We start from the raw sequence: 54,417 nt of genomic DNA on the forward strand, positions 1-54,417 counted from the left end.
CAGCGCATATACGCAATCACCGAGCAGCGCGCCGGTCGGGCTGGCGGCGCTCTCTTTTTTACCGATGATAACCCGGCCAACGTCGAAGCTGCGAAGGAGCGCGGCTGGGACGCGCATGTCTTTACCGACGCGGTCGCGCTCGAACAGCAGCTGGCCAGCGCCGGCTTCCTGTAGTCAAAACGAAAAAGCCCCGGCGAAGCTGTTGGGGGAGCTTCGCCGGGGTCTTGAGTTTTCCGACCTGAGGTTTGGAGTTGGGTCGGATTGAGATCTACGGGCCGCGAGGGGAGGACACCTCACACAGAGGTTAAAGGCGGCCCGGCGATCTGGGATCGGTGTTCGCCAGGCTTAGTTGCCGTTGCAGCGAGCAAGCTTTGCTTCGTCGAGATCTTCGCCTTCAACCTTGAAGGTGGTGATTTCGCCGAATTCGCGAGCGAGGCCGCGGCAGATGCGCGACGGGCGCGAGGTGCCCTTGTTCGCAACGCAAGTGTTGCCTTCGCAGATCCATGCAACGCCGCCAGCAACAGCGCGGTCGTCATCAGCTGGCTGGGCGAGGGTGGCGGTGTAGTAGGCGCCGCCCTGTGCAGCGACCGGGGTGGCGGTCGCCATGCCGAAGGTCATCGAAGTGTAAGCGATGGCCGAAGCGAGGACAGCGATGCGGCTTGCGCGGGGGAGAGAGAGGTTCATCACATTATTCCTTTTCAGTAGTGGGGACCTGAAATAGTATTTGTTGCGGTGCACAGTTTCGATTCGAAACCAGTTGCGAATCACTACCTATGCGATTAGGTTTCAGGTTGCAACTAGAAACTTAAATTATTTTCGGCACCGGTTTTCCACGCTCCCTGAGCGGCAAATCGCTCCGGATTTTGCCATCAGCGCAATTCGCGCTAGATAGGTTGCTGGGAAAGGACTGATATGGGCGACATTAGAGAACCACTGCGCGAGCTGATCGAATGCGGTCTGCCGCAAGCGCTTGAAGTGATGGGGGAACGCTGGTCCTTCATGATCCTGCGGGCGAGCTTCAATGGGCTCAAGCATTTCGAGGAGTTTCTCAGCGAGCTCGGCATTGCGCGCAACATTCTCTCCAACCGCCTGGCCAAGCTGGTCGACCACGGCATCCTTAAGCGTGAACCGTGTGCAGACGACCGTCGCAAGATCGAATATCGCCTGACCGAGAAGGGTTTCGACCTGCTGCCGGCCATGATCGCGCTGCGTCAGTGGGGGCAGAAGTATGGCTCAGAGCTCGTGACCGAAGACCCCGTGCTCGTCGATGAGAAGGACCGCCTGCCGATCGGGCCGGTCTCTATCCTCGCGCATGACGGGCGTGTGCTGACGCACGAAGATTTGTGGCTGACGCGCCGCGAAGACCTTGGCAAGCGCGCCGATGGTTCAACCGCGACGCCGGGTGCGGGCACCGTTCCTGGCGATGTTGTCGACATCGATGCAGCACGGAAAGCCGCCGCTGGCTAATTCCGGCGGGCCGTCGCTAACACCAGATGGCCGCTATATCATCGTGCGCGGACGGCTTTGGCGCGCGGCCAATCCACATTTGCCGGAAGACGAGCGCGAGCGTCTGGTCGCGTCACTAATGGATGCGCGCCGCGAAGTCGGCGCTGCCAAGCGGACCGGCGATGCCGAAGCGGAAAAGGCGGCGCGCGCCAAGGTCCACGAAGCGAAACTGGCACTGGGAGAGCGCGGCCCCGTCTGGTGGGACGATGGCGCTCCTGACGAAAATCGAAGAATGGTGAGGAATTCGAGCTACGCCGACTGGTGGGCACGAGCAGGTATCTGTAGCGAAGAGTGAGAATGCTACGCTTCCTGAGAACCAAGTGACCCCCACCGCCCCTGACGATATCCTGAAAGACGTGTTCGGCTATTCCGGCTTTCGCGGAAAGCAGGAGGCGGTCATCACGCGCATCCTTGGCGGAGAGCACACGCTTGCGCTGATGCCGACAGGCGCGGGCAAGTCACTCTGCTACCAGATCCCGGCGCTTGCCCGCGAAGGCACGACCATCGTCATTTCCCCGCTCATCGCGCTGATGCACGACCAAATCCGCTCGGCCCGCTCGGTTGGCATTCGCGCCGCGTCGTTGACCTCAGCTGATGCGGACAGGGCAGAAACGGCTCAGGCGATGCGCGAAGGCGAGCTCGACCTCCTCTATGTCGCGCCTGAAAGGGTAAACACGCCGGGTTTTCAGTCGCTTCTGACGGCGGCAAACATCTCGCTGTTCGCGATCGACGAGGCGCATTGCGTGTCGGAATGGGGGCACGATTTCCGGCCCGATTACCGCGAGCTTCGCGGGATGCTCGACCATTTTGAGCATGTGCCGCGCCTTGCTTTGACTGCTACTGCAGACGAAGTCACTCGTGCCGATATCCTGAAACAGCTCGGCATTCCTGATGCCGGGCTCATCAAGGCGGGCTTCGACCGGCCCAATATCCAGTACGCGATCCAGCCGCGACAGGGCGCGCCCAAGCAGATTGCCGACTTTATTGCGCGCACTCCGGGTGCCGGGATCATCTACGGGACCAGCCGCAAAGGGTGCGAGGACCTTGCCGCCAAGCTTGAGCAAACGGGCCGTCCGGTCGGTGTGTATCACGCCGGTCTCCCGCCCGAAGAGCGCGCGGCAACGCAGGCGCGTTTCGTCGAATCGGAAGACATGGTGATGGTCGCGACCATCGCGTTCGGCATGGGGATCGACAAACCTGACGTGCGCTTCGTCGTCCATGCGGGCCTGCCCAAGTCGATCGAAGCCTATTACCAGGAAACAGGCCGCGCAGGCCGTGACGGCGATCCGGCAGAAACGCTGATGCTGTGGTCAGCGAGCGATTTTGCCAAGGCGCGCCAGTGGCTTGGTGATGTGGGCGAGGCGCGCCTGCAATCGGAACGCGCGCGCCTCAATTCGCTCGCGGGGCTGGTCGAAGCCGCGCGGTGCCGCCGCCAGATCCTGCTGAAGCATTTCGGCGAGGACCTGCCCGAGCCCTGCGGCAATTGCGACAATTGCCTCAACCCACCCAAGGTCCTCGACGTGACGAAAACCGCGCAAAAGCTCCTGAGCGCGGTGTATCGCACCGGGCAAAGCTTCGGGATCGGCCATGTAGAGCGTGTCCTGCTCGGGCGCGAAGATGAGCGCGTCACGCAACGCGGCCATGACCAGCTCTCCGTTTTTGGTATCCTCGATACATCCGAAGCGCACCTGCTGCGCGCCGTGATGCGCAACCTCACCGCGCGCGACATGCTCACGACGACCGAGCATGGAGGCCTCGCGCTTGGTCCGGCGGCCCGTGAGGTGCTCAAGGGAGAGCAGGCCGTGATGATGGCCGAACCACCCGCAAAAAAATCGCGCCGTGGACGCGGCAGCGCCGTCCCCAATCCGGTCGGCGACCCTCTCTTCGACGCGCTGCGTGCGCGCCGCGCCTCGCTGGCGAAGGAAAACGGGGTCCCCGCCTACATCATCTTTCACGACAGCGTGCTGCGCGCGATGGCTTCGGATCGCCCCGGCACTCTCGCGCAATTGGGTGAAATACAGGGAGTGGGCGCGAGAAAGCTCGACACCTGGGGCGGAGCCTTTCTCGAAGTCGTGCGCGAGTTCGAGGCGAGCTGACCTCAGGCCGGCGCGGGCGCGTCACCGCGATAACTGACCGCCAGCTTGTCAGCCATGTCATTGGTCAGCAGCGCTGCCACTGCATTGCCGAGTGCAGGATACTTCTCACCCAGCGCACGAAGCTCATTCACGTCCCATTCGACGAGCCGCGCACCCTTCTTAGCCCAGACATCGGCGGTCGCCGCACTGTCGCGCACATAGGCGATCTCGCCGATGAAATGGCCTTCCGGAAGCGCGAAGGTCTGCGCCTGCTTTCCGACCGCTGCTTCGCCATCGACGAGGTAGTAGAGCCGATCGGTGGCCTGCCCTTCGCGGGTTAGGGCGCGAGGCTCTTTATCTTCCTGCGCACTCCAGCGACCGATGCGCATGAGGCGGCGAAATTGCCCCGGTGTGAGCGAGCCGAGCATTGAAAACAGGTGCCTCTCGTCCGCGCTCAGCCGAAAGGTCGTGCGGTCCATCAGTACCTGGCTGAGCACCCACAGATTAACGCCGATCATCAGGAAGCCTGTGAGCACCGCGTCCCACAGCGGCGGGTCCGGCACGAGCCAATAGTAGAAATTGAATACGGCGCTCGAGACGATGATCATCACGCGCAGCTTCAGCTCGTCACGAATGACATAGCCAATCAGCAGAAGCGCCGTGCCGACATGGATCAACCAAGCGGGGTCGAACAGGGTCATTGTGTGCATCCCTCCCATTGCATCGGGACGTGACACTATGTGCAGCGAAGTGGCTTAGCCTTCAACCGCTTCAAGAAGTTCGAGCGATTCCTCGGTTGACGGCATCGCATCATCGGGGCGGAACGAGGTGTTGAGCTTCTTCGCCAGATCCCTGGTGAGCAGCGCATTGAGCGCGTTCCCGAGGTTGGGGTATTTGCGGCTCAGCTTTCGCAGCGCATCGGCATCCCACTCGACATAGCGCACGCCTTCTGGCGCAACCGATGTGGTGGTGGTCTTGCGATTGAGGACGTAGCCGACTTCGCCGACGAAATTGTTTTCGGGAAGGCGGAAGCGCCGGCCATGTTTTTCGACCGAGATGATGCCCTCGAAAACATAGAAGAGCGCATTGGAAGGCTCGTCATCGCGCGTTAGCAGGGTGCCATCCGGATCGTCGGCCCGGCGCCATTGCGCGATCTTGAGCACGCGGCGGAATTGCCCAGGAGTGAGCGTCTCGAATGCATCGAACAGCCGCTTTTCATCTTCGCTCAGGCTCAGGGTGGTGCGCTCAAGAGCGATCTGCCCAAGGACCCAGAAATTGATCGCTACAAACAGAAAGCTCGTGATGATCGGGTCCCACAAGGGGCCTGTGGGCAGCAGCGAGTAATAAGCGATGTAGACGAAGGTTGAGACGACGATCAGAACGCGCAGCTTCAGCTCGTCGCGAATGCCATAGGCGATGAGCAGCAGCGCCGCGCCGAGATAGATCAGCCACTGGGGATCGAACACGTCCATATCTGCGGCCTTTGCCGCCGGGTCGACGAAATGTCACGCCGTGTGTTGCGCTATCGCCCGATCGTCTGCCGATAGGAAAGTGCCTCGGCGATATGGACCCGCCCTACCTGCTCTGCACCAGAGAGGTCTGCGATGGTGCGAGCGACCCGGAGCATGCGCGTATAGCTGCGCGCCGAGAGCCGTAATTTTTCTGCCGCCCGCATCAACAATGCACGGCCTTCGTCATCGGGAGAGGCGTGGGCTTCCAGAGAGTCACCTTCCAGCTCTGAATTTGAGCGAACCCCGCGCGCCTGTGCCTGCCTTCGCGCGTGAGCGACACGGCGGGCCACGTCTTCGCTACCCTCGGTTGGCGGAGGCAAGGCCATGTCCATTGCGCTCACTGCGGCGACTTCGACATGCAGGTCTATCCGGTCGAGCAGCGGTCCGGACAACCGCCCCTGATAGTCGCCGACGCAGCGCGGATAGCGATTGCAGTTCTGCGCCGGATCGCCCGCATAACCGCAGCGGCACGGGTTCATCGCAGCGATTAGCTGTACCTGCGCGGGGAAGGTAACATGCGCATTCGCACGCGCGACATCGACTTGTCCTGTCTCGAGCGGCTGGCGCAGCGAATCGAGGACAGGGCGCTGGAATTCGGGAAGCTCGTCGAGGAACAGCACGCCCAGATGCGCCAAGCTCACTTCGCCCGGGCGCACCTTCAGGCCGCCGCCTGTTAGCGCCGCCATGCTCGCCGAATGGTGCGGCGCACGAAAAGGGCGCGAACGACTGATACGGCCCGCTTCGAGCAATCCCGCGACCGATTGCACCATCGACACTTCGAGCGCTTCGGAGGGCGACAGTTCGGGCAGGATGCCGGGAAGGCATGAGGCAAGCAGGCTTTTGCCCGATCCGGGCGGTCCGATCATCAAGAGGTTGTGCCCTCCCGCTGCCGCAATTTCGAGCGCGCGCTTGGCGGTCTCCTGACCCTTTACTTGTTTGAGGTCGGTGACAGCGGGGGCCTCTTCCACCTCTCCCCGCTCCGGCTCTGCGAGCACCTGTGTGCCCTTCAGGTGGCCGAGCAACGAGGAAAGGTCGCGCGGTGCGAGCACCGGAACGCCGCTCGCCCACTTGGCTTCCGCGCCTTGGCTTGCTGGGCAGATCAACCCGCACTCCTCGCTGCTCGCATGAAGCGCTGCGATCAGGACGCCGGGTGATGCTACCACGCGCCCATCGAGAGAAAGCTCGCCAACCGCGATCCAGTCACCCAGTTGCTCGGCATCCGTCACGCCCATCGCCGCCAGCAGCGCGAGCGCGATGGGGAGGTCGAAATGCGAGCCATCTTTGGGAAGATCAGCAGGCGAGAGATTGATTGTGATCCGCTTGGGCGGCATCGCGAGGCCCATCGCCGATAGCGCTGCCTGTACCCGCTCACGGCTTTCGCTCACCGCCTTGTCAGGCAGGCCGACAATGGAAAAGCGCGGAAGGCCCGGAGCCACCTGGCACTGGACTTCGACCTTGCGGGCTTCAAGCCCGAGATAAGCAACGGTTTGGACAAGCGCGACCACGAACGACCCCCAGTTTTCACGGTGCACCTCGGCCTCTTTTGGATGGCTTGCATAGCTTTGTCGAGAGCCTTGCGCCGGTTAACACCTGTAAGTCTGGTGTGCTTACACGACCGATCCCGCAAACGGGATTACCAATTATAAACAGAAACTTGCAGTGCCCCTAGGTTTCACTGCGAAAGGTCTTCGCAAGCATAAACCTTGGCACTTCCTGAACCTCGGCAAAGTTATGCCATAGAGCATGAAACGGATTGCCTTCCTGCTCGCCGCACTCCAGCTCGCCTTTGCCGGTGCATTCTTCGCATCGCCTGCATCGGCGCAGCATTCCGCTTCGATGCATCTCGGCAGCGCTCGCACTGTTACGACCGAGAGCTGGATCGAGGAGTGGGACCCGGTCGCTCGCCGCTGGGTGAGGGTCGATGCTGGCAACGGCCAAATCGACACCGCGTCAATGCCCACGATCACCACTACGATCATGAATGGGAAAAGGGTCGCTGAAACTCGTTCCGCTGCGCGCTATGCCCTGCCTGCTGTGCCGCGTAGCTCGCCGCGTATGCTCGCGCAGTATGGTCCCTTCGTCGTGACCAGCCAGACGCGGGTCAAAATGGTCGGCTCGACTGACAGTTCCACACCGCGATATTTTGACGCAATGATGCGCGATTTTCCGCAGATCGAGACGCTCGAGATGGTCGAGGCGCCTGGCACAACGAATGACATTGCGAATCTCGCGGTTGGCCGCCGTATTCGCGCTGCGGGCCTCTCGACCCATGTGCCGCGTGGTGGGTCTGTACGGTCAGGAGCAGTCGAGCTTTTTCTTGCAGGCGTTACGCGCCGGGTTGATGATGGAGCCCAGTTCGCGGTTCATTCCTGGCTCGACAATCATGGTCGCGAAGCGGACGACTTCGCCGCCAGTGACCCTGCGCACAGGCTCTATCTCGATTACTACGTCGAAATGGGCATGAGCGAGCGACGAGCGCACGAATTCTACGCCATGACCAATTCGGTTCCGCATCGCACAGCGCTGTGGCTTGTCGCTGACGACATGCGCTTCTGGTTGCGGCCCGAACAGCCACCACAGCCGCAGATTGCATATCTCGACGTGACGGCTATCGACATGGGGCTCATCCAGAAGGCGACATTCGCATTGGCGCGAATCGATACGCGCCTTGACTCTCTTCGCGCTTTCCCATAGGCGCGCGCCTTCAGTTTTGGCTGGTTCAAAAACCGGCCGCATTTTGGACGCCGCAAGCCGTGGATGGTCACACCGCCCGTAAGCAGCTTCCAGCCAGTTATTCGAGGACGATATGAAGCGGACTTTCCAGCCCAGCAATCTCGTGCGTGCCCGTCGGCACGGTTTCTTCGCGCGCAAGGCAACCCCGGGCGGCCGCAAGGTCATCCGCGCACGCCGCAAGCGCGGTCGCAAGAAGCTCAGCGCTTAATCTTTTCGGCGCCCTCAGGCGCCGGGCGCGGGCCATCCGGCGCGCTTGGCCATCGCCGCATGAGCGGCGGCGCGCAGTCGCGTTTGCGGGCTCCCTTCGGGAGCCCGTTTGCATTCCTGCCAAACTGTTCGGCTGGTCCGATCAGCATGGTATAGGTCAACTTTAATGCCGACCGTTCTTACAAAACGCGCCGATTTCCTTGCGGCGAACAAGGGGCTGCGAAACGCACGGCCCGGTTTCGTTTTGCTGACCCGTCCCAATGATGGCGAAGGCTTGCGCTACGGCATCACGGTCACGAAAAAGATCGGCAACGCCGTGGTGCGCAACCGGATGAAGCGGCGCTTTCGCGAGCTTCTTCGCGCGGCGCTTCCTGAAGGCGGCCTCGCGAATCACGACCATGTTCTTATCGGCCGCTCCGGCGGGGTTGAGCGCGATTATTCGACGATGGCCGAGGAGCTTCACGCAGCCCTTACCCGGGCAAAGGAGGGTAGAGGCGATACCGGACGCGGCCGCCGCCCGCGGCGCGGGAACAAGCGCAAATGAAGCATGTGCTTATCTTTATTGCACGTTTCTGGCAGCTCGGCCCGTCGCGCATACTGCCTCCAACCTGCCGTTATTCGCCGTCATGCAGCCAGTACGCGATTGAGGCTTTGCGCAAATATGGCGCTCTCAAGGGTGGATGGCTTGCCGCAAAGCGGCTAGGGCGCTGCCATCCATGGGGAGGGCACGGCCACGATCCGGTTCCTTGAAGGGCTGGAAATACGAGCTGTCATACCCACATAACACACTTCAAATGGTTTCTCGCTAGGGCATAATCTTGGACAACCAGCGTAATATCCTGCTCGCCGTCGTGCTTTCGGGCCTGCTCATTCTCAGTTGGGATATGGGCATGCGGTACTTCTACCCTCAATCCGATGTGCCCGCTCCCAGTGAAGTCATGTCGGGCGCTGCAAGCGATCCTGCTGATGCGGACACGGTCACCAGTTCGACCGATGGTCCAGCTGGAGATTTGGGCGAAGCGGCTGCCGAGGTCGGACCTGTCGATCTCGGGACTGCGCTTGCGAGCGAGAACCGCGTCATCATCGATGCGCCGCGCGTCGCCGGATCGATCAATCTGGTCGGCGCGCGCGTGGATGATCTTGTGCTCAAGGACTATGACGAAACCACGCAGGAAGGCAGCGATCCCGTGCGCATCTTTGCGCCCGACCGGACGGACGAACAGCATTATGCCGAGTTTGGTTTTGTCGTCGGCGGCCAGCGCATGTCGAGCCGCGCGATCTGGGAGGCCGATGGAGAGCGTCTGACGCCTGAAACACCGGTTACTCTGTCGCGCACTGACGAGAACGGCATCACCTACCGCGTCGCATTTTCGATCGACGACAATTACATGGTCTCGGCGCAGCAGACGGTGGAAAATGGGTCGGCGAATGCAGCGATCGTCCAGCCTTTTGCCCTGATCAAGCGTACCAGCGAAACCGCATCGCCTGACCAGTTCATTGCTCATGCCGGCCCGACCGGTGTGTTTGGCGGCTCGCTATACGATCCCAATTCCTACGAGGAACTGGCTGAGCTTGGCCGCGACAACCCGGCAGGTGCTGTGTCGTGGTTGGGCTTCACCGACAATTACTGGGCAAGCGCGCTCATCCCCGGCGAGGGCGAAGCCGACAGCGCCGGCTGGCGTTCGCTGGGCGACCAGCTTTTCCGCGCCGATCTGATCTACGATGCTCAGACCGTTCCAGCGGGCGGATCGCTGACGCGGGGCACGCAGCTTTTTGCAGGCGCCAAGGAAAGCGCGATCCTCGACCAGTACGAAGACGCTGGCATCACCTATTTCGGCAAGGCGATCAGCTGGGGCTGGTTTGAATGGTTCGAAAAGCCGCTTCTGTGGCTGCTTCGCACGCTCAATGGCCTTGTCGGCAATTTCGGTGTTGCGATCATCCTTCTGACCGTGATCATCCGCGGCCTGCTGTTCCCGATTGCGCAGAAGCAGTTCGCTTCGATGGCGCAGATGAAGGCCGTCCAGCCCAAGATGAAAGCCATTCAGGAGCGCTACAAGGACGACAAGCAGACCCAGCAGCAAAAGATCATGGAGCTTTACAAGGAGGAGAAGGTCAATCCGCTTGCGGGCTGTCTTCCGCTCCTTATCCAGATCCCTATATTCTTCGCGCTCTACAAGGTGCTCTACCTCGCGATCGAAATGCGGCACGAGCCGTTCCTCTACATGAGCGACCTTTCCGCGCCCGATCCTGCGAAGATCCTCAACCTGTTCGGCCTCCTGCCGTATGATGTCCCCGGCTTCCTCGGCATCGGTATCCTTGCCGTGCTGCTGGGCGTGACGATGTGGCTGACCTTCAAGCTCAATCCGAGCGCGATGGACCCCGTGCAGCAGCAGATCTTCAACCTGATGCCGTGGTTCCTGATGTTTGTGATGGCGCCGTTTGCAGCGGGTCTCCTCATCTACTGGGTCACCTCGAACGTCCTGACGCTCGCGCAGCAAAGCTATCTCTACTCGCGCCACCCGCAATTGAAGGCGGCGGCAGAGAAAGAGAAAGCCGAGATGGCGAAGAAGAAGGCGCGCGAGGACGCGGAAAAGAGCAAGGCTTGAGCCCTAAAATGACCCCGGAAGAACAGGAGCGCGAGCTCCAGCGCCGCGAACGCGCCGCCTCGCGCCTGTTCTCGGGCCGGGTCGACTTCCTGCTGTCCGCGCCGCAGCTTAAGTTCCTGCCCGATCCGATCTGCCCGGAGGTCGCCTTTTGTGGGCGTTCCAACGTCGGCAAGAGTTCGCTCCTGAACGCGCTCACGGGACGCAAGGCGATCGCGCGCGCATCGGTGACGCCGGGGCGCACGCAGGAACTCAACTTTTTCGATGTGGGCGGAGAGCCGGGCGGCAAGCCGCTGTTCCGCCTGGTCGACATGCCCGGCTACGGCTTTGCGAAAGCGCCGGTCAAAGTGGTCGAGCGCTGGAAAAACCTCGTCAAAAGCTACCTGCGCGGCCGTCCTGTGCTCGCGCGCAATCTCGTCCTCGTCGACAGCCGCCACGGCCTCAAAGACGTCGACCGCGAGATGATGAAGATGCTCGATGAAGCAGCGGTCGGATATCGCATCGTTCTTACGAAGACCGATAAGATAAAGGCGAGCGAGTTGGAGCGAGTGGCGAACAAAGTCGCCGACGAAGCGCGCAAGCACGTTGCCGCATATCCTGAACTCCACCTCACCAGCAGCGAAAAGGGCATGGGCATCGAGGCGCTCAGGGCCGCCGTTGTTGCCGACGCGTTGGGTGAGAGCTGGTTCGACGCTGGTTGATCGACGCTCGACGAACTGTGCGAAAGCGCCAATTCCAGCGCTTTACCTTTCCTGCAAAAGCTAACACAGTGGCGCGCTAAACAAAGCGCCCCCCGCATCTGCCGACCGGAGAAAACCGGCGCGCGCGCCGGGTCGGTGCAGGGAGAGGGATATACATGGCGCAAGCGACTGTGGCGGCGCAGCCGACGGCTCACGCGGGATCTGACGGTTTCGGGACGCCGGGCTACCGGGCTTACGTGCTGACTGCACTTCTGGTCGTCTACATTTTCAATTTCATCGATCGCACGATCGTCAACATCCTGACCGAACCGATCAAGCTCACCTTCGGGCTTGAAGACTGGCAGATGGGCCTGCTGGGCGGACCTGCGTTTGCATTTCTCTATACGTTTCTCGGCATCCCTATTGCGCGTGCAGCGGAGCGGTACAATCGCGTCGTGATCATCGCAGCGGCAGTCGCGATCTGGAGCCTATTTACAGCGCTTTGCGGTTTCGCTGCATCGTTCCTGATGCTGTTCCTGTTTCGCGTCGGTGTCAGCATTGGCGAAGCAGGGTGCACCCCTCCTGCGCAGTCGCTGATCGCAGACTATTTCAAACCATCGAGCCGCGCGACAGCCGTGTCGGTCTATGCTCTGGGCGTGCCGCTTGGCGGGATGCTGGCATCGCTGTTCGGCGGACAACTTGCAGGGCTTGATGGCGCGGAGTTCGGCGTCTGGATCAATTCAATCGGGCTTGGCGGGCTGTTCGGCGATCTTGACTGGAGCACGGTCGAAGGCTGGCGGATCGCTTTCGTCGTTGTCGGCTTGCCAGGATTGCTGGTCGCGCTCGTCGTGTGGCGCAGCATCACCGAGCCACCGCGCGGCTACACCGATCCCGCAGCCTTGCAGGGGCTTGAAAAAGCGAGCTTTGGCGAAGCGCTCAAGGTGCTGGTCAAAAAGCCCGCTTATGTTCACGTCGTAATCGGGGCGACCATCGCTTCGTTTGTCGGATATGGCGTCGCACAGTTCACGACCAGCTTCCTTATCCGAACGCACGGTCTGACAATCCAGGACGCATCGCTGCTGTTCGGTATCATCCTTGGCCTGATGGCGGCGATTGGCGTCTTCGGGTCGGGCTGGCTCTCTGACAAGATGGCCTCGCGTTATCCCAATGCGCTTTCATGGCTGCCTGCCGTGGGGATGGGGCTGTCGGTCCCGCTCTATGCGTTTGGCTATCTGATGGACAATCTATGGCTTGCGATGCCAGCACTCATGGCGGCGGCGACACTCCATTATGCGTATCTTGGACCCATGTACGCGGTCTCGGGCGGCGTCGCGGACAGTCGGATGCGCGCTACAGCCGTGGCCATCACGCTCTTCGTCGTGAACCTCGTTGGATACGGGCTTGGGCCGCTTTTGATCGGCATCTTGTCGACCGTGCTCAAGACAATGTTCCTCGATGGCTACGGGCTGGCTCTCACGCTTGAAGCATGCAAGCCGCTGATCGCGCTGGCGCCCGAAGCGCGTGCTGCGCTTTCGGCTGGCGAAGTAGAGGCGCTCTCGGCTTGCACAACAAGCGAGGCGCAGGGGCTGCAATGGTCGATCGTGATCTTCGTTTGCCTCTATGGCTGGGCAGCGCTCCACTACCTCCTCGCAGGGCGCACGCTTCAAGAAGATATGGTGGCGCGCGGCGGCTAGGTCGCGAACAGCTGATCCGGCTCGGCAAACGCCTTGAATTCAAGCGCATTGCCGGCCGGATCGCGCAGGAACATCGTGGCCTGTTCGCCCGGTTGCCCGCGAAAGCGTACCGTCGGCTCGATTACGAAATCGGTGTCGGCGGCGCGCAGGCGTTCTGCCAGCGCTTCCCACTGCTCCATTTTAAGCACCAATCCGAAATGCGGGACCGGCACGCCGTGCCCATCGACATGGTTGCTTGCACGGTCGCCTGAGCCGCCGGGCGCGAGGTGCGCGACGATCTGATGCCCGTGAAAATCGAAGTCGATCCACTCGTCCGAGGACCGTCCTTCGCTGCATCCCAGCGTCTCGCGATAGAAATCGCGCGCTGCGCCAAGATCATCGACCGGGAACGCGAGGTGAAACGGGGGCAGGCTCATCGTGACGATTCTCCAATTCTGGCCCCTCGTAACCCGTTCAGCCTCGACAGCGAAAGCATGAATATCTACGGACGAACCGAATGGACGGGGCTGGTGCCCCCGGGTGGAGCAGCCATGAAACTCATCATCGGAAACAAGAACTATTCAAGCTGGTCGCTTCGCGGCTGGCTCGCGGCCAAGCAATCGGGACTGAGTTTTGAGGAAATCACCGTCCCGATCCTTGGCGAGCATTGGCAGGAAGAGAAGCAATCGGATGATTTCCAGCCCTCCAGCGGCAAGGTCCCGATCCTGTGGGACGGCGACAATGTCATCTGGGACAGCCTGGCGATAATGGAGTACCTGTCCGACAAGGTCGGGCGCGACCGCTTCTGGCCCAAGGACGAGGCCGCGCGCGGGATGGCGCGTTCGATGGTTGCCGAGATGCATTCTTCCTATGCCTCGCTGCGCAGCGAGATGCCGATGAATGTGCGCCGCCGGATCAAGCTTGAGAATGTATCAGACCAGACCAAAAGCGAAGTCGTGCGCATCCTTCAACTCTGGGCCGAAGCGCGCGCTCGCCACGGCAGCGCGGGGCCGTTTCTGTTCGGCACCTTCGGGGCAGCCGATGTCTTTTACGCTCCAATCGTATCGCGCTTCGTCACCTACGGGATTGGCGTGCCAGGCTTCGCGCAAAGCTATATGGAAGCGATCTGGGAGCATGACTGGATGCAGACATGGGTCAGCGCTTCGGAAGATGAACAATGGGTAATCGAACAGTACGAGACCGTGGCATGAGACACGCAATCTTCGCGCTTTGCGCAATTGCCTTACTGCTGCCGACCCCGGCGAGCGCATGGGGCTTTTACGCGCACCGCAAGACCGCTGAAATTGCCGAGGCCAACATCTCGCCAGCTTCGCGCGCCAAGCTGCGCGCGCTGTTTGAAGCCGAGGAACTGATTGGCACGCCCGAATGCGATCTTGAGAACCTTCGCGATGCGAGCGTGTGGCCTGATTGCATTCGCCGAGACCGATCGCGCTGGGGCTACACCGCTGCCTGGCATTACCGGACCGCGCCGATTTGCGAGGCATTCAACCCGCGCGCCAATTGTCCCGGCGGCGCCTGTGTCACGGGCCAGATCGAGCGTGCGCACCGCGTGCTCGCCGATGAGAGCTTGCCTGCCAATGTCAGGCTCGAAGCGCTTGCCTTCATGGTTCACTTCGCAGGCGATGTGCACATGCCGCTCCATTCGGGGGACAAAAGCGACCGAGGGGGCAATGATCGCGAGACCGATTACGGCATTGTTCCAAGCCTCAACCTCCACTGGATCTGGGACGGACCCCTCGCAGAACGTGCAATCAGCGACCCTGCCGATCCCGTCGTGCGCCGCTACAGCTTAGCCGAGCGCGCTGAGCTTGGCGGCGGCAATCCTGATGAATGGGGACGCGAAAGCTGGGAGATCTCACGCGGCTTCGTCTACCCGACCGCTTTCGACACCGGCGATGTGTGCGGCACCGAACTGCCTATGAAGACCGCGCTCACTCAGGAAGACATCGTGCGAGGCGTTCCCATCGCCAAGCGCCGCGTTCAGCAGGCGGGCATTCGTATCGCGCAGCTCATTGAAAGCGCGCTAGAGCCCGGCCCGCTGCCCGAGCCTGAGCGCCGCTAGGCAAACGCTTTCCAGGCGAACCACGTCGCCACGCCGAGCATCAGCAATGCGAGGATGCGGCTCACATGACGCGCGCCAGCATGCGACTGGAGCAGCGGGCGAATGCGCTCGGCCCCGAAAACAAGCGCTAGGTGGACCGCAGTCGCGACCGCGACGCTGAGCGTGGCCATCATAAGGCCTTGCGCATAGCTTGGCCTGCCTCCCGCGATGAATTGCGGCATGACCGTGATGAAGAACAGCGTCGCCTTGGGGTTGAGCAGGTTGATCCCGAACCCGGCTAGAGCATTGCGCTGCACCGCATTTCGCGGCGTCACCGCGTGCGAGCTCTCACCAGCATCGCGCCATGCCTGCCATGCGAGCCAAGCCATCATTGCAGCCCCCGCAAGCGAAATACCCTTTGCGATTGCGTCGCTCTGGCTGAGAATGAAGCTCGCTGCGAGCACACTCAGCGCCGCATTGCTTGCGAGCCCGAGGGCGATGCCGGTCGTTGCGGCCAGCCCCGATCGCTTCCCTTCCGCTAGCGTCAGCGCCACCAGCCAACCCATGTTGGGGCCGGGGGTCAGCTCGATCAGGAGCACGGCAAGGGCAAAGCCGATCAGGTCCATGAGCGAAGCGGTTCAGGGCGCCCGATCAAGGGGTTCGCCGCGCCTCATAGCGAGAGCCGTCCTTGCGCGCATAGCCCTCGGCGTCGAACACCATGTCAATGTCGGGATAATCGCCCGAATCCGCATTTGCGTCGCCTGCCGAAACGGCGATGAAGAAACAGGAGGTGTCGCTGCGATTGTGCAGGCGGTGTCCGTTCTCGACCCCGGCTGCCCATGCGATCATGTCGCCAGCCCTCACGACCGTCTCGCCCTCGTCCTCGATCAGCACCGCTTCGCCTGACATCATAACGACAAGCTCATCCTCTACCCGGTGCCAGTGCCGCTGCGAAGAGTAAGCGCCGGGTTTGAGCTCGACATGGCTCGCGCCCATCTGTGTCAGCCCGGCAACCAGCGCGAGCCTGCGATACCAGCGCCCCTCGACATCCGCGTCGAAGGGCGGGGGATAGCCGGTGGCATTGGTCTGTTCGATCGCATCAAGATCAAGCTTGGGCATTGGGCGCTTCTCCTGCTAGCGAGGGCACTATGAGTGATGCCCTCGATTACGCCAAGCGGCTCATTGCCGAGCCCAGCGTTACCCCCGCCACCGGTTCTGTTTTCGACGCGATGGAGCAAATGCTCGCGCCGCTGGGCTTTGCGGTCCACCGGTTCAAACGCGGCGATGGCGAGGAAGGCAGCGACGAGGCACCGGTTGAAAATCTCTTCGCGATCCGCAAAGGGCCCGTGGGCAGCCAGCATTTCGCCTTTGCAGGGCACCTCGATGTCGTGCCGCCGGGCGATGGCTGGGCTTCCGATCCATTCAAACCGACAGAGCGCGGCGAGCTGCTTTATGGTCGCGGCGCGGTGGACATGAAGAGCTCGATCGCCTGTATGGTCGCAGCCGTCTCAGATGTGCCGCAGGACGCGGGCACGATCAGCTTCATCATCACCGGCGATGAAGAAGGCCCGGCTCTCCACGGCACGCGCGCTCTTATCGATTACATGAACGAGCAGGGCATTAAGCCCGACTTGTGCCTTGTCGGCGAACCCACCAGCGTCGATCGGCTGGGCGACATGATGAAGATCGGACGGCGCGGTTCGGTCAATATCTGGCTGACGGTCGAGGGCATGCAGGGCCACGTCGCCTATCCGCACCTTGCCGATAACCCCAACCCAAAGCTGGTAGCGATGCTCGCTGAGCTCGATGCGCTCACGCTAGACACCGGGACCGACTGGTTCCAGCCTTCAAACCTCGAGATCACCGATATCGAAGTCGGCAACCGCGCTCACAATGTGATCCCTGCCACCGCCAAGGCGCGCATTTCGATCCGCTTCAATGACCTGCATTCGGGTGCGAGCCTGTCGGAGCGCGTCGCAGCCATCGCCGAAAAGCACGGCGGGCGCGCTCTGCCGATCATTTCGGGCGAACCGTTCCTGACCGAGCCCGGCGCATTTTCGAATATGCTCGCCGAGGCGATCGAGGCTGAAACCGGCACGCGGCCCGACCAATCGACCACCGGAGGCACGTCCGATGCGCGGTTCCTGCGCGCCGTGTGCCCGGTGATCGAGTTCGGCCTGTGCAACGCAACCATGCACAAGCGTGACGAGGCTGTGGCCATACCCGACCTCGATACGCTAACCCGCATCTACACACGCGCGGCGCTGGGGGCGCTGGCGCTGAAGACAGAACACGAAGGGGCGTGAGTTTCCGATGAAAGCCTGGTTTGCAATTCCGCTGTGGCAGCGGGTTATTGGTGCGCTCGTGCTTGGGATCGCGATTGGCTATCCGTGGGGGCAGGTCGGCAGCATCGGCGGACTGGAGCCGACCGACATCAAGATTATCGGTGACATCTTCATCGCCTTCATCAAGATGCTGGTCGTTCCGCTGATCTTCTTCAGCCTTGTCGCGGGCGTCGCGAGTATCGGTGACCTGCGCAAGCTTGGAAGCGTGGGATGGCGTGCGCTGCTGATCTTTGTGGTCACAGGTCAGATGGCAGTGTGGCTCGGCCTTGCGATTGGCACATTTGCCCAACCCGGTGGCGGGATCAATGGCAGTTCGATGCAGCTCGACGCCGATAAACTTGCGGAAGCGCAGGAGCGGCAAGAAAGCGCCAAGTCGTTCTCAGAGATGATCCTCGAGGTCGTTCCATCCAGCCCTGTTCAGGTCATGGCAGACGTCAATGTCCTTCCACTCATTGTATTCTCGCTTCTTATCGGCATCGGCATCCTCATGGCGAAGGAAGACGGTGAGCCGGTGCTCAAGATCTTCGAGAGCGGGTCAATCGTGATGCAGAAGGTCACGATGATCGTGATGGAGCTGACCCCGTTCGGTGTCTTTGCGCTGATGGCATGGGTCGCGGGCACACTGGGGCTCGAAGCGCTGCAGGCGCTCGGCATCCTCGTGTTCCTGAACTATCTCGGTTGCTTCCTGATCATTGGCTTAATCTATGCGGGGATGATCAAGTTCATCGCGAAACTGCCAGTGATCGATTTCTTTCGCGGCATCGTTGACGCGATCGCGGTGAGTTATTCGACCGCAAGTTCGAACGCGACGCTGCCCGTTACGTTGCGCTGCACCCAACGCAACTTGGGGGTCTCGAACTCGGTGTCGAGTTTCGTCGTGTCGCTCGGAGCGACGATCAACATGAATGGCACCGCGATGTATCTCGGACTTGCGACCCTTTTCGGAGCGCAGGCCTTTGGTGTCGATCTTACATGGGGCGATTACATCACGATCTCGATCCTCGGCACTTTGGGAGCCATCGGCGCAGCGGGCATTCCGGGCGCTGGCCTGATCATGATGGTGCTGGTCTTCGGTGCGGTCGGCGTGCCGCTTGAGACTATCGCGCTGGTAGCAGGCATCGACCGGATCATGGACATGATGAGGACCACAACGAATGTGAGCGGCGACGCGGCCGTGGCGACGACCGTGGCGAGCCTGACGGGTGAGCTTGATCGTGCTGAGCTGATATCGGCGGATGATGTTTAGGCCAGCGTGGAGGCCCCGGTATGGTCAGAAGCTCAAGAATGCTGGTTTCGGCTGTGCTGGCCTTATCACTAGTCGGGTGTGATTCTCCGATCGTCTCTCATACGAGAGAAGCCGAAGCCGAGGGCAGAACGATCAATAACGAGATGATGGGGGCCATGTATCCCGATACCTTTCGGGCCGGGACGCCACCATATTTAGAACGCGATTTCGAAGCGGGGGCAGATTTCATTTGCGATGAAATTGAGCGGGCAGAGGGCAGAGACCTGTGCGCGGAGTCGGCAATAAACTGGCGTTAACGTACAAGGGCATCACCGCCCCTTGGGCTTCTCCAGCACCTTTTTCCTGAAGCTACAAAGGTCCACCAGCTCACACCGCCAGCACTCAGGCGTGCGTGCCTTGCACACATAACGGCCATGCAGGATCAGCCAGTGATGCGCGTGCAGGCGGAAGGGTTGGGGCACGCGCTTTTCGAGCTTCGCTTCGACTTGCTCGGGCGTCTTGCCTTTGGCCAGCCCTGTGCGATTGCCGACGCGCAGGATGTGGGTGTCGACGGCGAAAGTCTCCTGCTTGAACCAGCAATTGAGCACCACGTTCGCAGTCTTGCGACCCACGCCGGGTAGCCGCACGAGGTCCTCGCGCGTGTCGGGAACCTCGCCGCCATAGTCGTCGATCAGCAGCTGCGAGAGCGCGATCACGTTCTTCGCCTTGGAGTTGAACAGGCCAATCGTCTTGATGTGTTCGATCAGCCCATCGAGGCCTAGATCGAGCATTTGCTGCGGCGTCTCAACCCGCGCAAACAGAGCCCGCGTCGCCTTGTTGACGCCAACGTCGGTCGCTTGCGCAGACAGGGCAACTGCCACGACCAGCTGATAGGCGTTGCCGTATTCGAGCTCGGTTTCGGGTTCGGGATTGTCTTCGGCCAGACGGCGGAAGAACTCGAAAATCTGGTCTTTGGTCATACCCGTGGGGTCACTCGGTCTCGCTCGCGTCCATATTGTCAGCCTTCCATTCCATCGCCGCACGCACGCGGTTCTGGACCGTGGGGTGAGTGTAGAAAATGGCCTCTTCAAGATCGCCCGCCAGCGGATAGCGATATTCAGCGGTCTTTATGAGCGCCATCGAGAGCGCATCGGGCAGGTTCACGGTCCGCAGCGAATAGGCATCCGCCTCGCGCTCACCGATGCGGGTCATCGTGTTGATCACCGGCTGGCCGAGTGTGAAGAACAGCCCCATGATGAAAAGCAGCACCGGGATCCCGCGCACGTCGGATAGCTCTGCCGAACTGCCGAATTTGCGCGCAAACCAGTCGTAAGTCTTCGCGGTAAGGAAGAAGACCAGCACCGCCATCACGCTCAGGACGAAGATCGAGCGCCAGACATGGCCAAGCACATAGTGACCGATCTCATGGCCGGTCACCGCCTTCACCTCGTCGAGCGAAGCCTCACCCATCGCCACATCCGAGATCGCGATGCGCGCCGAGCCGCCGATCCCTGAAACATTGGCGGTGAAGTTGTTCGACTGGCGCGAGCCGTCATACATGAAGATGCGGTCGGGCGAGATGTCGGCTTCTGCGCCAAGCGCCAACACGGCATCGCGCACTTCGCCTTCGGGGATCGGCTCGAACTCGTTGAAGAGCGGCTCAATCAGCGGCGGGAGAAAAGCGAGCGCCAGCGCGGTGAAGGCCGCGACAAGACCGCTCGACCACAGCCACCAGAGCCTTCCCGTCTTCCGGATCAGCGCATAGACCCCGATGAAAAGCAGCGAGAGCAGAACGCTCGAAATCACCATTCCGAGCGCGCCCTGCGCGAGAAAATCGCCGAGCGGTTGACTGGTGCGATCATAGGCGCTTTCGCGGTACCAATCGGTGTACATCGAATAGGGCAGGGACAGAAGGCCGCTGATCACTCCGAAAACAAAAGCGACGACGAAGACCCGCAGGTTCTGCCACTTCTCGCTGACCTTCGAGAACACCCAGTCGAGCACGCCGCTTTTTATGACCAGCCACGTGACCAGCGCGCTCACGACAAGCCCGGCGAGGATCAGCCAGTGATTGCCGGTGGTGTAGGCGCGGGCAAGCTCCAGCTCTTCGGCTGAAAGCGTGCTCATGAGGTCGCGCGTGGCGGCCTCGGGATCGAATGTCATGATGTGTTTCCCCTTTAACGTGCCGGTGCGGATTAAAGCCCCAGCACGTCCTCCATCGAATAGCGGCCCGGTTCCTTGCCCATCAGCCATTCGGCCCCGCGCACTGCGCCGCGCGCAAAGATCATGCGGTTTTCAGCCGAGTGGGAGAGGGTCAGGCGTTCCTCGTTACCGGCAAAGATCACGCTGTGTTCGCCCGCGACCGTGCCGCCGCGCAGAGTGGCGAATCCGATATGCCCTTCGCCGCGCTCGCCGGTATAGCCGTGGCGCCCGCTTTCCATGTTGTCGGACAGGTCGATCCCGCGTGCCTCGGCGGCGGCTTCACCCAGCAGCTTGGCCGTGCCCGATGGCGCATCGACCTTTGCGCGGTGGTGCATTTCGAGCACCTCGATATCCCAATCATCACCAAGTCGTGACGCTGCCTCACGGACCAGCGCGGACAGCAAGGTCACGCCAAGCGAGGTGTTGCCGGTCTGAAGCACGGGGATCGCCTTGGCGGCTTCTTCGATGGCCGAGAAGTGCGAAGGCTCAAGCCCTGTTGTCCCGATCAGGATCGGTACGCCTGCGCTCGTCGCTGCCTTGAGGTTGGCTGCCAGCGCATCGGGAGCCGAAAAATCGACGATAACGTCGCACTTCGCGACCAGCTTGCCGGGCTCTCCGCCAAGATCGACGCCGACGCACAGATTGTGCCCCGCTTCCTCGATCGCGTCAGCCAGCGCCTGGCCCATGCGGCCTTTGTGTCCGATCACTGCGAAGTCTGCCATCGATCCGTCCTTGTGTGCGTGCGCTTCGGCCTCGCGTGGGGAGAGGGGACCGTCAGTTGCCGGGCATATGTTCCAGCAGGCGGCGCGCTCCGGCGAGGCTCAGGTGATTATCGTCGTAATAGAGCGGCCTTCCGCCCGCAAGAATGACCGTCCGCTCGCCCTTGATGAAAATGTCGCGCGTGTCGATGATCGTCACGCCGCGCGCTCCCCATTCGGGGTATCGCTGCGTGAAATAGCCGATCCTTTTGAGGAAGCGTGCGGCCGAGGTGGTGTCGGCCTCCTCACCGTGCAGGGCTAGCAGGCGGGGCACCGCGACCGGTTGAGTGGGGACGGGACCGACGAGTACGACTTCGCGTCCGAGAGCCTGAATCGCGGTGATCGTTTCATCGATGAGATTGTCGACGCCCGCACTTCGATAGGGGCCTTGCTCCCAGTATCCGGCGAGATAGACGGTCTGCAACGAGGGCGTTGCCGCGATTTCTTCAAGCACGCTTTGATTGAAAGCGATGCAGCGAGGATCGCGCGCGGGGTCGTAGCCGATTGCAGGCGGGCACGATCCGCGCGTTCGCTGGACCAGCGCCTCTCCGCGCGCGGAGGCTTGTTCTCCGAGGACATAGGCAATCTCGACGCCGTGGCTGTCCCCCCAAAGCATGGCGGTGGGCGCGCCGCTTCCAGACCCGAGGGTGCAGGCCGGTGAATGGTCGCCGACACGGTCTGCAATGCACTCGCTGCGCAGCGGGCTGTGATCGTCACTTGCTTTTGCATAACGCAAGGTGCCGGGCTCGAAGCGGCTCTCCCAACCACCCTGAAACATCAAAATTAACGCCGCTGCGGCAGCAAAACCCATCCCGCCAAGGCTCCAGCGCCAGATGCGAGGCGTGGGAAAGCGTGTCTTGCTGCGGAAAGGCTGCTCGATGAAGCGCCAGCTTGCCCATGCGATTGCGAGCGACACAGCGATCAGTCCAAGCGAATCCACGAGGGTCAGCTTGTCGCTCAGAACATAGCGCCAGAATACGATCAGCGGCCAATGCCACAGATAGAGAGAATAGCTGATCAGCCCGATTGCGACGGGCCCCTTGAGGGACAGCAGCCGCCCTGTCGACGTACCCGGCGCACAATGGATCAGCGCCACCGCAGCGAGGACCGGGGCAAGTGCCGTAATGCCTGGAAAGACGGTGGCCTTATCATAGGTGACGACCGCGAAGGCGATGAGGGCGAGCGCGCCGGCGCACAAAGCTTCGGCAACCCACTGGCGCTTGACCTGAGGGACGATGCCCAGAGCCAGCAGCGACCCTGCCAGCAATTCCCACGCCCGCGTCGGCAGCATGTAGAACGCAAACCCATCGCTGTCGGCCTGCTTCGCGACTGCCCAGACGAAGCTGGCGAGCGTTGCCAACACCAGCAAGGCGACGCGCCTTTGCGGCATGAAGCGTGCGATCAGCAGCAGGCCGATGGGCACCGCGATGTAGAATTGCTCCTCGACACCCAGCGACCAAGTGTGAAGCAGCGGCGTGACCTCGGCATCGGCCTGAAAGTAACCGGTTTCGGAAAATAGCCAGACATTCGCCATGAACAACACTGCGGCGAGGGCAGAAGGGCCTACGCTTTCGAGGTCGCTCGGCAGGAAGAGCCAGCTCGCGCCGATCAGCACGAAAGCGATCATCGCGAGGAGAGCGGGCAGGATCCGCCGCGCCCGGCGTTCGTAAAAGTCGAGGATCGAGAAAGTACCGCTGTCGATCTCTCGCACGATGATCCCGGTAATCAGGAAGCCCGAGATCACGAAGAATATGTCGACCCCGATGTAGCCGCCTGAAAAGCCGGGAAGTCCTGCATGGTACAGCAGGACCGGCAACACGGCGAGCGCGCGCAGCCCGTCAATGTCCGGGCGATAGTGAGGGGGCAAAGTCGTCGCCATGCTGGCCTTGCGTGGTAAGCCGATTTGGTAAACATTCCGGCCACATGTCTGACACTCCAAGCTCCATCGTAATCCTGACCGGCGCAGGCATTTCCGCCGAAAGCGGGATCGACACGTTTCGCTCCGAAGGAGGATTGTGGGAGCAGCACCGCATCGAAGACGTGGCAACGCCCGAAGGATTTGCCCGCAATCCCGATCTCGTACTCGGTTTTTACGATGCGCGGCGCGAGGCGTTGGGCAGGGTCAAACCGAACCCCGCGCACCATGCGCTCGCCCGGCTGGAGGCGGAGTTTGCTGGCGACTTGCTGCTCGTTACGCAGAACGTCGATGACCTGCATGAACGCGGTGGGTCCGCTGACGTGCTTCATATGCACGGCGAATTGAAGAGTGCGCTGTGCCAGTCTTGCGAGACGCGCTCGCGTTGGGACGCGCCGATGTCAGCCAAAGACGGACAGCGCCCGGCATGCCCGGTCTGCCAGGCTCCGACCTTGCGACCCGACGTCGTGTGGTTTGGCGAGATGCCTTACCAGATGGAGCGGATCTATTCGGCGCTCGGCACCTGCGACCTGTTCGTCAGCATCGGGACCAGCGGCGCGGTCTATCCCGCCGCGGGCTTCGTGCAGGAGGCACGCGCATACGGCGCGGACACGCTCGAACTGAATCTTGAACCGAGCGAGGGCAGCCACTTCTTCGCCACTTCGCGCCATGGCCCTGCCGGACAATTGGTCCCGCAATGGGTCGACGAAGTGCTAGGATGATCGAGTGATTCTTCGCTTCGAAAAGCGAATCGAGACTATGAGGGAGACAAACAATGGCAACAGCGCACCAACAGCCCCCGCAGGGCACGATGGCCATCGCGCAGAACTTCGACATTCCCGACCCCACGAAGGTTGACCGCCTCGAAGGCAAGGTCTCGGATACAGAGTGGCAATTGCGCTGTGAGCTTGCCGCGACCTATCGCCTGTGTGCTCTCTACGGATGGACCGACCTGGTCTTCACGCACATCTCTGCGCGCCTTCCTGACGAGAATGGCGAAGAGCGCTTTCTCATAAACCCCTATGGCGTGATGTTCGAAGAGATGACGGCGTCCTCGCTGGTCAAGATCGACATGAACGGCGTGCCGCAGCAGGAAACGCCCTATTTCACCAATCCGGCCGGTTTCACGATCCACAGCGCAGTGCACTCTGCGCGCGAGGATGCTGGCTGCGTAATCCACGTCCACACGCCCTACGGCGTCGCCGTGTCGGTCCAGAAGGATGGTCTTCGCCGCTACACCCAGTTCGCGATGCAGGTGCATGATGATCTCGCCTATCACGATTATGAGGGCATCGCGCTCGACCTTGATGAGCGCGAGCGATTGGTGGCCGATATTGGCGACAAGAACCTGCTGATGCTGCGCAATCACGGCACGCTGACGATTGGCCGCAATTGCGCGCTCGCTTTCCTGCGGATGTACCTGCTCGAAAACAGCTGCAAGACGCAAATCCTGGCGCAGGCCGTGGGGAGCGATGCAGGGCTCGTCGAAGAAAGTGAAGCGATGGCGGCGCGTGTTTTCGAACAGGCCAAGCCCGCTTTCACGCCGGGCATGGGCGATAACCTCGTATGGCCCGGCCTGTTGCGCAAGCTCGAGCGCCAGAATCCGGGCCACGATTACTAGGGTTTTTCGGCGCGACGGTGGCAGGGAACCGGCGTTTAACCAAATCACGCTAGCATGCGTGCCCATGTCGATGAGGACAATCATCCTGCTGGGCATGTTCGGCGCGCCCTATGCTTATCTCGCCTGGTACTGGGCCGAGTGCTTCAGCACGCGCTGCCTGCTCGATGGCGACATGATCTTTGCCACGATGATTGCCGTCGTCGCGCTTCCGGTGCTGCTCATTATCTTTGGCGGGGCGCTCGCTTTTGGCGGTGCGCGCAAGGTCAGCGAGGGGGTCAAGGGCCGCAACACCGCGAGTGTGGCGAGCGGAGGGATCGGCGCTTCGATCGGCTTCAAGATGCTGGCTGCCGGAATTCCAGGCGTGCTCGTGATCCTCTATTTTGTCCTCGACACGCCTGAGCCGGGTCGCGACCGGCTTGGCCGGATTTGCGAAGAAACACGTTCAGGCGAGGTCTGTCGCCGCGACCCTGACGCCGACCACCCATCAATGATCGAGCAGTTGAACCGGCGAAAGCAGCGCGGCTGGTAGAGCGCTTAGCCGCAGGCCTTGCAGGCGAGGTCCTTGGCGATGTTGAGCGTGCGAAGTCCCGGCTTCATGCCATCGAGGATATGCAGCTTGCCCCACATCGGATTGCCGAGGCGGCTCACGCCTTCCAGCAACACCCGAACCGCCTGCATCGCCGCGAAGCTTCCGGCCCATCCTGCCATGGCGCCGAGCATGCCATCCTCGGCGCAGGTGTCGCAGTCCTCGGCGTCGAAAGCATCGCCGACGAAGCAGCGATAGCAGGGCTGAGCGGGCAAGTGCCCTGCAAAGGCACCGACCTGACCCTGAAAGCGCCCGACCGCAGCCGACAGGAGCGGCACGCCTGCCTTCACACAGGCATCCGATACCGCGAGCCGCGTCGCGAAATTGTCCGTGCCATCGAGCACCAGATCGACCCCGTCCAGCAGGGCAGCAGCGTTGTCCGCGCTCACCCGGCTGTCGCTGAGGGTCACGTCCAGGGCATCGTCGAAATTCGCCAGCCAGCGCCGCGCGCTGGTCGCCTTGCCGTGGCCGACATCGCGCTGCGTGAAAATGGTCTGGCGCTGGAGGTTGGAAACATCGACCGCATCATCGTCGACCAGCGTGAAGCTGCCAATGCCGGCGCCCGCCAGATACTGCAGCGCGGGCGAACCGATCCCGCCAAGGCCGATCACCGCGACATGCTTTTGAGACAGGGCCACCTGACCCGCTCCGCCGATCTCGGGAAGCACGATGTGCCGCGCAAAACGGTCCAGCCTTGCAGGTGATAAGCTCATGGACAGCCTGTTGGCAGGCTGTGGAGCGCATGTGAATAGGCTGCGCACAAGTCTGTGGGCAGCCGATGGGATAAGGCTGTGGTCAAGCTGTTGGCCGAGGCTGGTCTGGCGGTGCACATGCCGTTGACCGGGAGTGCACCGCCAGTGGAATTGAGATCAGCTTTCCAGCTGCCTCAACAAGCTGCGGACATCGCCATCCATGTCGGCATCGCGCTGACGCAGATCTTCGATCAGGCGCACGGCGTGGATGACGGTCGAGTGGTCACGGCCACCGAATTTGCGGCCGATTTCCGGGTAGGAACGCGGGGTCAGCACCTTCGAGAGGTACATCGCCACCTGACGCGGGCGAACCACGGCGCGCGCACGGCGCTTCGAACTCATCTCGCTGCGGTCGATCCGGTAGAACTGGCAGACCGTGCGCTGAATCTCGTCGATCGTGATCCGGCGGCGGTTCGCTGAGAGTATATCGGTCAGCTGTTCTTCCGCGAGTTGCAGCGAAACTTCCTGACCCGTCAGCTGAGCGTAAGCGATCAGCTTGTTGAGACCGCCGACCAGCTCGCGAACATTGCGCGTGATCGTGCGGGCGAGGAAGTCGATCACGTCTTCCGGAACGCTGAGCGGCGCAAAGCGCGACAGCTTCGATTCGAGGATCTTCTTGCGAAGCTCGATATCCGCCGCCTGAATGTCGGCGACGAGCCCCATCGAAAGGCGCGACAGAAGGCGCGGTTCGACACCGTCCAATGCCTGCGGTGCCCGGTCGGCTGCAAAGACCAGTCGCTTGCCCTCGGCGAGCAGTGCATCGATCGTGTAGAGCAGCTCTTCCTGAGCCGAAGCCTTACCGATGATGAACTGGATGTCGTCCACCAGCAGCAGGTCGAAGCTGCGCAGGCGCGCCTTGAACTCGATCATCTGGTTGGCTTTGAGAGCCTGCACGAACTCGACCATGAATCGCTCGGCCGAGCAGTAGAAAATGCGAGCGCGCGGGTGAGCCTGCAGGAAGGCGTGGCCGATCGCGTGCAGCAGGTGCGTCTTGCCCTGACCAGTCGCGGCCTTGAGGTAGAGCGGCGAGAACTGCGGCTGTTCGGTCGCGGCCATGCGCTGTGCTGCATTGCAGGCGAGCACATTGGCTTCGCCGGTGACGAATGCCTGGAAGGTGAGCGAAGGGTCGAGACCGACGCTCGAGGTAAAGCCTGCATCGCCGATCGTGCCCGCGGCAACCGCGATTGCGCTCGCGCCATCATTGGCCGGACGGCGGCCATCGTCGATACGCAGTTCAGGCAGCTGGCGGCGGCCCGGGTGAACCTGGATGTTCACGTTGCGCACGTCGCCGCGCACGATCTTCCACGCGAGCTGAAGGCGGTCGTGAAAACGATCCTTCACCCAGTTGGCTGAAAATTCGGTTGGGAGAAACAGGTCAAGTGTGCCCGTTTCCTTGTTGATCGAACCAACCTGGATCGGCTTGATCCACTGACTGTGCAATTGGTGGCCGAGGTCCTTTCGCAGTCCCTGACTGATATCAGCCCAGTCAGCTGCGAGATTTACGGCTTCGGCATCTTCCATCAAATCATCATCCGCGCTGCGACGCGTTGTCCGCGTCTTGTCCATCTTGTGCACCATTGAAACCCCACTACTCTCCCGTACCCGGAACCGCTGTCCGAGGTGCGACTTCAAACATTTGACAGGCAATAACGTCCCTGACCGGAAAATGGTGTTTTTCCGGGATCCCCCGTCAGCTAAACTATGTGGCACCCGGTCTGTCCCGCTCCAGGTGAGAGCCGAATAAAGAACTGTTGGGCGCTGAGAGCAAGCGGGGAATTGCAATAAAATCGAAATATATTTGTTGACTCGGCGCAACCCCGCAGGCGTACGTACAAGTCGCTGATTTACATAGAGTTTCGATTTCTGAGGCCGCGAATCGTTGAGTTTCCTGACATTCTCGGCGGCCTGCCCTGTCACATTGGTCACAAAAGAAAAGGGCCGTGCCAATCGGCACGACCCTTATCCACATTCCTTAAGTCCAAACGCGTAACCGGCGGCTCACGGAGAGGCCGAATCGCGCTTGTGAAACTGACTTAGAGAGCGGCGACTCGCTTCGTCAGGCGCGACATCTTCCGCGCGACGGTGTTCTTGTGCATCACGCCGCGTGCAACACCGCGAGCCAGTTCAGGCTGAGCAGCCTTGAGAGCTGCGGCTGCTGCATCCTTGTCGCCAGCTTCGCAGGCCGCTTCGACCTTCTTCACGTGGCTACGAATGCGGCTCATGCGCGCGCCGTTCACTTCGGCACGGCGGTTGTTGCGACGAATGCGCTTACGGGCTTGCGGCGAATTGGCCATATGTCTGTCTGTCTCGCGTTTTGTGCAGGCCGCAGCTTTGCGACCGGAAATAGTCTGGTCTGTTCGAAAAATCGGCGATTCACCGCCGGAAAGCGGCGCACATAGTCGGCAAGGGGCGAATCGTCAAGGAAACTGTGGGTTTCTAGTTGCGATACACGGGTCGTTGCCGAAACAGGCTCAGCGCTGGCACTTCGCGCAATACCAGGTGCTGCGCCCGCCTTGCGCGATCCGGCGGATCTTTCCGCCATCTTCGCGCCTGCACAGTTCGCCCGTGCGTCCATAGACATCAAAGCGCGTTGCGAAATAGCCAAGCTCACCATCAGGTGCGGCGTAGTCCCTCAGAGATGAGCCACCATCTTTGATGGATGCCATAAGAACGTCTCGGATTGCAGGGACAAGCCGGGCAAGCTGAGGCCGCGTTACCTTCCCACCTGCCTTGAGAGGATGAATTCCCGACCGCCAAAGCGCCTCACACACATATATATTGCCGAGCCCTGCTACGATGCGTTGATCCAGCAGGCACAGCTTGATGCTCTGGGATTTGCCCTTCAGCGCCGACTTGAGCTGTTCAGGCGTAAAGTCCGGGCCGAGCGGTTCGGGGCCCATCGCTGCGAATTGCGGCCAAGTGTCGAGCGCGTCGGTCTGCTGCAAATCGACCGAGCCGAACCTTCGCGGATCACACAGAGCGAAACGGTGACCGGCGGCTTCCATCAGGAGGTGGTCGTGTTTGTCGGCTTCTTCCGGGTCGATCCGCCAGCGCCCGCTCATGCCCAAGTGAAAGATCATGGTCGCACCGCGATCGAGGTGGATGAGGCCGTATTTGGCGCGGCGCGACAGGCCCGTGACCGTCGCACCGGTCATCACTTGCACGAGTTCAGGAGGGAACGGGCGGCGCAAATCGGGGCGATTCAGCGTCACTCGTTCGATCCGCGCGCCATCAAGGAAACGGGCAAGGCCGCGCACGGTGGTTTCGACTTCGGGTAATTCGGGCATTTGGACCCCACTAACACCCTTTGCGCATCCCGCAATTCCCTCTAGGGCACCTCGCATGAGTGAGAACATCAACGACCACGCGAACGATGCGGGAAGCGAAACCGTCTCCTTCGGCTATGAGAATGTAAGTCCGGAAGAAAAGACCCGGCGCGTGGGCGAGGTCTTCACCAGTGTCGCGAAGAAATACGACATCATGAACGACGCGATGTCGATCGGGATGCATCGCGGCTGGAAGGACCGTTTCGTCAAGCGCGTGAAGCCGCAGCCGGGCGAATCGATTCTCGACATGGCAGGCGGCACGGGCGACATCGCCTTTCGCATGGCCGATCGCGGCGCGAACATCACCGTTGCCGACATCAATCAGGACATGCTCGACGTGGGTGCGGAGCGCGCGATGGAGCGCGCCGAAAGCGCCGAAACGGGCAGCCTCGTCTTTACCTGTCAGAATGCGGAAGAGGTCAGCTTCGCCTCGGGCAGCTTCGATGCCTACACCATCGTCTTCGGCATTAGGAACGTCACCTACAAGGACAAGGCGCTTGCCGAGGCTTACCGCGTGCTGCGTCCCGGTGGACGGTTTTACTGCATGGAATTCTCGACCACCGAATGGTCGGGCTTCAAGGAAGTCTACGATGTCTATTCCGATCTGCTGCTCCCGCGCATGGGGCAGATGATCGCAGGCGACGCGGACTCCTATCGCTATCTCGTCGAATCGATCCGCAAGTTCCCCAAGATGGCCGAGTTCGAGAACATGATTCGCGCAGCGGGCTTCACCAACACCAAGGTCGAAAGCATCCTGGGCGGTGCGGTCGCGATCCATTCGGGCTGGAAAATCTAAGAGCGCATGACAACGCCTGCCACGCATCTTTTCCGCCTTGCGCGATGGGGCATCACGCTCGCACGCCGCCGTGCGCTTGTCGGGGTCGAGGACGATCCCAACGCGCCGTCCACGGTGCGCAGGCTTGCACGGATCGCTCGGCTTGCGACCCTGACCGGCAAACGTGGGACCCGCGACTATGCGGGCGCCTTTCGCGCCATCGGGCCTGCGGCAATCAAGCTCGGTCAGTCGCTCGCGACCCGGCCTGATCTCGTTGGCGAAGAGGCCGCGCACAACCTGCTGAGCCTGCAGGACAGCCTGCCGCCGGTGCCTTTCTCAAAAATCGAAGAGCAGATCGCCGCGACATTCGAGCAGCCGCTCGACGCGCTGTTCGCGGATATCGACCCGGTGCCGGTTGGCGCTGCCTCTATCGCGCAGGTTCACCGTGCCACCACCATCGACGGGCGCAAGGTCGCGGTTAAAGTGCTGCGTCCGGGCATCCGCGAGAAGTTTGCGCGCGACATCCAGACCTACGAATGGGCCGCTGCCCATGTCGAGGCGATGGGCGGAGAGGCCGCACGCCTCCGCCCCCGGCTGACCATCGCAAATTTCAAGCGGTGGACCAATTCCGAACTCGACCTTCGCCGCGAAGCCGCCTCAGCCTCCGAACTTGCCGAGGAAATGGCGGGCGTTGGCGGTTATCGCATCCCCGCTATCGACTGGGACCGGACCAATGGCCGGGTGCTGACCATCGAGTGGGTGGAAGGCATCAAGATTTCCAAGCGCGACGAACTGCTCGTAGCGGGACACGATCTTGAGGCGCTCGCCGAAAAGCTCGTCATCAGCTTTCTGACCCAGGCGATCAGCGCCGGATTCTTCCACGCCGACATGCACCAGGGCAACCTGTTCATCGAAGACGACGGCACGATCGTTGCCATCGACTTCGGCATCATGGGCCGGATCGACCGCCGCGCGCGCCAGTGGCTTGCCGAGATTCTCTATGGCCTCACCACCGGCAATTATCAGCGCGTCGCCGAAATCCACTTCGAAGCGCAATATGTGCCGAGCTATCACTCGGTCGGCGAGTTCGCGACGGCGCTTCGTGCGGTGGGCGAGCCGATGCGTGGCAAGCCGGTAAAGGAACTGAGCGTCGGCCAGATGCTCGACGGGCTGTTCGCAATCACCCGCGACTTCGACATGCAGACCCAACCGCACCTGCTGTTGCTGCAAAAGACCATGGTGATGGTCGAAGGGATCGCGACGCAGCTCAATCCCGACATCAATATGTGGGACACCGCCGCTCCTTACGTGCGCAGCTGGATCCGCGACGAGCTTGGGCCGGAAGCGGCGGTTGCCGACCGGATCAAGGAAGACACCGAAACGCTGTTCCGCCTGCCTGGCCTGATCCGCCGGCTGGAAGAGAAGTTCCCGCCCAAGGGCGGCGCACCCGAACCCCCGCCGCTTCCAGAAATCCGCCTGATGACCGACCGGAAGGAACGCTCAGGCGGAGGCCTGCTCGGCTACTTCGTTGCAGGGCTGGCGGGGGCAGGCGCTGTATACGGCGCGATGCTCGCCGGGCTGCTCTAGCCTCTGGCGGTCTTCGGCAGAATTCGCGCGCCGACGATGCCGAAAATGCCGAGCAACGCCTCGACCACCATCGGCAGGATGTAACCCTCAAATGCGCCATAAGCGCCAAGCGCGACGAGCCGCGTTGCCAGGGTGACGAACATCAAAGCCGCACCAATGATCAGGGGATCGCTGCGATTGGCCCACGCGCCCCAGATGAAACACGCGCCCGACACTCCGAAAAAGGCGGTCATGTCGGCGCGTATCGAGGTGAGGCCATGCGCGCCTTCAACATCGATCCCGAAATCCGCAGCCGAGCTCACTGGATCGGTGAAGAAGCCGAACCCCATGAATACCAGCAATCCCCCGCCGAGCGTCAAAAGCATCTTGAGCGCTAAAATCATCTGTAAATCCCCTTTAACGCAGCGCCCGGACCGGCGCGATTGCCGTCAATTCGCTGCTCGGCTCTAAGTGCAATTTTAACCATCCTATCGCAAGGAGTCTGCTGGACTTGGCGCGGCTTGATATGACCGCTAGACGGAAACTGACAGACCAAGAACGTGGAGGAAGACCGGGTAGTGAGCGAGGCTGGGCCAAAGATCCTGCTTGTGGTTGGCGGCGGTATCGCGGCCTACAAATCGTGCGAGCTCGTCCGGCTCATCCGCAAGGGCGGGGGCGATGTCACCTGCGTCGTGACCAAGGGCGGGCAGCAATTCGTGACCCCCATGTCGCTTGCCGCGCTCTCCGAAAACCAGGTCTACACATCACTCTTCGATCTCAAGAACGAGGTCGAGATGGGGCATATCGAACTCTCGCGTGAGGCCGACATGATCGTCGTCTGCCCCGCGACCGCCGACCTGATGGCGAAGATGGCAGCAGGCATCGCCGATGACTTGGCCACGACGCTCATCCTTGCGACCAACAAGCCGGTGATGGCGGTTCCCGCGATGAACGTGAAGATGTGGGAGCATGCATCCACACAGCGCAACGTCGAATCGCTGAAGGAAGCGGGCGTCACCGTCATCCACCCGGATGAAGGCGCGATGGCCTGCGGCGAGTTCGGCTATGGTCGCTTGCCCGAACCGCACGCCATCTGGCGCGAAATCGCCGCGCAATTCGGGATCGAGGTTGAGGAAGAAGCGCCTGCGCCGGTCGCGGCCAACGATGCGCCCGCCGAAGAGCTCGAGGTCGAAGCGCTCGAACCCGAGGACGATACCGGATCGACGCTTGGCGGCGGGCTTGGCGGACTGCTTTCCAAGATCATCAATCGCTCGACCGAGAAACGCAGCGCCGAAGAGATCGAGGCCGAACTCGACGCACTGGGCGAAGAGGAACTGCCCGAAGACGTCGAGATCGAGGACGAGGACATCGAGTTCAATCCCGATCTCGAAGGTTCACCTCTCGCGACCAAGGGCAAGGGCAAGGCTGCGCCGCCCATCGATCCCGACGCCATCAACCACGAGGTCGACGAGCGCCGTCTTGCGCCTGAAGTGGTTGAGGAGCCCGAAGAAGAAAAGCCCGCTCCCAAGAAGGTCGCCGCCAAGAAGGTCGCGCCCGAGAAGGCAGCGACTATCGAGGCCGACGAGGAAGAGGTCGCGGGAAGCTTCGACGTCGATGCCTCCTACCGCCCGCTCGATGGCCGCCACGTGCTGGTGACCGCAGGGCCGACCTGGGAATCGATCGATCCTGTGCGCTACATCGCCAACCGGTCGAGCGGGAAGCAGGGCTTTGCCATCGCCGCCGCGGCCGCTGCTCTGGGTGCAGACGTGACGCTGGTCGCAGGCCCGGTTGCGCTCAAGACCCCGGCGGGTGTGAAGCGGATCGATGTTGAAAGCGCCGAAGAAATGTCGACTGCAGTCAAGCGGGCACTGCCAGCCGATGTCGCAGTCATGGTTGCAGCGGTCGCCGACTGGCGGCCCAAGGAATATCGCGACGAAAAGATCAAGAAGCGCGGCTCTGCACCTCCGGCTCTCATGCTCACCGAAAACCCCGACATCCTTACCAATCTCGCAGGCGCATCGAATCGTCCTGAACTCGTGGTCGGCTTTGCCGCCGAAACCGACGACGTGCTCGCCAATGCCAAGCAGAAGCGCAAGCGCAAGGCGTGCGACTGGATCGTTGCGAATGATGTCTCTGGCGACGTCATGGGCGGCGACGACAACCTCGTCCACATCGTCAGCGCAGACGGCGTCGAAAAGCTCGACAAGATGCCCAAGGGCGAAGTCGCGATGGCGCTGGTCGAACGGATCGCTGCAACCTTGAAGGCCGAAGCCGCAGAATGACCGGTCCCGTGCAAGTCGAAGTCAAGCGCCTCCCGCATGGCGAGGGCCTCCCACTCCCGGCCTACGCCACCGATGGCAGCGCCGGCATGGATATTGTCAGCGCCGAGGACGTGACCATCGCGCCCGGAGCGCGCGACGCGGTTGCCACCGGGCTTTCTGTTGCGATCCCGCAAGGCTTCGAGATTCAGGTGCGTCCGCGCTCAGGTCTCGCGTTCAAGCACGGGATCACAGTTCCCAACACGCCGGGCACAATCGATTCCGATTATCGCGGCGAATTGAAGGTCCTGCTGATCAATCACGGCAGCGAGGACTTTGCGATCGCGCGCGGCGACCGGGTCGCGCAGCTGGTGCTCGCCCCGGTGGTCCAGGCCGCATGGTCCGAAGTCGACGAACTCGACGCGACCCAGCGCGGCGAGGGCGGTTTCGGCTCGACCGGCGGACACGCCAAGCTCTAGAAAACTTGACCTGTAAGGTGATACGCGGCATTTGCGCCTCACGTCCACACAGGGATTTTATGTTCGAGATTGTGAACTGCTGAACCGGTTTCGCGCGTTGATTGCGCGCTGGAAACCGATTGCCCCGCCTCCCGCCCGATGCGCCGGAAGAGCGGCTCTCAGCATACCCAATCGGGACAATTTCATTGAACATTTCCAAAAACGAGCAGCGCGTGCTGCACGTCCTCGCGCAGGGCGGGCTGATCCGCTTTGATCGCGACCATCGCGGGAAAGTGACAGGCGTCGATTGCTTCAACCGCGAGGGCTTGCGCATTGCCGATTGCAGCTTGCCTGTCTTCGAGCGGCTTCGAAAACGTCGGCTCATCCGCAGCCGCAGCGGCAAACCATACCGCATCACGCGCGAAGGGCTGCTAGCGGTGCGTGCTCAGCTCGACAACCGATGAGCCTCGCGCGCTTTGCAGGCATGAAAAAGGGCGGCGCTGATCCCTTGCGCCGCCCTTTCTTCCCGTCCGTGGGCATTCCCAGTTAGCCCATGGCGGTTGTTATCGTGCCGGTCTGACCGTCTTACCATCTTCCTTGATCGTAATGCGAAGAGTTTCACCATTGCTTCCAGGGAAGTCGGTGAAAATCGCGTCGACGAGGTTCGGGACCAGTGACTGCAGGCGATTCGAACGCGAAACGGCTTGTGCGGAACCTTCGAAAAGGCGCTCGCCCGTTGCGGTGTTGTCGATCTTCAGATCGATGTCCGAGGTATAAACGGTGTAGCTGCGAACCTGCGGTCCGGCGAGGAACGGATCGTAGAAGCCAAACGCATAGGCGCGGCGGAAACCGAAACCGCCAAAGCCGCCCCATGGTCCGAAGAATGGGTCGCCGGCAAGGCCGTTGCTGCGGATGCGTTCGCGGCCATTGTCGACCCCGTAATCGAAGCGAACCAACAGGTTAGCGTTCTCTGCAGTTGCCGCGCGGTTATAGCCAAGCTCTGCCATTTCGGCAGCAACCATGTCGGCATAAAGCGCGAATTCCAGCCCGCCTGCGAGCGTGGGATCTTCGGCCACGACGGCAAAGGTCTGACCCTGCGGAGCGGGCAGTTGCGCCTGGAAGCGCGAGACGTCAGCCTTGAATGATGGAGCACATGCGGCGAGCGTAGCTGTCGCTATTCCTGCCAGAGCAAGGCGGGAGAGGCGACTGAAACGGTTCGAACGCGATGACATAGCAATACGGTTCATGACATATCCTTCAGTGTTTCGCCAGTGCGACCCAAATGCAGGACGCACCGGCAGGTGTGCCAGTGACCGTGCGCCATTCCCTTCAATGCGTGTCGAGGCTGAACGCGGGCGCTTGTACGCGGCCCTGCTGTCAGCCTTTCTACGACCCCTTAATGATGACCCTATCGATCAGGCGATCACTGTTGCGGCGCACAATAACTTGTTGTGCTGAACCGAAATTGAACGTTTTGCTCGGCCACCCGGCCTAGGCCAATGAGCGCCAATCAGCTGTGCGCTCAGCCGCGCACCAGACCCAGCGCCTTGTAGGCGGCATCGAGCGTCGGTAGCCCGTGCTCGCGTGCCTGCGCCGCGCCGCGCGCAAGAATGGCGTCGAGCGCTTCCTGATCGTCCTTGAGCTCCATGAAGCGCGCATTGATAGGACGCAGGGTTTCCACGAGCACTTCGCCCAGCGCAGGCTTGAACGCGCCAAAACCCTGTCCGCCATGTTCGGCGAGGACGTCCGCGGTGCTCTTACCGGTCAGAGCGGCGTAGATTCCCACGAGGTTCTTTGCCTCGGCGCGGTCCTCGAGGCCCTTTTCTTCCGACGGAAGGGGCTCGGGGTCGGTTTTGGCCTTCTTGACCTTTTTCATCACCGTGTCGGGATCGTCGGTAAGGCTGATGCGGCTCATGTCCGACGGGTCCGACTTGCTCATCTTGGCCGTGCCGTCGCGCAGGCTCATGATGCGCGCGGCGGCTGGCGGGATGTAAGGCTCGGGCAGCGTGAAGAGCGGTGCGTCTTCGGCGCAGAAGTCGTTGTTGAACTTCTGCGCGATGTCGCGGGCAAGTTCGAGATGCTGCTTTTGATCCTCGCCCACAGGAACGTGCGTCGCCTGATAGAGCAGTACGTCTGCGGCCTGCAGGACGGGGTAGGTGAAGAGCGCAATCGACTGGCCCTCGCGGTTCTTGCCCGCCTTGTCCTTCCACTGCGTCATGCGATTGAGCCAACCCATCCGGGCCGTTCCGTTTAAAAGCCATTGCAGCTCTGCGTGAGCGGGAACCTGCGCCTGGTTGAACAGGATCGTCTTGGATGGATCGACCCCGCAGGCCACCAGCGTCGCCACCATTTCGCGGGTGTTCTTTGTCAGCTCTGCCGGGTCATGCGGCTGAGAAAGCGCGTGCAGGTCGGCGAGGAAAATGAAACACTCGCCGTCTGCGGAATGCGCCTCGTCCTGCAACTTCACGTAATTGACGATCGCGCCAAGATAGTTGCCGAGATGCGGTTTACCGGTGGGCTGGATGCCAGAGACGACACGCATGATACTACTTTGCTTTCTTCGTAAGGGTGGCGATGCGCTGCCGGTCGATGGCGCCGGTGGCGAAAGCGAGGCCGAAATAGACGATGGCGGCAGCCGCGACGAGCGCCGCGAGCGCGCCCAGCCGGGCGAACAGCCCTGCCGAATACCAGTCCGTTAGCAGGTCGTTCGTGTAGAACAAGGCCGCGCCCATGGCCGCCGCGGCCAGCACCTGACGCGCGATGCGAAGAAGCAGCACGCCCGGAATGCGATAATGCCCGCGCGCAGCCAGCACGACGAGCAGGAAGGCGACGTTGATCCAGGCGCCGATCACGCTGGCGAAGGCCACCCCGACGACGCCATAGGTGTCGAGCACGAGAATGCAGGTCGTTATGAATACGCCCAGCGAGATAAAGGCTGCGACCACCGGCGTTTTGGTGTCGGCGCGGGCGTAGAAGTTGGGCACCAGCACCTTCACCAGCACATAGGCGGGAAGGCCGAGCACGAGCGCCGCGAGCACTTCTCCGGTGGCGCTCGCATCTGCAAGATCGAAGCGGCCTCCCTGGAAGATCATCGTCACGAAGGCTTCCGCACAGATCGCCAGTGCGACGGCAGCGGGGATCGTCAGCAACATCGAAAGCTCGATGGCGTCGGACTGGATGCGGTCCGCGCCTTCCTTGTTCTCGCCCCCCACGAACTTCGAAAGCGTCGGCAGGATCGCGGTCGACAGCGCAATGCCGATGATACCGAGCGGCAATTGGTTCAGGCGGTCGGCATAGTTCATGTAGCTGACCGAGCCGTCCTCAAGCTGGTTGAGGAAGTAGAGCTGGACCAGCGTGTTGATCTGATACGCGCCGCCGCCAATCGCTGCGGGAAGAGCAATGATGCCGAGGCGCTTCACTTCAGGCGTGATGCGCGGCCACAGGAGCTTTGGCCTGAAGCCCTCGACCCGCGTCCAGTAATACAGCCACGCAAGCTGCATCACCCCCGCGCCCGTCACCGCCCACGCGATGCCGTAGGCGATCTGCTCGACGCTCGCCCCGGTGTTGTCGGCAAACCATTCGCCCGTAAGCAGCGCCGCGATCAGGACGATGTTGAGGATGATCGGAAAGCTTGCTCCGGGCGCAAAACGCGAGACGCTGTTCAGCATACCTGTAAACAACGTCACGAGGCTGACGAGGATGATATAAGGGAACATGATCCGCGCGAAATCGACCGCGAGCGGATAGGTTTCCGGATCGACCGGCTTCTCGCTCAGGAGCCAGATTACCCCCGGCATCGCGATCTCGAACACCGCGACCAGAGCGATCAGCACGGGGAGGAAAACGCTCAGCACATCGGCGCTGAACGAGCGGGCTTCTTCCAGCCCTTTTTCCGGGTCGTCATGACCGTGCAGCCGCTTAGAGAACATCGGCACGAAGGCGGCCGAGAACGCACCCTCGGCGAACAGGCGGCGAAAGACATTGGGGATGATGAATGCCTGAAACCACGCGTCGGTCACCGCATTGGCGCCAAGGACGCGCGAGAAGATCATCTCGCGCGCCATTCCGGCAATACGGCTGAGCATAGTCAGGGACCCGATGGTCCCGACATTTTTGAGCAGGCTCATCCCTAAAGGCCCGCGTTCAGATCCAGCTTACGCGTCGCCCGAAGGAGCTGGCGGGGTGTCGCCACCTGCGCCCGCTTCCTGCTGGCGGCGTGCCTGGAGCTGCTGGATGTAGAGGCCGTTGAAGTCGATCGGATCGACGTTCAATGGCGGAAACCCTGCATCGCGCACGGCGTCGGAAACGACGCGGCGGGCGAACGGGAAGAGGATGCGCGGTGCTTCGGCGAAGAGGAAGGCGTGCGCCTGCTCATCGGGAATGTTGCGCAGGCCGACGAGGCCGCAATAGGAAAGCTCGACAATGTAGGCCGGGCCCTTGTCGGTGGTGGCGGTGACGTTGATCTTCAGCTCGACTTCGGTGACCTGCTCGCCCTTGGGCTGAGCACCGATGTTGAACTGAACGTCGACCTTGGGCTGGTCGGTCCACTGGAAGACTTCGGGCGCATTCGGATTTTCGACCGACATGTCCTTCACATACTGGGTGATGATCCCGGCTGCCGGCTGGTTGTCAGCGCCGTTTGCGCCTGCGCCCGGATTGTTGAGGTCGGTGAGAATGTCGCCTTCTTCGGCCATGGTCATAAGTCTTTCGTGTGGTGGTCTGATATTGCCCCGCGCGGCCAGCTGACCCAGCCTGTGCGATGCGTTGATCTCGTCAAGGGCGCGCGCCTAGCAGGGGCGGGTGATAGAGGCAATGGGCAGCCGCTCAGGCGAAGGTCTCACGCCAAGCGGCTCAATATTGCGCCATCACGGCACCACTTCGCGCCGAACTGCATCCGATTTGACGTTGGCGAATTGAATTTGATGCCTATTTATGGGACGAGACGCATCTGGCTGGAACAGTCGCCGTAACTATGTATTGTTAGGGTGACGCTGTCGGTAAGATAGCTGTCTGGACAAGATCAGGTGTGTCGCCCCACGCCGAAAGGGTATCAAGGTACTAACGTGATTCTAGAAATCGTCATCCTCGCCATGATTGCAGCCTTTCTGGGGCTGAGGCTTTATTCCGTGCTCGGCCGCCGTGCAGAGCATGAAGAGGAATCGGTACCCCAACGTTTCGATGCCGGTGACAAGCCTCAGGCACAGCCGCCGATCGCCGGTAAGCCCGCGCAACCCGCTCCGCAGCGCTCCATCGAACTCGAAGGCGTCATGCCTGCGGTTGAACGCGGCGTGCGTGAAATCGCCAGTGCCGACCGTTCGTTCGACATTGGCCAGTTCATGGACGGCGCGAAGGGCGCTTACGAAATGGTCCTCGAAGCGTTCTGGGAAGGTGACAAGGAAACCCTGCGCGAATTGTGCGATGACGATGTCTATGCCGGTTTCTCCGCTGCGATCGACGCGCGCGAGGAAGCTGGGCAAACGCTAGACAACAAGCTGATCCGTATCGAAGAGACGCGAATCCACTCGGCTTCGATGGACGGCCGCATGGCCCGCATCGCGGTGCTGTTCGTCGCCGACATCGCTGCGGTGACGCGCGACAAAGATGGCGTCGTTGTCGCTGGTTCGCTCGACGATGCAATCGAAAGCCGCGACGTGTGGACCTTCTCGCGCAATATCGGCTCGCGCGATCCCAACTGGGTTCTCGACGAAACCGACGAAGGCTGATCCTTCGTGTGGGGCGGGCGCGCGTCTGATGCCGGGGTGATCTGGCTCGGCGGGCCCGACACCAAAACCCGCAGTTTCAAATCGGTCGGCGCAGGGCTTGGCACTGCGCTCACCGCGCTTGTTCTGCTCACCGCCTGCATCCGCCTCGTTCCTGAAAGCAATCCGCCGCGCCCCGTGGTGACAACGCCGCCGCCAGCAGTCGCTGCCGCCAGCGCCGCGCTCGCCGGGGTCGTGCGAGGGCCAAGCGTCGGCGCGCTTCGTCTAAACCGCGAGAATGCCGGGACTGCGCTTGCAAGCTACATCGAAAGCTGCCCGCAATTGCTTGCGCGCGAAGATCGCAGCGGTCTTGCCTATGGCGCAGACTGGCGCCCATCGTGCGAAGCCGCGGTGGGCTGGCCGGTCAGCGATGCGCCGCGCTTCTTCCAGCAACACTTCGAAACCGCGCGCATCGGCGATGGCAGCGCGTTCGCTACCGGCTATTTCGAGCCGGAGATCCTAGGCAGCCGAACCCGCCGTCCCGGATATGACGTGCCCGTTTATGCGATGCCCGACGATCTAGTGCGCGCATGGCCTGCCGACACACCCGCCTCCGAGCGAGAGGGCCGCGCACCGCTTGGCCGCTATGACAGCGATGGTAATTTCGTGCCCTATTATGAACGGGCCGAGATTGAGGACGGCGCGCTCGAAGGCCGCGTTCCGGTAATCGGCTGGGCAGCGGACCCGGTCGAATTCTTCTTCCTGCAGATCCAGGGCTCGGGCCGCCTGCGCTTGCCTGACGGTGAAGTCATTCGCATCGGTTATGCCGGGCAGAACGGGCGCGGCCATACCGGTATTGGCGGCGTCATGCGCGAGCGCGGGCTTCTGGGCGATGGGCCGGGCCAATATCCCGGATCGATGCAAGGGATCATGGCCTATATCCGCGAAAATCCGCGTGAAGGCCGCGAGCTCATGCGCCTCAACAAAAGCTGGATTTTCTTCCGCGAGTTGCGCGGCGACGGGCCTCTCGGCGCTTTGGGCGTCCCTGTCCGGCGCGAGGCTTCGGTGGCTGCGGACCCCGCCTTCGTGCCGCTCGGCGCTCCGGTATGGCTCGACCTCGACCGTGATGTCGCGGACGGGCTCTGGATCGCGCAGGACACGGGCGGCGCAATCAAGGGCGCGAACCGCTTCGACACCTTCTGGGGTGCGGGCGCCGATGCGCGCGAAATCGCGGGCGGGATGAGCGCGCGCGGGTCCGCGCTCCTGCTGCTGCCCAAGGGCACTGTCGCGCGTCTCAACGACCAGCAATGAGCATCCCGCGCGGCCTTTCGGAAGCGGAGCAGACCGCATGGGCGCGGCTTGCCCAAAGCGTGACACCGATGCCGGGCAAGCGTGTGCCGCCGCAGCCTTCATCCGACACACCTGCGAGGCAGGCTATCAAACCTACCCCGCCAAAGCCGCAGCCTGTCAAAGCCCGGCCCGCTCCGGCGACCCAAGCGCGGCGTCAGCCTGTTCCTGCACCGCCGCGCCGGATCAAGCCCGATCCGGGGCTCGATTCGCACTGGAACCGCAAGCTCAAGGCGGGCCAGATCGCGCCCGACTACACGCTCGATCTGCACGGTCACTCGCTTGACACTGCCTATAGCCGGATCATGGATGGGATCGATCAGGCGCGTAGCATGGGAGCGCGCGTGGTGCTGGTGATTGCGGGGCGGGAGCGGCCTGCTGACCCTGCCGACCGGGCGACCAAGCGCGGCGCGATCCGGGCCAAACTGCTCGACTGGCTTGCCGCGAGCCGTCATGCCGATGCCATCGCTGCGGTCCGGCGCGCCCATATCCGCCATGGAGGCGAGGGCGCGCTTTATCTGGTGCTTAAACGCCAGCGCTGAATGCGTCTCACCAGAACAGCATCACGTTCATCAGGCGGCCCGGAATGACGAAGCTGAAGATGCCGGGGATCATCAAAGCGCCGAGGAACAAGCTGACGATCTCCGCCTTGTGTGCCTTGATGTCGCCAGCGCGCGCGGTCTTCACGATCAGCCATGATGCGCGGTAGGTGAAAGGCACGAAGATGTGGATCCACGACAGCGCCATGCCGTCATGGATGAAGAGGGTCGAGGTTGCCGTGATCACCATCAGGGCCACCCAGAGCTTGCCCAGCTGCTTGTGCATCGGCGTGCCCTTGCGCGCCACCAGCAGGTAAAGGCCAAGCGGCACGCATGGGATGACGGTCGCGACGTGAAACATGACCGCGATGTTTCCGAGATGCGGCAGGTCCGGCGTGAATCCAAGCAGCGCGCGGGCGATGGCGAGAATGCAGATAGCCGTCATCAGCGTTCCCGACACCAGCACCAGAGCGCGCGTCACCGGGCCGAGGTCCATCATACCAGCAGGCTCGTTGTAGCGTTTGAGGGCTGCGAAGGGATTGGAAGTGATGGCGGCGGTCATGGCTGTTTCTCCGTTTCGGTAAGCTGTTGCAGCCACACTGCCGCCTGCCCGTTCACCGGCAATCGCCCCTTCGCGGATCGGCGCGCAGCTTCGTGAAATGGCGCGCAAAAGCCCCGGAAACCCGCCATTTGCCACTTTACGAAGCGCGAACGGGCAGGCATTTCTGGCTCATGGGAAACGCTTCACGCGAACAGTCGATGGGCACGGGCACGGGCACGGGCATGGGCAAAGGCAGGCTGTTCCTGCGCAAGACTTTGTCCGACCTCGCGATCATGGCGGTGATCGGCGTCTTCCTTGCCGTGATCGGTCCCTTCGGTTCGATTGAGCAGCCGCTCGCGGTGCGGCTCATCTCATGGCTTGCCTTCGCCTTTGCCGGTTATGCGATCTATTCGCCGATGGGCTTCTTCGTGGACCGCGCGCACGAGGCGCTCGACCTGCCGGTTGCGCCCCTGTGGTTCGTCGGAGTGCTGGTGGCGACGGTGCCGATGACCGCGCTCGTCTATATCGTGCAGTACATGCCCGACTGGCCAACGATGCCGCCGCTAGAGGAGGCGTTGACCACGTACTTCTATGTGTTCGTGATCGGCGGGGCGGTGACGCTGCTTTTCAATGTGCTCGGCGCGCGCGGCAATGATGCGCCGCCGGAACCCGAGGATCGGATCGAGGATGTCGTGGTCGACGGCAGCGCCGAGGTGCAGTCAGCCCAAAGCGAAGTCAGCCGCGCAGAGAACCCGCTGCTCGACCAGTTGCCCGCAGAACTCGGCAGCGACGTGATCGCGCTCGAGATGGAGGACCACTATGTGCGCGTCCACACGCCGCTCGGCTCTGAGCTTGTGCTGATGCGGCTGCGCGATGCGATGGTGCATGTCTCGCAAGTCGAAGGGCGGCAGGTGCACCGCAGCTGGTGGGTCGCGCGCCTCGCGGTCGAAGACGTGAAGCGCGAGGGACGCAATGTGCGCCTGGTGCTCGAAAGCGGGATCGAAGCGCCCGTTGCCCGCGCGCAGGTCAGCGAATTGAAGGCCGCCGGCTGGATCTAGCTGCGCGCTGGCCTCAGCATCGGCGTCATCACCGGCGAAGAACCATGCTGGATCTCACCAATCGCTTCGAAACCGTGGCGCTCATAAAGCGAGATGTTCCGTGGGTTCGAGGATTCAAGATAAGCGGGCATTGCGCTTTCATCGACCACTGCAAGCGCATGCTTCATCAGCGCCGCACCGAGGCCGTGTCCGGTTGCAAAGGGATCGGCTGCGATCATCGGCAGATACCAGCACGGTTCCGTGGGATGATAGTCCTCCATCTGCGCCATGAAGGTGCCGATTTCCTCCATCCGTTCAGGCGCAACGCTCTGCGCCGCGAGCATCTGCATGCGCTCGCCATCAGGTTCGACCTCGGGCGGGAGCCAGAGGGCCGCTGCGCGCCCGCATTGGGTCTGGTAGACCGTCCCGTGCGAAAAGCCATTTCCGCCAAAGGCATCGACGAATTGCGGCTGGATTTCGAGATAGGTCGCAGGGTCGGGCCAAACCCAGCGCGCCACCGGATCGGTCGCAAAGCCGAGCGTGATGGTCTTGAGGACCGCATCGCGCCGATCCTCTCCCGCTGCGATGACTGATAATGGCTGCATTCGCTGCTCCCGTCCGCCACTCCCGTCTGGGCGTGCGCTGCGCCAGCAATAACGCTGCGCCCCGACACAAGAAAGGCCCCCGGTCTTCCTTTCCTTGAGGGAGGAAAGCCGGGGGCCTCTTGCGACCCTGACCAAGTGTGCAATCGCGGTCAGGGTGGGGGGCTGGTCGAACCGGTCGATCAGATGTCGAAGCAGCCTGCGTTCATGACCTTGGTCCATGCTGCAACGAAGTCGTGCACGAACTTCTCTTCCGCGCCGCTCTCGGCATAGACTTCGGCCTGGGCGCGAAGCTGCGAGTTGGAGCCGAAGATGAGGTCGGTGCGCGTGGCGCGGTACTTCTCTTCGCCTGATGCGCGATCGGAGCCGACATACTCTTCATCACCCGAACCATCGACCGGAGCCCACTTGGTGCCCATGTCGAGCAGGTTTGTGAAGAAGTCGGGGGTCAGCTGTCCGACGCGGTCGGTGAAGACGCCGTGCTTGCGGTTGCCGCTGTTCGCGCCGAGCACGCGCATCCCGCCGACCAGTACGGTCGTTTCGGGGATCGACAGGCCGAGTAGGTGCGCCTTGTCGATCAGCATGTCCTCGGTTTTCACGTTGGCCTTGGTCTTGAGGTAGTTGCGGAAGCCATCGGCGAACGGCTCTAGCGGCTCGAAGCTTTCGGCATCGGTCTGCTCTTCGCTCGCATCGCCGCGTCCGCCGGTGAAGGGCACGCTGACGTCGAAGCCTGCATCCTTGGCAGCCTTTTCAACCGCTGCCGTCCCGGCAAGCACGATCGCGTCGGCCATGCTCATCGAACCGCGATGCTCGTCGATCTTGGCAAGCACCTTGGCAAGCTCATCGGGATCGTTCGCGGCCCAGCCGTTTTGCGGGGCAAGGCGCACGCGCGCTCCGTTCGATCCGCCGCGATGATCGGACTTGCGATAGGTCGAGGCCGAGGCCCACGCCGCTTTCACCAGCTCGCTGACCGTCAGGCCCGATCCAAGGATCGCATCCTTGAAGGCCGAGACATCGGCGTCCGAAGGCGCGGTGCCAGCGGGAACAGGGTCCTGCCAGATGAGGTCTTCTGCGGGGACTTCAGGACCCTGATAGCGGACCTTGGGGCCCATATCGCGGTGGCACAGTTTGAACCATGCACGGGCAAAGGCGTCGTCGAGCTGCTCGGGGTTCGCGTGGAAGCGCTCGGAAATCTTGCGATATTCCGGGTCCATCTTCAGCGCCATGTCGGCGGTGGTCATGATGGTTGGCACTTTCTTCGACGGATCGCGCGCATCGGGAGCCATGTCTTCGGGGTCAGGGTTGATCGGCGTCCACTGCTGCGCACCAGCCGGGCTGTGCGTGAGTTCAAAGTCGTACTTGAACAGCAGGCGGAAATAGTCGTGGCTCCACGAGGTCGGGTTGTTCGACCACGAACCTTCGATCCCTGAGGTCGTGATGTGGCCTTTGCCGATCTCTTCGGCGTCATGCAGCCAGCCAAAGCCTTGATGCTCCAAGTGCATGCCTTCGGGCGCTTCGCCGAACGTGTCTGCGGGCTGAGCGCCGTGGGCCTTTCCGAAAGCGTGGCCGCCTGCGGTGAGAGCGACGGTTTCCTCATCGTTCATCGCCATGCGGGCGAAGGTTTCACGCATGTCGCGCGCGCTTTCGAGTGGGTCGGGATTACCGCCCGGGCCTTCGGGATTGACGTAGATGAGGCCCATCTGGATCGCGGCAAGGGGGTTTTCGAGCGCCCTGCCTTCATCGGGGATGATGCGCGTTTCTGCGCCGGTATCGACCCATTTCTCTTCGGTGCCCCAATAGACCATTTCGGGCTCGAACACGTCGGCGCGGCCACCGCCGAAACCGAAGACCGGACCGCCCATGCTCTCAATCGCGACATTGCCCGCGAGGATGTAGAGGTCGGCCCAGCTGATGCCCTTGCCGTATTTCTGCTTGATCGGCCAAAGCAGGCGGCGGGCCTTGTCGAGATTGCCGTTGTCCGGCCAGCTGTTGAGCGGGGCAAAACGCTGCTGGCCTGAGCCTGCACCGCCGCGACCGTCACCGGTTCGGTAGGTGCCTGCCGCGTGCCAGGCCATGCGGATGAAGAACGGGCCATAATGACCATAATCAGCCGGCCACCAATCCTGGCTGTCGGTCATCAGCGCGGTCAGATCATCCTTCAGCGCCTGATAGTCGATCGCATTGAAGGCGCTCGCATAGTCGAAGTCCTCGCCATAGGGGTTGGCGGACTTGCCTTCTTCGGTCAGCAGGTCGAGCTGAGTTGTCTCGGGCCACCAGTCCATATTGGTCCGGCCCAGCAGCGTGCGGGTTCCGCCATCGCCGTGGAACGGGCAACCACTCATTTCACCAGTCTTCGCGTCCATGAAATCTCTCCTCTCGCGTGGTCCCCTGTTGGGGACTCGGAATATCCGATTGGGATGACAGGAGGATGATGGAGGGGCTTTGATCAGTCCAATCGATTAAAGTGCGAAGATTGATTGGATTTTGCGATTGCAGCCTTGGTTGGTCTTCGACCGGATGCGCGACAAGGTAGCAAGCTTGAGCTGGATCGACACCAAAGGTGTTGCAAGGGCGACGGCCCGCCCACAGCGGGGCCGCAGCGCAGCGGAGGGCGTCAAGCGAGGACGCTCGCCCGGATGGGCGAGCGCAAAGCCAATCACGCAGCCTGTGCGATTTCGTCGACCGGCTCGTTGCGGATGAGGTAGTCGAATGCGCCGAGGCCTGCGGTTGCGCCGGTGCCCATTGCAACGACGATCTGCTTGTCCTTCACCGTGGTCGCATCGCCTGCGGCATAGATGCCGGGCAGGTTGGTTGCGCCGTGGTCGTCAACAATGATCTCGCCGAATTTCGACAATTCGAGGCCGGTGTCGGCAAGCCATTCGGTGTTGGGCACAAGGCCGATCTGGACGAACACGCCTTCGAGTTCGATCCGGCGCTCATTGCCGCTCTCGCGGTCTTTGAGGACGAGGCCGTTCACCCTTGCGCCGTCGCCGGTGATCTCGGTCGTCTGGCCGCTCGTGATGATCTCGACGTTGTCCATGCTGCGCAGCTTTCGCTGGAGCACTTCGTCAGCGCGCAGCTTCGCGTCGAATTCGATCAGCGTCACGTGACCGACGATCTTGGCGAGGTCGATGGCTGCTTCGACACCCGAATTGCCGCCGCCGATCACCGCGATGCGCTTGCCCTTGAACAGCGGGCCGTCACAGTGCGGGCAGTAGGCAACGCCCTTGTTGCGGTATTCGGCTTCGCCCGGAACGCCAAGATTGCGCCAGCGCGCGCCGGTCGAGAGGATGAGGGAGCGCGACTTCAGCACCGCGCCATTCGCCAGCGTCACTTCATGCATGCCGCCAGCTTCCTTGGCCGGACGAAGCTCGGTCGCGCGGGCGAGGTCCATCATGTCGATTTCGTTTTCAGCCACCTGCTTCTTCAGGTCGTCGGAAAGCTTGGGGCCTTCGGTGTAGGAGGTGCCTGGCAAGTTCTCGATGCCGAGCGTGTCCTGCAACTGGCCGCCAAAGCGTTCTGCCGCGATGCCGGTCCGGAAACCCTTGCGCGCGGTATAGATCGCCGATGCCGCACCTGCGGGCCCGCCACCGATGATGAGCACTTCAAACGGGTCCTTGGCCGAAAGCTTTTCGGCCGCCTTCTCGTCGGCGCCGCTGTCGAGCTTGGAGAGGATCTCTGCGAGCTCCATCTTTCCGTTGTAAAAGCTCTCACCGTTGAGGAAGGTCGCCGGAACTGCGAGAACGCCGCGTTCTTCGACTTCATCCTGGAAGGTTCCGCCTTCGATGAGTGTCGCTGTGATATGCGTGTTCTCAAGCGCCATCAGCGTCAGAGCCTGCACCACGTCGGGGCAATTGTGGCAGCTGAGCGAGAAGAACATTTCGAACTCGTAATCGCCTTCGAGCGCACGGACCTGTTCGATCAGGTCGGCGTCGACTTTAGGCGGGTGACCGCCAGCCCACAGCAGCGCGAGCACCAGCGAGGTAAATTCATGGCCCATCGGAAGGCCGGCAAACCGCACCCACTTGTTCGCATCCGATGCACGGCGGATGATGAAGCTGGGCTTCCTTTCATGCGTGCCGTCGAAAGAGGCGGTGACCATCTCGTGCAACTCGGCAATCTCGGTCAGCAATTCGCGGGTCTGCGCGGACTTCTCGCCTTCGTCCAATGATGCGACGAGTTCGATCGGCTCGCGAAGATTGGCGAGATATTGCTTGAGCTGGGTTTGCATGTTTGCGTCGAGCATGGGCGTACACCTTTGCCTGAGAAAACGTGGGGCTCCGGCGCGAGGCGCGCCGAATGCGGAAATGTGAGAAAAAAAGCCCGGAGCCTGACTTTGGGGGGAGGGGGAGGGTCAGGCCCCGGGCTTCAAACGACCCGGTATAAGGCCGGGTAAAGGTGGGCGGCGCGGCGAGAGAGGGAGGGGAGAGGAGCCGCGCGCGCCCTATCTGTGTTATCTAAACTCAGATCTTGCCAACTAGATCCAGAGAAGGTGCAAGAGTTTCGCTTCCTTCTTCCCATGCGGCCGGGCAAACCTGGCCGGGATTGTCGCGAACATACTGAGCAGCCTTGATCTTGCGGGTCAGTTCGTTGGCATTGCGGCCGACGCCTTCGCAGGTGATTTCCATGATCTGGATGACGCCGTCGGGGTCGACCACGAAGGTTGCACGATCGGCAAGGCCGACGCCTTCACGCAGCACGCCGAAGTTGTTTGAAAGGACATGCATCTGGTCACCGAGGAACGGGAACTTGAGCTTGCCGATCTTTTCCGAGGTGTCGTGCCATGCCTTGTGGCTGAAGTGCGTGTCGGTCGAAACCGCGAAAACTTCGACGCCCATCGACTGGAGCATTTCGTACTTTTCGCCGAGATCTTCGAGCTCGGTCGGGCAGACGAAGGTCCAGTCAGCCGGATAGAAGAAGAAAACCGACCACTTGCCTTCGAGATCCTTCTCCGAAACGTCGTAGAAGTCTTCGCCAGCCTTGAAGGCCGTTGCGGTGAAAGGTTTGATGGTCGAACCGATGATACCCATGGGTGTGTTTCCTCGTTGAGTTGGAAGTTAAATGAAGAGGTCGGGAATTTGTTCCCGGCCCAAATAGGGATTGATGCGCTGCACAAAAATTGATTGTTGCGATTGCGAAGATCGGGATTTTCAATCACGAATTCGGGAACCATCGAAACACTCGATAAAAGCGTGCTACACCCTTTCACGAACAGGCATAGGCTAGGGGGAGAGTGACGATGGCAACTCCGGAAGAAATGGCTGCGAGCATGATTGCCAACATGCCGGAAAAGACCGGCAAGCCGCTTGAAGAGTGGCTCGGCATCGTGGCGAAATCAGGTCTCGACAAGCACGGCAAGATCGTAGCCATGCTTAAAAGCGATCACGCGATGACGCATGGTTTTGCCAACCTCGTCGCAGCCAAGGCGCTTGCCAGCGATGAGGAGGTCGACCTCGTCGCCTCGCAATATTCGGGCGCAAAGGCAGAACTGAAGCCGATCCACGATGCGATCATGGACTTTGCCAAAGGCCTTGGCAGCGATGTCGAGGTCGCGCCCAAGAAAGCGAGCGTGTCGCTGCGCCGCAAGAAGCAATTTGCGCTGATCACCCCTGCGACCAAGACACGGGTCGATTTAGGGCTGGCTCTCAAGGGCGATGAACCTGCCGGGCGGCTGGAAAAAGGCGATGCGATGTGCAGCCACCGCGTCAGGCTCACCAGCGCGGGCGAGTTCGACGACGAGGTAAAGGGCTGGATGAAGGACGCCTACACCCGCGCAGACTGACCTATTCGGACTTGCGCGCGTAGGTGGCATCGGGCGCGAGCACTTCGATGCTATCGCGGTCATATTGCGCAAGCACGTCTTCCCAGCCCCATCGCACTTGCCAGCCGAACTCACGCTGTGCGGCGCTTGCATCGTAAACGCGGTCGATGGTGCGAGGCAGCGCCCAGCCCCGCCGATCGAATGCTTCGGCAAGAGCAGGGGCGCGCTGGCGGATCACCTCGGGGGCGTTCACGGCGAGGCCTTGGCAATCCTCTTTGGTAAAAGGCGTCGCGCCGGACAGGATGAAGCGTTCGAATGCGGCGCCCTCGTGAGACAGCGCGAGCGCATGGCCGGTCCCGACATCGCGCGCATCAACCCCGCGGTGCAGGCGGTATAGCGCCATCGCGGGCGCAGGCTCGGGGAAACAGCGCGACATGCGCATCACCCGCACCGGCATGGCCGGGGTGGCGGCTTCTTCCAGCAGCTTCTCCGCTGCAAGCTTGGTGCGGTGGTAGATGCTTTTGGGTTGCGGCTCGGTTGTCTCGTTCACCCACGTGCATTCTCCCGGCGCGATGGCGTGGCCGTAAAGCGCCGTTGTGCTGGTATAGATGAAGCGCTTCACGCCGCTTGCTGCTGCCAGATTGAAGAGGGTGCGCGTGCCCTCGACGTTGATGCGCTCGAACTCGGCCTCGCTCCACACACCCACATGCGGGGCGTGCGGCCCTGCCGTGTGGATCACCGCATCTGCCCCTTCGAGCGCGGGTGCGATCACGTCGGGGTCGGCGCAATCGCCGATGATATGCGTGGTCGAAAAGACGTTGCGGTCGATCCCGACCACCTCGTGCTCGCGGGCCAGTGCGCCGAAGATCGCGCGGCCGATGCGGCCTGATGATCCGGTTAGGACGATCTTCATGGCGCAGTCACCCCCTCTTCAGCGCGCATAGTAGCGCTCGAACAGGTCGGGAAGCGTCTCGGCGGTGCGCGCGATAATGTCAGAGGCGGATTGCGAGCGGCCAAGCACCGACTGGCCGCGCACCAGCGCCATCACCGCTCCCGCGAGTGCTTGCGGGTCGGCGTCATCGGTCAGCGCGCCTTGTTCCTTCCAGCGCTCAAACGCGGCAACCAGCGCGCTGTATTGCACGCCGATGAGCGCGCTCATCTTTTCTCCGATTGCATTGTCAGCGCGGTTGGCAAGTTCCTGTTGCCCTCCGGCGACGAAGCATCCCGCCGGCTGATCTGCGTCCTCAAGCACGGCAAGTTGCGCTGCGAAGAAATCGGTCAAGGCCGCGCGCGGGTCATCGTTATCGAGCGCGGCAAGGAGGTGGCGCGACACCACCAGATCGTAGCGGTCGGCGGCGAGTTCGAACATCGCGTCCTTGTTCCCGAATGCGTTGTAGAGGCTCTGCCGCTTGAGCCCGGTCGCCGCTTCAAGCGTCTGGATCGAGGTCGCCTCATATCCATGCTCCCAGAAGGCCCGCATGATGCTGTCGATGACCTCACCTTTGTCAAAACTCGCTGAGCGCACTTTTTGACCTTTCGTTCAAATTAGTTCTTGACTGCTCGTTCAAGGATGCCTAGCTGAACTTTACCGATCAGTCAAGAAAAGGAGTTTGGACAATGTCAGATACACACACAAACGCTCGCCTAGCCGGGAAGAAAGCCGTCATCACCGGCGGCACCACCGGTCTCGGCCTCGCTTCGGCCAAGCGCTATCTTGAGGAAGGGGCTGAGGTCATTATCACCGGTCGCAAGCAGAAAGGGATCGACGCCGCGCTCGCCGAATTGGGCGCAGGCGCGCACGGCTTCGTCGCCGATTCCACCTCGATCGGCGATCTTCAGGCGCTCGCAACCTTCGCCAAGGACACGTTCGGCGAAGTCGATATCCTCTTTGCCAACGCCGGAAACGGCATGTTCGCACCGATCGACCAGGTCGACGAAGAGCTCTACGCCCGCCAGTTCGACCTCAACGTGAAGGGCGCCTTCTTCACGGTGCAAGCCTTCCTCCCGGTCCTGTCGGGCAACAGCTCGGTCATTATCACCAGCTCGGCGGTCCACGCAAAGGGTGCGCCCGGCGGTACGCTCTACTTCGCCAGCAAGGCCGCGGTTCGCAGCTTCGCTCGCACGATGGCAGCAGAGCTTGGCGGACGCGGTGTCCGGGTCAACACGCTGTCACCCGGCATCGTACCGACCAACTTCTTCGAGAACTCGAACGCCCCGAGCGAGCTGTATCACGACTTCGAAGCCATGGCCGGGCAGGGCGCGCCGCTTGGCCGCGCGGGCAAGCCTGTCGAGATTGCAGAAGTGGCGGTCTTCCTCGCCTCAGACGAAGCCAGCTTTGTCACCGCAGCCGACTATGTTGCTGATGGTGGCTGGATGAACGTCTGATCCGCCAGATCAAAGTCGGGAAAGAAGCGCGGTGGGCCAAGCGGCCTGCCGCGCTCTTTCATTGCGCCGCCGCGATCCGCTTGGCCTCGCGGAAACTCACGAGCCGCCGTCGCTCTTCGTCCCATAGCGTGAGCAGGAACAAACGCGGCGTTTGGCGAAGGGTTATGCGGTTGACCTCGGCAAGCTCGGGATAGGCCTTCAGCACGTCGGGAAGGCGGTAGAACGGGATCCGGCTCATCAGATGGTGCACGTGGTGGATACCGATATTGCCGGTGAACCAGTGCAGCCATCCGGGCAGGTGGAGATAGGAACTCCCCGCGAGCGCATAGGCGTGAAACTCCCAGTCCTCGCGATTGTCCCATGCGGCCTCTTCGAACTGGTGCTGCACGTAGAACAGCCACACTCCGATGGAAGCGGCGGTGACCAGCACGGGCACGAACACCAGCGCAGTGGTGGCGATACCGAAAGCAAAAGCGAGGCCGACAAGGATCGCGGCGGTCACGGCATTGGTCGCAAGGGCGCTCACCCAATAGATCGCTCCTGCTTTCATCAACCCAATGGGCAGCCGGTGGCGCAGCAGGAACAGGTAGGCGGGCCCAAATCCCAGCAGGAACACCGGGTGTCGATACAGCCGATAAAAGCCGCGGGCGATCCGCCCCTTCTGCATGTATTCGTTGACCGTAAGCGTATCGACATCGCCAAACCCGCGCGCATCGAGATTGCCCGTGCTCGCATGGTGCAATGCGTGGCTGCGGCGCCAGCAATCGTAGGGCGTCAGCGTGAACACCCCGATCCCGCGCCCGACCCAATTGTTGCTCCCACGCTTCCGGAAAAACGCCTCATGCCCGCAGTCGTGCTGGATGATGAACAGCCGCAGCAGGAACAGCCCAGCGACCGGCGTCAGCAGAAGCGCGATGTAATACCCCGCCTCCACCGCAAACAGCATAGCCGCAAACGTCGCGGCAAAGGGGAGGAAGGTGACCGCAAGCTCCCATCCGCTGCGGCTGGCGCGCGGGGTGCGAAAACGGGCAAGGGTGCGTGCGATGGCGCGCGGATTGTCGGTGTCGATGCGATCCTGACTGGGGTTCTGATCGTGGTCGGATCTTGCCATGGCGTGTAAATTCTCTCCCGCGCAGCCAGAGGACGCTGCGTGTCCTTGTCCTTCGCCGTGAAGAACGCCGGCGTCAACATGCGCATTAGTCATGACGCATTCGTGAACCCCGTATGCGCGAGCGGTTAGCGGCGAGGTAACAATTATGAGTTTAAAACCCTTGCGGCACAATCGTTTGCGCGAAGGGGAACGCGATGTCTGCTGCGGATGCCAATCTGGGCATGGAAGAATTGCGTCGGCGCGCATGGGAAACCACCGTGCCTGCCAACGGCGACTACCAGGCCCAGGCTGACGAACGGCTCGACTGGCTTGCACAGGCTTCGCCCGAAGAATGGCACCGCTTCGCGATCGGTTTCAACTGGAGCGACGACATCGCGCCGCTTTACTGGATCGCCCGCCAGGAGCAGTGCGAAATGGCGACCGCGCTTCACGTATTCTGGCACGCCTGCCCCGAATGGGAGCTGATGAAGCTTGCGGACAATGAGCCGGTTTACGAGCGCGACGAAGCGATGATGGTCGAATACATCGCCAACCGGATCGCGGCCAAGGGCTACAAGC

The 54,417-nt window shown here is 61.8% G+C and carries 58 protein-coding genes (2 of these 58 cut by a window edge); 30 read left to right on the plus strand and 28 right to left on the minus strand.

The window, feature by feature from the left end; all coding sequences use genetic code 11:
• A protein-coding gene (locus tag AC0V6T_RS00280) for an HAD family hydrolase (RefSeq protein ID WP_486123284.1) crosses the window boundary here: on the plus strand, positions 1-174 show its 3' portion. The gene continues 444 nt to the left of window position 1, outside the view; 174 of the gene's 618 nt are visible here — the last part of the coding sequence; its start codon lies beyond the left edge, outside the window; its stop codon occupies positions 172-174.
• Positions 175-345: 171 nt separating this feature from the next.
• Here AC0V6T_RS00280 and AC0V6T_RS00285 read toward each other — a convergent pair whose 3' ends face one another.
• Entirely contained in the window at positions 346-684 is a 339-nt protein-coding gene (locus AC0V6T_RS00285) for a CC_3452 family protein (protein WP_007165379.1), read from the minus strand.
• Positions 685-912: 228 nt separating this feature from the next.
• On the opposite strand from AC0V6T_RS00285, the gene AC0V6T_RS00290 reads away from it, so the two are divergent.
• The 3 genes from AC0V6T_RS00290 to recQ are packed head-to-tail and all read left to right on the plus strand — an operon-like array spanning position 913 to position 3,602.
• Positions 913-1,467, plus strand: a complete 555-nt coding sequence (locus AC0V6T_RS00290) for a winged helix-turn-helix transcriptional regulator (protein ID WP_486123287.1) — start codon at positions 913-915, stop codon at positions 1,465-1,467.
• Positions 1,439-1,801, plus strand: coding sequence for a hypothetical protein (locus AC0V6T_RS00295; RefSeq protein ID WP_486123289.1), 363 nt, complete (start codon positions 1,439-1,441; stop codon positions 1,799-1,801). The genes AC0V6T_RS00290 and AC0V6T_RS00295 overlap by 29 nt, the downstream gene beginning before the upstream one ends.
• Before the next feature lie 25 nt (positions 1,802-1,826).
• Complete coding sequence (gene recQ / locus AC0V6T_RS00300) at positions 1,827-3,602, plus strand: DNA helicase RecQ (protein ID WP_486123291.1); 1,776 nt, start codon at positions 1,827-1,829, stop codon at positions 3,600-3,602.
• 2 nt (positions 3,603-3,604) lie between these two features.
• Here the strand turns inward: recQ and AC0V6T_RS00305 are convergent, their stop codons facing one another.
• Genes AC0V6T_RS00305 through AC0V6T_RS00315 form a run of 3 tightly spaced genes read right to left on the minus strand, consistent with a single transcriptional unit; the run spans position 3,605 to position 6,597 of the window.
• A complete protein-coding gene (locus tag AC0V6T_RS00305; RefSeq protein ID WP_486123293.1) occupies positions 3,605-4,282 on the minus strand; it encodes a cyclic nucleotide-binding domain-containing protein in 678 nt (225 codons plus the stop codon).
• A 54-nt stretch (positions 4,283-4,336) separates the two neighbouring features.
• Positions 4,337-5,053, minus strand: coding sequence for a Crp/Fnr family transcriptional regulator (locus AC0V6T_RS00310; RefSeq protein ID WP_486123295.1), 717 nt, complete (start codon positions 5,051-5,053; stop codon positions 4,337-4,339).
• A gap of 50 nt (positions 5,054-5,103) precedes the next feature.
• Positions 5,104-6,597, minus strand: a complete 1,494-nt coding sequence (locus AC0V6T_RS00315; RefSeq protein ID WP_486128455.1) for a YifB family Mg chelatase-like AAA ATPase — start codon at positions 6,595-6,597, stop codon at positions 5,104-5,106.
• A gap of 238 nt (positions 6,598-6,835) precedes the next feature.
• Here AC0V6T_RS00315 and AC0V6T_RS00320 point away from each other — a divergent pair, with 238 nt between their 5' ends.
• The 7 genes from AC0V6T_RS00320 to AC0V6T_RS00350 all read left to right on the plus strand — a co-directional run bounded on the left by AC0V6T_RS00320 (position 6,836) and on the right by AC0V6T_RS00350 (position 13,009).
• Positions 6,836-7,786, plus strand: coding sequence for an alpha/beta hydrolase (locus AC0V6T_RS00320; RefSeq protein WP_486123297.1), 951 nt, complete (start codon positions 6,836-6,838; stop codon positions 7,784-7,786).
• A gap of 112 nt (positions 7,787-7,898) precedes the next feature.
• The gene (gene rpmH / locus AC0V6T_RS00325) at positions 7,899-8,033 is read left to right on the plus strand and encodes a 50S ribosomal protein L34 (RefSeq protein ID WP_007165371.1); all 135 of its coding nucleotides are present in this window, start codon (positions 7,899-7,901) and stop codon (positions 8,031-8,033) included.
• Positions 8,034-8,198: 165 nt separating this feature from the next.
• Positions 8,199-8,576: a ribonuclease P protein component gene (rnpA, locus tag AC0V6T_RS00330; RefSeq protein WP_486123300.1), complete on the plus strand. Its 378-nt coding sequence runs from the start codon at positions 8,199-8,201 to the stop codon at positions 8,574-8,576.
• The gene (yidD, locus tag AC0V6T_RS00335; protein ID WP_007165369.1) at positions 8,573-8,782 is read left to right on the plus strand and encodes a membrane protein insertion efficiency factor YidD; all 210 of its coding nucleotides are present in this window, start codon (positions 8,573-8,575) and stop codon (positions 8,780-8,782) included. Before rnpA ends, yidD begins: the two co-directional genes overlap by 4 nt.
• A gap of 68 nt (positions 8,783-8,850) precedes the next feature.
• Positions 8,851-10,638 (plus strand): membrane protein insertase YidC, encoded by a 1,788-nt coding sequence (gene yidC, locus AC0V6T_RS00340; protein WP_486123302.1) that lies wholly within the window; start codon positions 8,851-8,853, stop codon positions 10,636-10,638.
• Positions 10,639-10,646: 8 nt separating this feature from the next.
• The gene (yihA, locus tag AC0V6T_RS00345) at positions 10,647-11,336 is read left to right on the plus strand and encodes a ribosome biogenesis GTP-binding protein YihA/YsxC (protein WP_007165367.1); all 690 of its coding nucleotides are present in this window, start codon (positions 10,647-10,649) and stop codon (positions 11,334-11,336) included.
• 155 nt (positions 11,337-11,491) lie between these two features.
• Complete coding sequence (locus tag AC0V6T_RS00350; protein ID WP_486123304.1) at positions 11,492-13,009, plus strand: spinster family MFS transporter; 1,518 nt, start codon at positions 11,492-11,494, stop codon at positions 13,007-13,009.
• On the opposite strand, the gene AC0V6T_RS00355 is transcribed toward AC0V6T_RS00350, so the two are convergent.
• Positions 13,006-13,425 (minus strand): VOC family protein, encoded by a 420-nt coding sequence (locus tag AC0V6T_RS00355; protein WP_486123306.1) that lies wholly within the window; start codon positions 13,423-13,425, stop codon positions 13,006-13,008. The genes AC0V6T_RS00350 and AC0V6T_RS00355 overlap by 4 nt on opposite strands.
• A 114-nt stretch (positions 13,426-13,539) precedes the next feature.
• On the opposite strand from AC0V6T_RS00355, the gene AC0V6T_RS00360 reads away from it, so the two are divergent.
• Together AC0V6T_RS00360 and AC0V6T_RS00365 are read left to right on the plus strand one after the other, a co-directional pair.
• Positions 13,540-14,199, plus strand: a complete 660-nt coding sequence (locus AC0V6T_RS00360) for a glutathione S-transferase family protein (protein ID WP_486123308.1) — start codon at positions 13,540-13,542, stop codon at positions 14,197-14,199.
• Complete coding sequence (locus AC0V6T_RS00365) at positions 14,196-15,071, plus strand: S1/P1 nuclease (RefSeq protein WP_486123310.1); 876 nt, start codon at positions 14,196-14,198, stop codon at positions 15,069-15,071. Before AC0V6T_RS00360 ends, AC0V6T_RS00365 begins: the two co-directional genes overlap by 4 nt.
• On the opposite strand, the gene AC0V6T_RS00370 is transcribed toward AC0V6T_RS00365, so the two are convergent.
• Both AC0V6T_RS00370 and AC0V6T_RS00375 read right to left on the minus strand, forming a co-directional pair.
• Complete coding sequence (locus tag AC0V6T_RS00370) at positions 15,068-15,676, minus strand: LysE family translocator (RefSeq protein ID WP_486123312.1); 609 nt, start codon at positions 15,674-15,676, stop codon at positions 15,068-15,070. The genes AC0V6T_RS00365 and AC0V6T_RS00370 overlap by 4 nt on opposite strands.
• A 25-nt stretch (positions 15,677-15,701) precedes the next feature.
• Positions 15,702-16,169: a cupin domain-containing protein gene (locus AC0V6T_RS00375; RefSeq protein ID WP_486123314.1), complete on the minus strand. Its 468-nt coding sequence runs from the start codon at positions 16,167-16,169 to the stop codon at positions 15,702-15,704.
• Between the two features lie 29 nt (positions 16,170-16,198).
• On the opposite strand from AC0V6T_RS00375, the gene dapE reads away from it, so the two are divergent.
• A complete protein-coding gene (gene dapE / locus AC0V6T_RS00380) occupies positions 16,199-17,356 on the plus strand; it encodes a succinyl-diaminopimelate desuccinylase (RefSeq protein WP_486123316.1) in 1,158 nt (385 codons plus the stop codon).
• Between the two features lie 7 nt (positions 17,357-17,363).
• Positions 17,364-18,641, plus strand: coding sequence for a dicarboxylate/amino acid:cation symporter (locus AC0V6T_RS00385; RefSeq protein WP_486123318.1), 1,278 nt, complete (start codon positions 17,364-17,366; stop codon positions 18,639-18,641).
• A gap of 308 nt (positions 18,642-18,949) precedes the next feature.
• On the opposite strand, the gene nth is transcribed toward AC0V6T_RS00385, so the two are convergent.
• The 4 genes from nth to AC0V6T_RS00405 are packed head-to-tail and all read right to left on the minus strand — an operon-like array spanning position 18,950 to position 23,459.
• The gene (gene nth / locus AC0V6T_RS00390) at positions 18,950-19,600 is read right to left on the minus strand and encodes an endonuclease III (protein WP_486123320.1); all 651 of its coding nucleotides are present in this window, start codon (positions 19,598-19,600) and stop codon (positions 18,950-18,952) included.
• Between the two features lie 10 nt (positions 19,601-19,610).
• On the minus strand, positions 19,611-20,783 hold the full coding sequence (locus AC0V6T_RS00395) for a M48 family metalloprotease (RefSeq protein WP_486123322.1): 1,173 nt from the start codon (positions 20,781-20,783) through the stop codon (positions 19,611-19,613).
• 32 nt (positions 20,784-20,815) lie between these two features.
• Complete coding sequence (gene dapB, locus AC0V6T_RS00400) at positions 20,816-21,544, minus strand: 4-hydroxy-tetrahydrodipicolinate reductase (RefSeq protein WP_486123324.1); 729 nt, start codon at positions 21,542-21,544, stop codon at positions 20,816-20,818.
• A gap of 52 nt (positions 21,545-21,596) precedes the next feature.
• Positions 21,597-23,459, minus strand: coding sequence for an acyltransferase family protein (locus tag AC0V6T_RS00405; protein ID WP_486123326.1), 1,863 nt, complete (start codon positions 23,457-23,459; stop codon positions 21,597-21,599).
• Positions 23,460-23,503: 44 nt separating this feature from the next.
• Here AC0V6T_RS00405 and AC0V6T_RS00410 point away from each other — a divergent pair, with 44 nt between their 5' ends.
• The 3 genes from AC0V6T_RS00410 (at position 23,504) to AC0V6T_RS00420 (ending at position 25,645) form a co-directional block, all read left to right on the plus strand.
• Entirely contained in the window at positions 23,504-24,217 is a 714-nt protein-coding gene (locus tag AC0V6T_RS00410) for an NAD-dependent deacylase (RefSeq protein WP_486123328.1), read from the plus strand.
• 53 nt (positions 24,218-24,270) lie between these two features.
• Positions 24,271-25,116, plus strand: a complete 846-nt coding sequence (locus AC0V6T_RS00415) for a class II aldolase/adducin family protein (protein ID WP_486123330.1) — start codon at positions 24,271-24,273, stop codon at positions 25,114-25,116.
• 64 nt (positions 25,117-25,180) lie between these two features.
• Positions 25,181-25,645, plus strand: coding sequence for a hypothetical protein (locus AC0V6T_RS00420; protein WP_486123332.1), 465 nt, complete (start codon positions 25,181-25,183; stop codon positions 25,643-25,645).
• A gap of 5 nt (positions 25,646-25,650) precedes the next feature.
• On the opposite strand, the gene AC0V6T_RS00425 is transcribed toward AC0V6T_RS00420, so the two are convergent.
• The 4 genes from AC0V6T_RS00425 to mutM all read right to left on the minus strand — a co-directional run bounded on the left by AC0V6T_RS00425 (position 25,651) and on the right by mutM (position 29,741).
• Positions 25,651-26,415 carry a HesA/MoeB/ThiF family protein gene (locus tag AC0V6T_RS00425; RefSeq protein WP_486123334.1) on the minus strand — a complete coding sequence of 255 codons (765 nt, stop codon included), beginning with the start codon at positions 26,413-26,415 and terminating at the stop codon, positions 25,651-25,653.
• 156 nt (positions 26,416-26,571) lie between these two features.
• Positions 26,572-28,032 (minus strand): chromosomal replication initiator protein DnaA, encoded by a 1,461-nt coding sequence (gene dnaA / locus AC0V6T_RS00430; protein WP_007165348.1) that lies wholly within the window; start codon positions 28,030-28,032, stop codon positions 26,572-26,574.
• 455 nt (positions 28,033-28,487) lie between these two features.
• Positions 28,488-28,748 (minus strand): 30S ribosomal protein S20, encoded by a 261-nt coding sequence (rpsT, locus tag AC0V6T_RS00435; RefSeq protein WP_007165347.1) that lies wholly within the window; start codon positions 28,746-28,748, stop codon positions 28,488-28,490.
• A 177-nt stretch (positions 28,749-28,925) separates the two neighbouring features.
• Complete coding sequence (gene mutM, locus AC0V6T_RS00440) at positions 28,926-29,741, minus strand: bifunctional DNA-formamidopyrimidine glycosylase/DNA-(apurinic or apyrimidinic site) lyase (RefSeq protein WP_486123337.1); 816 nt, start codon at positions 29,739-29,741, stop codon at positions 28,926-28,928.
• Positions 29,742-29,796: 55 nt separating this feature from the next.
• Here mutM and AC0V6T_RS00445 point away from each other — a divergent pair, with 55 nt between their 5' ends.
• Together AC0V6T_RS00445 and ubiB are read left to right on the plus strand one after the other, a co-directional pair.
• Complete coding sequence (locus tag AC0V6T_RS00445; RefSeq protein ID WP_486123339.1) at positions 29,797-30,576, plus strand: class I SAM-dependent methyltransferase; 780 nt, start codon at positions 29,797-29,799, stop codon at positions 30,574-30,576.
• 6 nt (positions 30,577-30,582) lie between these two features.
• Positions 30,583-32,142, plus strand: a complete 1,560-nt coding sequence (ubiB, locus tag AC0V6T_RS00450) for a 2-polyprenylphenol 6-hydroxylase (protein WP_486123341.1) — start codon at positions 30,583-30,585, stop codon at positions 32,140-32,142.
• Here ubiB and AC0V6T_RS00455 read toward each other — a convergent pair.
• Positions 32,139-32,525: a DUF4345 family protein gene (locus AC0V6T_RS00455; RefSeq protein WP_007165343.1), complete on the minus strand. Its 387-nt coding sequence runs from the start codon at positions 32,523-32,525 to the stop codon at positions 32,139-32,141. The two genes, ubiB and AC0V6T_RS00455, sit on opposite strands and share 4 nt — an antisense overlap.
• 174 nt (positions 32,526-32,699) lie before the next feature.
• Here AC0V6T_RS00455 and AC0V6T_RS00460 point away from each other — a divergent pair, with 174 nt between their 5' ends.
• From AC0V6T_RS00460 to AC0V6T_RS00470, 3 genes are all read left to right on the plus strand, one after another.
• The gene (locus tag AC0V6T_RS00460; RefSeq protein WP_486123343.1) at positions 32,700-34,403 is read left to right on the plus strand and encodes a bifunctional phosphopantothenoylcysteine decarboxylase/phosphopantothenate synthase; all 1,704 of its coding nucleotides are present in this window, start codon (positions 32,700-32,702) and stop codon (positions 34,401-34,403) included.
• Positions 34,400-34,858 carry a dUTP diphosphatase gene (gene dut, locus AC0V6T_RS00465; RefSeq protein WP_486123345.1) on the plus strand — a complete coding sequence of 153 codons (459 nt, stop codon included), beginning with the start codon at positions 34,400-34,402 and terminating at the stop codon, positions 34,856-34,858. Before AC0V6T_RS00460 ends, dut begins: the two co-directional genes overlap by 4 nt.
• 185 nt (positions 34,859-35,043) lie before the next feature.
• A complete protein-coding gene (locus AC0V6T_RS00470) occupies positions 35,044-35,301 on the plus strand; it encodes a YjhX family toxin (RefSeq protein WP_486123347.1) in 258 nt (85 codons plus the stop codon).
• 99 nt (positions 35,302-35,400) lie between these two features.
• On the opposite strand, the gene AC0V6T_RS00475 is transcribed toward AC0V6T_RS00470, so the two are convergent.
• The 4 genes from AC0V6T_RS00475 to secB form a co-directional block, all read right to left on the minus strand.
• Positions 35,401-36,084: a DUF4136 domain-containing protein gene (locus tag AC0V6T_RS00475; protein ID WP_486123349.1), complete on the minus strand. Its 684-nt coding sequence runs from the start codon at positions 36,082-36,084 to the stop codon at positions 35,401-35,403.
• A 275-nt stretch (positions 36,085-36,359) separates the two neighbouring features.
• Positions 36,360-37,379: a tryptophan--tRNA ligase gene (gene trpS, locus AC0V6T_RS00480; protein WP_486123351.1), complete on the minus strand. Its 1,020-nt coding sequence runs from the start codon at positions 37,377-37,379 to the stop codon at positions 36,360-36,362.
• Between the two features lie 4 nt (positions 37,380-37,383).
• Complete coding sequence (gene murJ / locus AC0V6T_RS00485) at positions 37,384-38,964, minus strand: murein biosynthesis integral membrane protein MurJ (RefSeq protein ID WP_486123353.1); 1,581 nt, start codon at positions 38,962-38,964, stop codon at positions 37,384-37,386.
• Between the two features lie 27 nt (positions 38,965-38,991).
• A complete protein-coding gene (secB, locus tag AC0V6T_RS00490; protein WP_040464952.1) occupies positions 38,992-39,531 on the minus strand; it encodes a protein-export chaperone SecB in 540 nt (179 codons plus the stop codon).
• 369 nt (positions 39,532-39,900) lie between these two features.
• Here secB and AC0V6T_RS00495 point away from each other — a divergent pair, with 369 nt between their 5' ends.
• Genes AC0V6T_RS00495 through AC0V6T_RS00505 form a run of 3 tightly spaced genes read left to right on the plus strand, consistent with a single transcriptional unit; the run spans position 39,901 to position 42,425 of the window.
• Positions 39,901-40,560 (plus strand): Tim44/TimA family putative adaptor protein, encoded by a 660-nt coding sequence (locus AC0V6T_RS00495; protein WP_486123355.1) that lies wholly within the window; start codon positions 39,901-39,903, stop codon positions 40,558-40,560.
• A gap of 6 nt (positions 40,561-40,566) precedes the next feature.
• Positions 40,567-41,847 carry a murein transglycosylase A gene (mltA, locus tag AC0V6T_RS00500; RefSeq protein ID WP_486123357.1) on the plus strand — a complete coding sequence of 427 codons (1,281 nt, stop codon included), beginning with the start codon at positions 40,567-40,569 and terminating at the stop codon, positions 41,845-41,847.
• A complete protein-coding gene (locus AC0V6T_RS00505) occupies positions 41,844-42,425 on the plus strand; it encodes a Smr/MutS family protein (RefSeq protein WP_486123359.1) in 582 nt (193 codons plus the stop codon). Before mltA ends, AC0V6T_RS00505 begins: the two co-directional genes overlap by 4 nt.
• A gap of 7 nt (positions 42,426-42,432) precedes the next feature.
• Here AC0V6T_RS00505 and AC0V6T_RS00510 read toward each other — a convergent pair whose 3' ends face one another.
• Positions 42,433-42,984 (minus strand): DUF2306 domain-containing protein, encoded by a 552-nt coding sequence (locus tag AC0V6T_RS00510; RefSeq protein ID WP_486123361.1) that lies wholly within the window; start codon positions 42,982-42,984, stop codon positions 42,433-42,435.
• 170 nt (positions 42,985-43,154) lie between these two features.
• Here AC0V6T_RS00510 and AC0V6T_RS00515 point away from each other — a divergent pair, with 170 nt between their 5' ends.
• Positions 43,155-44,021 carry a LytTR family DNA-binding domain-containing protein gene (locus AC0V6T_RS00515; protein WP_486123363.1) on the plus strand — a complete coding sequence of 289 codons (867 nt, stop codon included), beginning with the start codon at positions 43,155-43,157 and terminating at the stop codon, positions 44,019-44,021.
• Here AC0V6T_RS00515 and AC0V6T_RS00520 read toward each other — a convergent pair.
• The 4 genes from AC0V6T_RS00520 to ahpC all read right to left on the minus strand — a co-directional run bounded on the left by AC0V6T_RS00520 (position 44,018) and on the right by ahpC (position 49,632).
• On the minus strand, positions 44,018-44,605 hold the full coding sequence (locus AC0V6T_RS00520) for a GNAT family N-acetyltransferase (RefSeq protein WP_486123365.1): 588 nt from the start codon (positions 44,603-44,605) through the stop codon (positions 44,018-44,020). The genes AC0V6T_RS00515 and AC0V6T_RS00520 overlap by 4 nt on opposite strands.
• Before the next feature lie 179 nt (positions 44,606-44,784).
• Positions 44,785-46,965: a catalase/peroxidase HPI gene (katG, locus tag AC0V6T_RS00525; protein WP_486123367.1), complete on the minus strand. Its 2,181-nt coding sequence runs from the start codon at positions 46,963-46,965 to the stop codon at positions 44,785-44,787.
• A 293-nt stretch (positions 46,966-47,258) separates the two neighbouring features.
• The gene (gene ahpF / locus AC0V6T_RS00530) at positions 47,259-48,848 is read right to left on the minus strand and encodes an alkyl hydroperoxide reductase subunit F (protein ID WP_486123369.1); all 1,590 of its coding nucleotides are present in this window, start codon (positions 48,846-48,848) and stop codon (positions 47,259-47,261) included.
• A 217-nt stretch (positions 48,849-49,065) separates the two neighbouring features.
• On the minus strand, positions 49,066-49,632 hold the full coding sequence (gene ahpC, locus AC0V6T_RS00535) for an alkyl hydroperoxide reductase subunit C (RefSeq protein WP_486123371.1): 567 nt from the start codon (positions 49,630-49,632) through the stop codon (positions 49,066-49,068).
• Positions 49,633-49,841: 209 nt separating this feature from the next.
• Here ahpC and AC0V6T_RS00540 point away from each other — a divergent pair, with 209 nt between their 5' ends.
• Positions 49,842-50,384: a DUF5655 domain-containing protein gene (locus AC0V6T_RS00540; protein ID WP_486123373.1), complete on the plus strand. Its 543-nt coding sequence runs from the start codon at positions 49,842-49,844 to the stop codon at positions 50,382-50,384.
• A 1-nt stretch (position 50,385) separates the two neighbouring features.
• Here the strand turns inward: AC0V6T_RS00540 and AC0V6T_RS00545 are convergent, their stop codons facing one another.
• Both AC0V6T_RS00545 and AC0V6T_RS00550 read right to left on the minus strand, forming a co-directional pair.
• The gene (locus AC0V6T_RS00545) at positions 50,386-51,276 is read right to left on the minus strand and encodes an NAD-dependent epimerase/dehydratase family protein (protein WP_486123375.1); all 891 of its coding nucleotides are present in this window, start codon (positions 51,274-51,276) and stop codon (positions 50,386-50,388) included.
• Positions 51,277-51,294: 18 nt separating this feature from the next.
• A complete protein-coding gene (locus AC0V6T_RS00550; protein WP_486123377.1) occupies positions 51,295-51,888 on the minus strand; it encodes a TetR/AcrR family transcriptional regulator in 594 nt (197 codons plus the stop codon).
• Positions 51,889-51,980: 92 nt separating this feature from the next.
• Between AC0V6T_RS00550 and AC0V6T_RS00555 the strand changes: the two genes are divergently transcribed.
• Positions 51,981-52,748 (plus strand): SDR family oxidoreductase, encoded by a 768-nt coding sequence (locus AC0V6T_RS00555; protein ID WP_486123379.1) that lies wholly within the window; start codon positions 51,981-51,983, stop codon positions 52,746-52,748.
• A gap of 58 nt (positions 52,749-52,806) precedes the next feature.
• On the opposite strand, the gene AC0V6T_RS00560 is transcribed toward AC0V6T_RS00555, so the two are convergent.
• Positions 52,807-53,859 carry a fatty acid desaturase gene (locus AC0V6T_RS00560; RefSeq protein ID WP_486123381.1) on the minus strand — a complete coding sequence of 351 codons (1,053 nt, stop codon included), beginning with the start codon at positions 53,857-53,859 and terminating at the stop codon, positions 52,807-52,809.
• Between the two features lie 194 nt (positions 53,860-54,053).
• Here AC0V6T_RS00560 and AC0V6T_RS00565 point away from each other — a divergent pair, with 194 nt between their 5' ends.
• Positions 54,054-54,417 carry the start of a DUF4274 domain-containing protein gene (locus AC0V6T_RS00565; protein ID WP_486123383.1) on the plus strand. It continues 665 nt past the right edge of the window, so the window shows 364 of its 1,029 coding nt (coding positions 1-364); its start codon is at positions 54,054-54,056; its stop codon lies beyond the right edge, outside the window.

This window comes from Erythrobacter sp. S158, from assembly GCF_057364915.1.

Excerpts from the sequence above, each read along its gene's own strand:
- AC0V6T_RS00355 (WP_486123306.1), bottom strand. The coding sequence starts at position 13,425 with ATGAGCCTGCCCCCGTTTCACCTCGCGTTCCCGGTCGATGATCTTGGC.
- AC0V6T_RS00360 (WP_486123308.1), top strand. The coding sequence starts at position 13,540 with ATGAAACTCATCATCGGAAACAAGAACTATTCAAGCTGGTCGCTTCGC.
- AC0V6T_RS00560 (WP_486123381.1), bottom strand. The coding sequence starts at position 53,859 with ATGGCAAGATCCGACCACGATCAGAACCCCAGTCAGGATCGCATCGAC.
- trpS (WP_486123351.1), bottom strand. The coding sequence starts at position 37,379 with ATGCGTGTCGTCTCTGGCATCCAGCCCACCGGTAAACCGCATCTCGGC.
- rpsT (WP_007165347.1), bottom strand. The coding sequence starts at position 28,748 with ATGGCCAATTCGCCGCAAGCCCGTAAGCGCATTCGTCGCAACAACCGC.
- AC0V6T_RS00420 (WP_486123332.1), top strand. The coding sequence starts at position 25,181 with ATGTCGATGAGGACAATCATCCTGCTGGGCATGTTCGGCGCGCCCTAT.
- AC0V6T_RS00555 (WP_486123379.1), top strand. The coding sequence starts at position 51,981 with ATGTCAGATACACACACAAACGCTCGCCTAGCCGGGAAGAAAGCCGTC.
- dapB (WP_486123324.1), bottom strand. The coding sequence starts at position 21,544 with ATGGCAGACTTCGCAGTGATCGGACACAAAGGCCGCATGGGCCAGGCG.
- mutM (WP_486123337.1), bottom strand. The coding sequence starts at position 29,741 with ATGCCCGAATTACCCGAAGTCGAAACCACCGTGCGCGGCCTTGCCCGT.
- AC0V6T_RS00475 (WP_486123349.1), bottom strand. The coding sequence starts at position 36,084 with ATGAACCGTATTGCTATGTCATCGCGTTCGAACCGTTTCAGTCGCCTC.
- ubiB (WP_486123341.1), top strand. The coding sequence starts at position 30,583 with ATGACAACGCCTGCCACGCATCTTTTCCGCCTTGCGCGATGGGGCATC.
- AC0V6T_RS00405 (WP_486123326.1), bottom strand. The coding sequence starts at position 23,459 with ATGGCGACGACTTTGCCCCCTCACTATCGCCCGGACATTGACGGGCTG.
- AC0V6T_RS00310 (WP_486123295.1), bottom strand. The coding sequence starts at position 5,053 with ATGGACGTGTTCGATCCCCAGTGGCTGATCTATCTCGGCGCGGCGCTG.
- katG (WP_486123367.1), bottom strand. The coding sequence starts at position 46,965 with ATGGACGCGAAGACTGGTGAAATGAGTGGTTGCCCGTTCCACGGCGAT.
- AC0V6T_RS00385 (WP_486123318.1), top strand. The coding sequence starts at position 17,364 with ATGAAAGCCTGGTTTGCAATTCCGCTGTGGCAGCGGGTTATTGGTGCG.
- ahpF (WP_486123369.1), bottom strand. The coding sequence starts at position 48,848 with ATGCTCGACGCAAACATGCAAACCCAGCTCAAGCAATATCTCGCCAAT.
- murJ (WP_486123353.1), bottom strand. The coding sequence starts at position 38,964 with ATGAGCCTGCTCAAAAATGTCGGGACCATCGGGTCCCTGACTATGCTC.
- AC0V6T_RS00290 (WP_486123287.1), top strand. The coding sequence starts at position 913 with ATGGGCGACATTAGAGAACCACTGCGCGAGCTGATCGAATGCGGTCTG.
- AC0V6T_RS00520 (WP_486123365.1), bottom strand. The coding sequence starts at position 44,605 with ATGCAGCCATTATCAGTCATCGCAGCGGGAGAGGATCGGCGCGATGCG.
- AC0V6T_RS00505 (WP_486123359.1), top strand. The coding sequence starts at position 41,844 with ATGAGCATCCCGCGCGGCCTTTCGGAAGCGGAGCAGACCGCATGGGCG.
- AC0V6T_RS00425 (WP_486123334.1), bottom strand. The coding sequence starts at position 26,415 with ATGAGCTTATCACCTGCAAGGCTGGACCGTTTTGCGCGGCACATCGTG.
- AC0V6T_RS00510 (WP_486123361.1), bottom strand. The coding sequence starts at position 42,984 with ATGACCGCCGCCATCACTTCCAATCCCTTCGCAGCCCTCAAACGCTAC.
- AC0V6T_RS00515 (WP_486123363.1), top strand. The coding sequence starts at position 43,155 with ATGGGAAACGCTTCACGCGAACAGTCGATGGGCACGGGCACGGGCACG.
- rnpA (WP_486123300.1), top strand. The coding sequence starts at position 8,199 with ATGCCGACCGTTCTTACAAAACGCGCCGATTTCCTTGCGGCGAACAAG.
- dnaA (WP_007165348.1), bottom strand. The coding sequence starts at position 28,032 with ATGGTGCACAAGATGGACAAGACGCGGACAACGCGTCGCAGCGCGGAT.
- AC0V6T_RS00410 (WP_486123328.1), top strand. The coding sequence starts at position 23,504 with ATGTCTGACACTCCAAGCTCCATCGTAATCCTGACCGGCGCAGGCATT.
- secB (WP_040464952.1), bottom strand. The coding sequence starts at position 39,531 with ATGGCCGAAGAAGGCGACATTCTCACCGACCTCAACAATCCGGGCGCA.
- rpmH (WP_007165371.1), top strand. The coding sequence starts at position 7,899 with ATGAAGCGGACTTTCCAGCCCAGCAATCTCGTGCGTGCCCGTCGGCAC.
- AC0V6T_RS00455 (WP_007165343.1), bottom strand. The coding sequence starts at position 32,525 with ATGATTTTAGCGCTCAAGATGCTTTTGACGCTCGGCGGGGGATTGCTG.
- AC0V6T_RS00540 (WP_486123373.1), top strand. The coding sequence starts at position 49,842 with ATGGCAACTCCGGAAGAAATGGCTGCGAGCATGATTGCCAACATGCCG.
- AC0V6T_RS00320 (WP_486123297.1), top strand. The coding sequence starts at position 6,836 with ATGAAACGGATTGCCTTCCTGCTCGCCGCACTCCAGCTCGCCTTTGCC.
- AC0V6T_RS00445 (WP_486123339.1), top strand. The coding sequence starts at position 29,797 with ATGAGTGAGAACATCAACGACCACGCGAACGATGCGGGAAGCGAAACC.
- AC0V6T_RS00285 (WP_007165379.1), bottom strand. The coding sequence starts at position 684 with ATGAACCTCTCTCTCCCCCGCGCAAGCCGCATCGCTGTCCTCGCTTCG.
- AC0V6T_RS00305 (WP_486123293.1), bottom strand. The coding sequence starts at position 4,282 with ATGACCCTGTTCGACCCCGCTTGGTTGATCCATGTCGGCACGGCGCTT.
- AC0V6T_RS00545 (WP_486123375.1), bottom strand. The coding sequence starts at position 51,276 with ATGAAGATCGTCCTAACCGGATCATCAGGCCGCATCGGCCGCGCGATC.
- AC0V6T_RS00375 (WP_486123314.1), bottom strand. The coding sequence starts at position 16,169 with ATGCCCAAGCTTGATCTTGATGCGATCGAACAGACCAATGCCACCGGC.
- dut (WP_486123345.1), top strand. The coding sequence starts at position 34,400 with ATGACCGGTCCCGTGCAAGTCGAAGTCAAGCGCCTCCCGCATGGCGAG.
- AC0V6T_RS00350 (WP_486123304.1), top strand. The coding sequence starts at position 11,492 with ATGGCGCAAGCGACTGTGGCGGCGCAGCCGACGGCTCACGCGGGATCT.
- nth (WP_486123320.1), bottom strand. The coding sequence starts at position 19,600 with ATGACCAAAGACCAGATTTTCGAGTTCTTCCGCCGTCTGGCCGAAGAC.
- AC0V6T_RS00365 (WP_486123310.1), top strand. The coding sequence starts at position 14,196 with ATGAGACACGCAATCTTCGCGCTTTGCGCAATTGCCTTACTGCTGCCG.
- dapE (WP_486123316.1), top strand. The coding sequence starts at position 16,199 with ATGAGTGATGCCCTCGATTACGCCAAGCGGCTCATTGCCGAGCCCAGC.
- AC0V6T_RS00295 (WP_486123289.1), top strand. The coding sequence starts at position 1,439 with ATGCAGCACGGAAAGCCGCCGCTGGCTAATTCCGGCGGGCCGTCGCTA.
- AC0V6T_RS00370 (WP_486123312.1), bottom strand. The coding sequence starts at position 15,676 with ATGGACCTGATCGGCTTTGCCCTTGCCGTGCTCCTGATCGAGCTGACC.
- yihA (WP_007165367.1), top strand. The coding sequence starts at position 10,647 with ATGACCCCGGAAGAACAGGAGCGCGAGCTCCAGCGCCGCGAACGCGCC.
- yidD (WP_007165369.1), top strand. The coding sequence starts at position 8,573 with ATGAAGCATGTGCTTATCTTTATTGCACGTTTCTGGCAGCTCGGCCCG.
- AC0V6T_RS00415 (WP_486123330.1), top strand. The coding sequence starts at position 24,271 with ATGGCAACAGCGCACCAACAGCCCCCGCAGGGCACGATGGCCATCGCG.
- ahpC (WP_486123371.1), bottom strand. The coding sequence starts at position 49,632 with ATGGGTATCATCGGTTCGACCATCAAACCTTTCACCGCAACGGCCTTC.
- AC0V6T_RS00395 (WP_486123322.1), bottom strand. The coding sequence starts at position 20,783 with ATGACATTCGATCCCGAGGCCGCCACGCGCGACCTCATGAGCACGCTT.